Raw genomic sequence first — 53,953 nt, 5'->3', positions numbered from 1 at the left:
CGAGCAGACGTGGCTTGATATGCCCGGGCTGCAGTGGTTCGCGTAACAGCGGGTTGGCCATCAGGTAGATTTGCCCGACGGACAGATAATTGGCGGCGCGCCAGTAGCGATCGATCAGCGCCAGTTCATCGGCGGCACTCGGATTGGTCATGCCCTCTTCTCCTTTGGTTAGCCATCAGTTAACCCTAATAGAGGATAGGCGATGCTGCGAGCCAGACGGTATTTCTGCACTGCAGCTATTAGCCGCTGCGCTTATTCAATCTTTCACGAAAATATAAGCGCAGCGGTAAAAGCTGTACACGTTAATATTTTTTTCATTTTGTGCACTATTTAATGGGTCGTGACCCGCAAAACTGGCGCTTTTTCACTTTTGGTCTATTGTGCCTTTTACAGGTAATACCAGTAGAAAATAGAAAAATAAAAGGATCCTAAAATGGACTATAAAATGTTCGCTAACCGACTGCAGCAGTGGCCGCAGTTACATTTTACGGCGATTGAACTGCAGCAACGCGAGATGGCCTGCGAGATCTACGCCACGGCGGCTGAGCACCAGACCATGAGCCAGCTGTTTATTTGTCGCGTCAGTGATGAAAAAAATGCGCAGGAATTAATCAGGCAGTACCGCAGCTGGCTGCATAAATTTAACCTCGGTCGCAGCAGGCGCGATAATTCCCGCCCGCCGCGCAGCGTGTCGGTGAATGTTCCGGGCGCAATAAGCGCAGCGCTAAAATAGAGTTATCGGCATGCTTAACCATTTTTTAGTTGCATGAATCTGCTACAGCAGCGTATTACTATTCGCGCAGCGTGATAACGCCTGGCAATCTGTCTGACGAATAACCTGTGCCATTTTCACTGACAGCAGAAAAAGGTATTGGGTTGTTATCACCTGTGTAACACTGTACGGATATACAAGTCCCGGAGGTGACGTGAAACAAGTTAACCGTCCTGCACCGGATCTGTATGCGCTGATAGGCATCGCGGTGACGGAATTTATCAGGGAAGGTAGCGTATTCAGGATACATGACGTGACGCAGGTGCTGCATACGATGAAAGCAGACGCGCGTGATGAGGATTTCCGGCATCGCTGCGATGCCGCAATAAGACTACTGGCAGATCTTATGCACTGAACCGATCCCCGCCTGCGCGGGGACCTCTGCGTCAGGCGTCGTCTGGCGTATAACCCACCACAATTTCCAGCGTTCTGCGCAGCACACTTGCCTGCGCTTCGTCCTGTGTCGCTTCCAGCGCCATAATCAGACATAGAATGATGGATTTGTTACTGACGCGGCCTTCGCTGGCCAGCACGCTACGAATGACATCATTCAGTACCGCGGCCTCTTCACTCAATGCCACTCCGGCATCGCGAAAATGCGCCGCCAGTTCCGTGTCCGGCAGCGCAGAATAGAGAGAGTGATTCTCCGACATCGTTCTTTTCCCGTACTGTGAGCAATACAGTCAGATTATAATTTAACTGTCAGTCAGTGCTTGCGGCTGCCGCCACCCTGACCGTTGTGGCCAAACAGCGGATGCACATTATCGCGATCCGGTTGTCCGCCACGCCGCTTTTGTCCAGCCGTCATGCTCGACCGGACTTCATCGATTGCCGTGCGAATCGCAGCCGCCTGCGCATCATCGCTGGCCTGCTGCTGCATAATGTGGAGCTCATCAAGCAACGCCTGGGTGGTGACCGGCCCGGAACGCTGCAGCAGCGTTAACGCCGCTTCGCCGATGATCTCATCAATAAGAGTCTGGTGTTCGCTTCTGTTCATATCATAAGAAATCTCTGCATGCTGCCTGCCCCGACCGGGAACGCGACAGAAAAACAGCGCCGCTATCCTGCGGCGCGATACAGCCCGTCACAAGTCATACATGCAGTGATACGTTATCAGAATGGCGTTTTCGTGTGTACAACCTGGACGCTTTCGCTTCGCTCTCAGCTCTCGCGTTCAAATAGCAGGCCAATCAGCTGGTGATAATGGTGCTCTTCTTCCGTGGTAGAAGCGAGCTCCAGACGACGCAGCAGCTTAGTACACAGCGATTTACGGTTCAGATTACGGCCTTCACGCAGGATTTCGACCACGACCTGGCCCAGCGTCTCCTGCTGCGAAGGCAGCGTGGCTTTGCTAAAATAGTTGGCAATCGCCTCGACTGAGTTCGGAGTGTATCCGTTCTGGCGCATAAGTGACTCCCGTTAACATTAAATTGTCAGAAAAATGTTCTGGCTAAGTTGTACAAGTTTTTCAAAATCTGTACAAGAGGATAAACAAGAGAATGGGGTTTTTTTGTTGCAAAAAGTGCTACCGAAAAGTTATTAACCCATGCATAAATTGAAATTTTTTAACATCGCCAACGCCCGATCAGGTCCACATTAATAATGAGTCGATAACGTATCGCTTCGTTATCAGTGCCACCTAATCTGCCTGTTACTTATTTCCTCTCGCGCTAACAATCGTTATTGGTGGTTGCAGCCGCTGCGCTTATCAGATATTACCGCGCGTCATTTTTTCGTTCCCTGCAGCACGGCAGCTGGTGATATAAAATGCGTGCGGCGCAATGGACCACTCCCTGAATTGCGCCGCTGCGTTACCGATTAAGCCGCCTCAGGGTAGCTTAACTGATTACGCTGACTGCATTTATATTAAAGAAGGCGGTTTAAGCTTCCGCCGCTGCGGTTTTGCCGCGACGACTTACTTTTCCACCGCGTCTGCCCGCTTCTACTGCCCTTTCAGGACAGTTTTTAAAATTCCCGCTGCTGACGCTGCCGCCTTTTTTACCCGCTTCGCGAGCACGCTCGGTATTTTCTGCAAAATTACCTGCACCACCACGTCGTTGTGTCATATGTCACCCCATTGATAAAAATAATTAAGTAGTTAAACGACAGAATATCTCCACACAGGAACAATATGGATGGGATTGGAGATAAAACAACATTTAATATGCATATTTGCGCTGACAAAAAGCCATGCGCAAATGGTTATTTTTACCGCTGCGCTTATAGCGGGTTGCTTGAAAAGATTTTTTTTTCAAACTTGTACAAAATAATTTTAGTGGTATAAAATCAATTAATTAACAAAAGTGTGATCTGCATCACAAACAAGTATTGAGAGATTGTTGCTATTTTTCAGTTTTATCTGAATTTTCCGGGATGATGGAAATATGACCGCTCACTTCCAGCACCGCGTATTTAATTTGATCGATGCGTTCCAGCCCCTGACCTGAACGCGCGGCCTCGAGGATATCTTCCCGACTGATGCCCGACATTTTTAGCCGCTGCGTTAATATCCGGCCATGCTCCACCAAAACCAGCGGTCCTCCCTCCGCCATTTGTTCGAATAGCGGAAAGCGCGCTTTGAGTTTGCCCAGCACAATATCAATAGTGATTAAGGTAATGATGGTGAGGCTGGCACCGGTAACGGAAAAGTCATCACCCAGCAATGCCTGCTGTGTGGCTTCGCTAATAATCAGCAGCAGAATCAAATCGAATGAGGTCATTTGCAGCAGTGTGCGTCGACCGGCAATTTTAAATACCACCATTAACAACAGATAAATGGCGGCTGCGCGTAATACCGTTTCCATAACGCTCTCCTTTTATGGGTAAATCCACTGCGATACCTTTACCGGTACCTGATGATTGACGTGCACGCTCAGCGCAACCCGTCCCGCCGCCTGCGGCTGAATCCCCAGCCAGATCACATGACCTTCTGCCGCCTCGCTGGCGTAAGTCAGCTGCAGCGTGTTATCCCGCGTGATGGCCTGCTGTGGCTGTGGCTGTAGCGTCTGGATCTGCAAATCGTCTAACGCGCCGCTGCCTAGCGTGACGGTGAAACGCTCGCCGCTCTGCGGTGCCACGCGAATCCGCAGGTTCATATTGCTGTCGATGCGACCAAAACGTTCATAGCGCAGGCTGACGGAACCATCAGCCGACTGCGCCTGCCCGTCACTTAATATGCCTTTGGAAAACAGCCCGCAGGCACCCAGGATCACAATCACCATCAGCACGTATTCACCGATACGCTGTATAACACTCTCCCTGCGTTGCCAGCGCATATCCTCCTGTACCGGATAATCACGGCTGGCTAACTCATCTTTCTTCATGGCGTTATTCCTCTTACAGTTAATTAGCTGACATCTTATCGCTAAGGTTATTTCCTCTTTGTCCTGAATTTTAAGCTTAGCGGTAAACGCCGGGATCCTCGGTAACAGTTTAATTCGGCTAAGCAGCGGTGCAGAAATTACGCCTATAATTCGGATGCCCGCCGCTGGCAATGCCTGTGAGCAGCGCCAGAGACGGGGTTTATTAATTTTACTCTGACAAGGAATACAGAATATGGATGAAGAACTGGTTAATTTAGCGACCGAAGTGGGTAATAAATTACTGGCCGCCGGCCTGAGCGTCACCACCGCCGAATCCTGCACCTCTGGCTGGGTCGGTTCCGCGCTGGCGGCCGCCAGCGACAGCAGCAGCTTTTACAGCAGCGGCTTTATTACTTACACCAATCAGGCGAAGCAGCGCGTGCTGGGCGTCAGCGCAGAGACGCTGGCGCGTGATACCGCCGTCAGTGAAGCCGCGGTACGGGAGATGGCCTGCGGCGCGAAAAAGCTCTCCGGGGATACGCTGGCTATTGCCGTCAGTGGCTATGCCGGCCCGGACGGCGGTGAGGACGGCACGCCAGCCGGCACCGTGTGGTTTGCATGGTGTCTGGCAGATGGCAGCGTGCACACCAGCCGGCAATGGTTTTCAGGTGAAGGTGAAGAAGTGGTGCGCAAAGCAACCCTTTTTAGTCTGGCGGAATTGAACCGTCTGCTCGACGCTATTTAGCACCGATTCGCTGTTCAATGATTAAACGTCAATAAAATAAGCCAGGCGGATGAAATTTCCACCTAAGGAAAATGTGTAGAGCATAAATAATCATCAGGCAGGTTAAAAGCGAGACCGTAATATGGACCGGCTCGCTAAAAATTGCGTGGTTATTTTACACCACAATCTCCAGCCTTCTCATTAATATAGCGTTAGCGAGGCGTGAAAAATATAACCGTCGCGCTTGTCAGTGAGGCAGCCTGCATTAGTATTAAGTGTGCAAAACATGCATGGCGGCAGATGCGTCATGTTATTTATTACTCATCACGAGGTAATAGTATGACAGAGCATAGAGGCGGTTCAGGTAATTTCGCAGAAGACAAAGAGAAAGCATCTGAAGCGGGTAAAAAAGGCGGACAAAACAGCGGCGGTAATTTCAAAAACGACCGTGAGAAAGCGTCCGAAGCCGGCAAAAAAGGCGGACAGAATAGCCATCGCGATTCCTGATGCGCTGTAACGCAGAGTAAGGAATGTCTCGGAGCAGGGAATGCTCCGTCATCAACAGGATGACAGGGATTTATTGCTTCGTTTCATTCCCTCTCTTAATCGCGTTATCACTTAATGGCTTCAGCCTCCCGTTAATCACCGATTCGGAGAATATTCCATGAAAGTTAAATCGCTACTCGATCTTTTTATTCACGATCTTTCGGACGTTTACAGCGCGGAGAAACAGATCACCCGTGCGTTACCCAAACTGGTCCGGGCAGCCTCCGATGAAAGTTTAAAAAACGCTTTTCAGCAACATCTGGAAGAGACCCAGGGACAAATTGAGCGCCTCGATCAGGTCGTAGAGAGCCACGATGAGCTGCGCATCATGCGTATGAAGTGCCATGCACTGGAAGGTCTGGTAGAAGAAGCGCAGGAGCTGATTGAATCCACCGAAGCCGGCCCGGTGCGCGATGCTGGCCTGATCGGCGCGGCGCAGAAGGTTGAGCACTATGAAATCGCCACTTACGGCACGCTGGTGGCCATGGCGAAAAAGCTGGAGCTCAACCAGGCCGCAGAGCTGCTGGCCGCCACATTAGCCGAAGAAAAATCCACCGATGAAAAACTCACGGATATCGCGGAAAAGCAGTAACGCGACTGCCGTACAACGGAGGTAGATATGACGACCACATCCGCACTTTCGCATTATCACGACTGGCTGCGCGACGCTCATGCCATGGAAAAACAGGCCGAAACCATGCTCGAGCAGATGGCAAAACGCCTGGAAAACTACCCGCAGCTGCGTGCACGCATTGAGCAGCACATCGAAGAAACCCGTCAGCAGCAGTCTTTGCTGGAATCCATTCTCGACCGTCACGGCATTTCCCACTCCAGCGTGAAAGACGTTATGGGGAAAATGGCCGCCATGGGCCAGGCCTTTGGCGGTACCTTCGCGGAAGACGAAGTGGTGAAAGGCGCTATCAGCGGCTACGTGTTCGAGAATGCCGAGATTGGCAGTTACACCAGCCTGATCAGCGCCGCCACGCGTGCCGGGGATCAGGAGAGCGTGGCCATTCTCAAACAGATCTGTGAGCAGGAGATCGCGATGGCGGACTGGATGTTAACGCACATGCCTGAACTGACCGATCAGTTCCTGCTGCGCAGCGAAGACCCGGACGCGAAAGCGAAACGCTGATTTTCTCTTTTCGTAAGAGACTTTTTGAGGTGAGCTATGTTTCGACACGTTAAGAAACTGCAGTACACGGTGCGCGTCAGTGCGCCGAACCCGGGCCTGGCCAATCTGCTGCTAGAGCAGTTTGGCGGTCCGCAGGGCGAACTGGCAGCGGCCATGCGCTATTTTACCCAGGGCCTCGGCGATGAGGATTTAGGACGCCGCGACCTGCTGATGGATATCGCTACCGAGGAGCTCAGTCATCTTGAGATTATCGGCTCGCTGGTTGGCATGCTCAATAAAGGCGCCAAAGGCAAGCTGGCCGAAGGCACTGAAGAGGAAGGCGAACTATATCGCTCAATCACGGGTGCCGGTAACGATAGCCATCTGACTTCGATTCTTTATGGCGGTGGTCCGCCGCTGACCAACTCCGGCGGCGTGCCGTGGACCGCGGCTTACGTGGATACCATCGGCGAAGTGACGGCGGATCTGCGTTCTAATATCGCCGCCGAAGCGCGCGCCAAAATCATCTATGAACGCCTGATCAACGTCACTGACGATGTCGGCGTGAAGGATGCGTTAGGCTTCCTGATGACGCGTGAAGCCGCGCACCAGCTTTCATTTGAGAAAGCGCTGTACTCCATTCGCGACAACTTCCCACCGGGCAAGCTGCCGCCAATTGAGCAGTATGCGCACAACTACTACAACATGTCGGAAGGTGATGACGTGCGCGGTAGCTGGAACTCCGATGACAACTTCGATTATGTGGCCGATCCGCAGCCAGCCGTTGACGGCGGAGATGGTCTGCCCTCCGTGACGCTGTCGCCGGATGAGCAGCGCGACATTGACGCGCTGGCCGCACGCACCGCGTCCGATCCGCTGATCGATCCGATTACCGGCGCGGAAGCAGGCAGCAAGAAGTCGCCCTGACGTTCAGTCAGACCAGGCAGTGACACGTTTTTTTCTCGCGCAGTAACTGGCCCCTGGCCCACGGCGTTTCCCTGACGGGAACGCCGTTTTTTTCGTCCTGCTATCTGTAACCACCCTGTTCTTTTCCCCACCAGCAACCTGGCCGGACAGATCGATTTCTGCTTCTCATTTTTACTGCATCTGACCTATACTGTTTTTATATACAGTATTTTCGGGGTGCCGATGATGTATGCATTGGTCGACGTAAACTCTTTCTACGCCAGCTGCGAAACCGTGTTTCGCCCGGATCTGCGCGGCAGGCCGATCGTGGTGCTGTCAAACAATGATGGCTGCATTATCTCGCTGAGCCGCGAAGCGAAGGCGCTCGGCATCAAAATGGGTGCGCCCTGGTTTAAACATCGCGACGAGCTGATGCGTCATCAGGTGGTGGTGTTTTCATCTAACTATGCGCTGTACGGCAACATGTCGGCGCGCGTGATGGAGACGCTCGACCGGCTGGCGCCGCGCGTGGATGTCTACTCGATTGACGAGGCCTTTCTTGATGTCAGCGGAATTGAAGGCTACACCTCGCTGACGCGCTTTGGAGAGCAGGTACGTGACTGCCTGTGGAAAGAGACGCACCTGAAAGTGGGCGTCGGCATCGCGCCAACGAAAACCCTCGCCAAGCTGGCTAACTGGGCGGCCAAACGCTGGACCAAAGCCGAAAACGTCATGGACCTCTCTGATCCGGCGCGCCAGCGCGGCCTGATGCAGCGGGTGGGCGTAGAGGAAGTGTGGGGCGTCGGCCGCCGTTTATCCAGCAAGCTGAACCTGATGGGCATTCAAACCGCCCTGCAGCTGGCGGAGACGCCCACTGCGCTGATCCGCAAGCATTTCGGCGTGGTGCTGGAGCGCACCGTGCGCGAGCTGCGCGGCGAACCGTGCCTGGCGTTTGAAGAGGTGATTCCGCACCGGCAGAATATCCTCTGCTCGCGCTCGTTTGGCGATCGCATTACCGATTATCAGGATATGCGCGAAGCCATCGCCAGCTATGCGGCACGCGCAGCGGAGAAACTGCGCAGCGAGCGTCAGTACTGCCGCTACATCGGCACCTTTATCCGCACCAGCCCGCACGATCCGCATCAGCCCTACTATGCCAATGCCGCCAGCCAGACGCTGATTACCCCTACCGCCGACAGCCGCGACATCATTCAGGCCACGCTCAACTGCCTGGATCGCATCTGGATCCCCGGCAAGCGCTACCTGAAAGGCGGCGTGATGCTGGGAGACTTCTTCAGCGACGGGGTGGCGCAGCTTGATCTGTTTGCTGACTATCAGCCGCGCCGTAACAGCGATCAGCTGATGGCGCTGATGGATAAGATCAACGCTCACCAGCGCGGTGCCTTGTGGTTTGCCGGTCAGGGCATCCAGAAACCCTGGGCGATGAAACGCGACATGCTGTCTCCGGCTTACACCACGCGTATTAGTGACGTGCCGCGCGTGAAGGCAAAGTGACTTAACCTCTCCCCTGCGACAACCCTGAACCTGTCACGCTGCGCGGAATAATCGCAAGGCGGCGGGAGAGAAAATTGATAATTCACACCAATCGATACGCGATTAATGATGAAATTAATTTACAGATAATTGATCAATATCGGGCGCTGACGAATACAGCACTTAATGCTTAAACTTCACTGCCCTAAATGGCCGACGCTATTTTAAAATCAATGAAAATTTATTGCCGGCGCATCACAACAAAAACAAATCCATATCAAAAGGTTAACCATAATTAAAATTGCCGCATCAGCAAAATGAGATAAAGCGCACCATTATAATATTGCGCAACCATTAATGCCGTGATATTTAAATCTGGACTTTACAATAAACTTACAAAGAGGGAAAAATGAAAATTAACCTTATGGGTTTGATGGTGATGCTCGTTATCCTGTTAAGTGGATGTTCGTCGACGGGGGGTGAGGATAAATACAGCGCGACCTACGTTCAGTCACACATTAAAGAAGGGAAAACCACCAAGGCGGAAGTGCAGCAGCTTTATGGTGTCCCGGATGATAATCAAAAATCCTCTCAGGGCACTACCTGGATTTACGAGAAAAATGCGGATTACAGCAGCGCCTCTTCGCTGCTGGGCTACATCCCGGGAGCGGGAGCCGTATCCGGCGCGTTAGGTATGGCAAACTCAGCAAGTGAAGTATCCTCTACGGCAGGCAAAATGGCAGATAAACGTAGTGGAAATACCGAAATACATGGTAATAGACTCTATATCACTTTTAATAATAGCGATATTGTAGACTACTGGAGTATCCGTTAATCCGCATCGACAGAAAGTCATTTACCTGATGCGGCTCAGCTGAGCCGCGTTATTCTATTTAAACAAGAATATTATCTGCTTCGTATCATCCGGGCTATTACGCGCAAATAAACCACGACATCTCACCGCTGAATAACGTTTTATCGCGCAGGTAAAAGCGCCGCTGGCAGATCAACTGGCGTGTGCATCAATGCTGCACCCGTGCGGCGCAAATCGTCTGCGCGCAATGGCAAGGCGCTACGGGCTAAGCCGCGCCAGGTTGCGCCAGAAATGTTAACAGAAAGCGGCTTGAATTCAGCGTGCTGAACCCCCACTCTAACGCTTTCGCCCTGACAGGAGTAAAACAATGGCAACCGAATATGCGATTATCGCGGGTGGCTGTTTCTGGTGCACCGAAGCAGTATTCAAAGATGTGATTGGCGTCGAGTCAGTCGAAAGTGGTTACACCGGCGGTGAACGTCCTAATCCTACCTACGAGCAGGTGTGCAGCGGTGCGACCGGCCACGCCGAAGCGATTCGCGTAGGCTTCGATCCGGAGAAAGTGAGCTACGGCGATCTGCTGGACATCAGCTTTGCCACCCACGATCCTACCCAGCTGAACCGTCAGGGTAATGATGTCGGCACCCAGTACCGTTCGGCGATTTTCCCGGCTAACGCGGAACAGGAAGCCGAAGCGATTGCGGCAATTGCCCGCGCGCAGGAAGATCACAGCGTGCCGGTGGTGACCACCATCGAGCCGCTGAAAGCCTGGTACCCGGCAGAAGATTATCATCAGGATTACTGGGACGGTGCCGGCCAGCGCAACGGTTACTGCCTGGCGGTGATCCCGCCGAAGCTGCAGAAACTGCGTAAAAGCTTCGCTAACCGGGTGAAACAGGGTTAACCCGCCCGCTCTCCCCCACGGAAGGTCGTCATCGCTGACGGCCTTCCTGCATTTAGCGCGACCCGCTGCGGATTATCCGTCATAATAGCCCCCCGTTTTCCGCAGAGCACGATCATGACCTCTCCACAGCAAGCCACGCCGGCGCGCAGGCGACCGATGAAGCTCAACACCCTGGTGACGCTGATGCTCAGCGCGGTGATTGTGCTGGTGCTGCTGAGCGTACACATGTTTTATTTCTTCCAGATTGGGGCCGCGACGCGCAGCCAGCTGGAGGATAAAGCCATGGCGGTGGCGCGCACGCTGGCGAAATCACCTGAAATTCAGCAGGCGCTTCGCCTGCCGCCCGACCGGGCCGCTATCCAGCCCATCGCCAAAGCGGTGGAAGAGAGCAATAATTTGCTGTTTATCAGCATCACCAACATGGATGGCATCCGCTACTCACACCGTAATCCGGAGCTGGTGGGCAAACACTTTATCGGCCCGGACATCGAACCGGCGCTGCGCGGCAACGAGAATGTCTCCGTGAATCAGGGCTCGCTGGCCAAATCACTGCGCGTGTTTACCCCGGTGTACGACGCCCAGCAGCGGCAGATTGGCGTGGTGGCTATCGGCATCTCGCTGGAGGCGGTCACCGACCAGATCAACCAGAGTCGCTGGAGCATTCTGTGGACCATTCTGATCGGCACTTTTGCCGGCGCGGTTGGCACCTTCATTCTGGTGCGCGTGCTGAAGCGTATCCTGTTCGGCCTCGAGCCATACGAAATTTCCACCCTGTTTGAGCAGCGCCAGGCGATCCTTAACTCCGTCAAGGAAGGCGTGGTGGCGATGGACGATCGGGGTGAGGTGACGCTGGTCAATCAGGCGGCGCGCCAGCTGCTGAGCGATAAAATGGGCAGCAGCGTAGTGAGTACCGCGCGCATTTATGATGCTTCGGTGATCGACCAGCATCTGCAGGAAGTGCTCAACGGCGGTCGCGCACGGCGCGATGAGGAGCTCAACGTCAATGGCCGACTGCTGCTGAGCAACACCGTGCCGGTGCGCAGTCAGGGACGCATTATCGGCGCGGTCTGCACCTTCAGGGACAAGACCGAAATCAGCCAGCTGATGCAGCGTCTGACCGGCATGGTAAACTATGTTGATGCCCTGCGTGAGCGCTCGCACGAGTTCATGAATAAGCTGCACGTGATCCTCGGCCTGCTGCACATGAAAAATTATGCGCAGGTAGAAGCCTATATTCTGAAGACCGCTAATAACTATCAGACGGAAATCGGCTTCCTGCTGGAGAAGATCAAATCACCGGTGATTGCCGGTTTTCTGCTCAGCAAAATTAACCGCGCCTCTGATTGCGGCCATCGCCTGACCATCAGCGATGCCAGTTACCTGCCGGACAGCGGCAACGAGCAGCAAATGGCGGCGCTGATCACCGTGGTCGGCAATCTGGTGGAGAATGCGCTGGATGCAATGAGTGAGCAGACCGAGGGCGAAATCCACGTCATGCTGCACTATCAGAACGGCTGGCTGACCTGTGAAGTGAGCGATGACGGACCGGGCATTGCGCCGCAGCATCTGGCAACCGTGTTCGACAAGGGCTTCTCCACCAAAGGCGAGGATCGCGGGGTCGGCCTGTTCCTGCTGAAACAGCAGACGGAGCACCTCGGCGGCAGCGTCAGCGTGGAGTCCGAGCCTGGCGTGTTCACCCAATTTTTAGTCCAACTTCCGTGGGATGGAGGAACCAAACCGCATGATTAACGTGTTAGTGGTCGACGATGACGCCATGGTGGCCGAGCTGAACCGCAGCTTTATCGGCCAGGTGCCGGGCTTTCACTGCGTGGGTACCGCCGCGACGCTGCAGCAGGCGCGCGAGTTCCTGTTTAATAGCGAAACGCCGATCGACCTGGTGCTGCTCGATATCTATATGCAGCAGGAGAACGGGCTCGATCTGCTGCCGGAGCTGCGCCAGGCGCAGAGTTCAGTAGAAGTGATCATCATTTCGTCAGCGGCCGACGCGGAGAACATTAAAACCTCGCTGCACTACGGCGTAGTCGACTACCTGATCAAACCGTTCCAGTTCCCGCGTTTTGAAGAGGCGCTGACCGGCTGGCGGCAGAAAAAATCGCTGATGGACAATCAGCACTACTATCAGCAGTCGGACCTCGATCTGCTGATGCACGGCAGCCCGGCCACCCAGCACGACAACAAACGGCTGCCGAAAGGCTTAACGCCGCAGACGCTGCGCACGCTGTGTCAGTGGATTGACGCCCATCCCGGCCATGAGTTTTCCACCGACGAGCTGGCGGCAGAGGTGAACATTTCACGCGTTTCGTGTCGCAAATACCTGATCTGGCTGGCACAGATTAATATTCTGTTCACCAGCATTCACTACGGCGCCACCGGCCGCCCGGTGTATCGCTATCGCCTGCAGCCGGAGTACCATTCGCTGCTGCAGCAGTACTGTCAGTGACGCAGCTGCCAGCTGAAATCCAGCTGGCTGAAGCGGAAATGGCGCGCCGGCGAGCAGATAATCTGCCGATCGCGGGTGACAAACACCGCGTCGATGTCAGGCTGGCCGGCGAGATACGCCAGCCCCTGCTCTACGCCCATGCCGTACAGCAGCGTGGTATAGATATCGCCATCCAGCGAGCGATCGGCAATCACCGTCACGCTCAATAACGCATTGTCCAGCGGATAACCGGTGCGCGGATCAAAGATGTGATGCCAGCAGCGGCCGTCGCGTTCAAAGTAGCGCTCATAAATCCCGGACGTCACCACCGATTTGCCCTGCACCTGCAGCGTACCCAGCAGCTCATCGTCCCGGCCAAACGGTTTTTTGAGCCCGATGCCCCAGCCCTGCGGCTGATGCGGCGGGCTGCCGAGCGTCTGCACATTGCCACCGAGATTAATCAGCGCCTGCGCAACACCCTGCTGACGCAGAAATGCCTGCACCACATCGGCGATGTAGCCTTTCGCAATGGCGCCCAGATCGATCTCCATGCCCGGCAGCGGCAGAAACACCGAGCGCTGTTCAGCATCGAGCACCACCTGATGCGGATCGGTCAGGCGCAGCAGCGCCTCAATCTCCGCTGCGGGCGGCACTTCACGCCCCTGAAAACCAATCTTCCAGCGTTTCACCACCGGACCGATGGTGAAGTTAAACGCGCTGTCCGGCAGGATGCTCACCGCGTGCGCCACGCTAATCAGCGCAAAAACCGGCGCGCTCACCACCACCGGATGGCGTCCGGCGGCCTGATTAATGGCCATCACTTCGGATTCGGCGCGGTTGACGGTAAACAGGTTTTCCTGCTGTTTGATCAGGCGAAAGACCTGGCTGGCCAGCGTAGGATTGTCTTCGAACAGTTTGAGCAGAATGGGCGAACCCATGAGGACGGCAGAATAGGAATGGACGCCAGCGTCGCTTGTCATTGTGGCCCCGCAAGAGAACGATGCCCGCAGGGCGCGGGCATCGTGATAGCTTAGTTACCTAACGCCAGTTTAGCGGCATTACGGCCCGCTTTGATACCAAAGATAATGATATCGGCGACGGCGTTACCGCCGATGCGGTTCGCACCGTGGATACCGCCGACCACTTCACCCGCCGCCCAGGCACCAGGAATCACCTGTTTCTGCGCGTCAAGCACCGCGGTCTCGGTGTTGATGGTCACGCCGCCCATGGTGTGGTGCACGCCCGGTGCGATACGAATCGCGAAGAACGGCCCCTGATTGAGCGGATGACGCAGCGCGGTGGCACGGCCAAAGTCTTCGTCTTTCTGGTTAATCACAAACTCATTGTAACGGCCCAGCGTGCTTTGCAGCGTTTCCTGATCCATGTTGAGTTTCACCGCCAGCTCGTGTGGCGTCGGCGCGCTAATCACAAAGCCTTTGGCGATGTATTCGTCCGCCGCTTTGTTGTTGGCACGCACCTGCTCATCGAACACGATCCACGCGCTTTTTTCCGGCAGCGCGATAATCTCGGCAGAAACTTTGTCACGGGTTTCCATTTCATTGTAGAAACGCTTACCGGCCTGGCTGACCAGAATCGCCCCGCCGCCGCGCATCGCTTCGGAAATCAGGTACGAGGTGGTCTGCTCAACGGTTGGGTGGATTTGGATTTCGCCCATGTCGACAGTCTCGGCGCCAATTTTCTGCAGCATGGCGATACCGCTGCCGGTGGCGCCTTTGTGGTTGGTGGTAACGAAACCATCCAGCTCCGGACGGTATTTCACCACCATCTCGCGGTTGGCGCTAAAACCACCGGTGGCCACAATCACGCTTTTCGCATTCAGGATGCGGCTGTCGTTGTACTCATCAACCACTTTCACGCCGGTCACCGCACCGTTTTCAAACAGGATCTCGGCCACCGAGGTTTCCAGCAGCACTTCGATGTTGCGCTGGTTAACATTTTTCACCAGGCCGCTAATCAGGAAGCCGCCCACCGCCGAGCGATCTTCCGGACGGTGCGTACGGTCAATGCTCATGCCGCCGGTGATGGTGATATCGCTCAGCTCAATGTCTTTCGCCGCCAGCCACTCAATGGCTTCTGGCGCACGCTCAACGAACTCACGCAGCAGCACCGGGTTGTTTTTGAACTTGCCGCCTTTCAGCGTTTCCTCGTAGAACAGCTCTTTGCTGTCTTCGATGCCTTTCAGTTTCTGATAACGGGTTTCCGCCGCGTTCATCCCCACCGACGCTTTGATGGTGTTACCGCCAATGGTGGGCATCTTCTCAATGATCACCACGCGCGCGCCGTCATCGTGCGCCTGAATCGCCGCCGCCAGACCGGCCCCGCCGGTACCCACCACCACCACATCGTAATTGACCGGCGCATTCGGATTGCCGCCCTCTTCAATCACATACTCTTTGCTGGAGGTGGTGAGCGCGCGCGATACCGCTTTCTTCAGCGCCTCACTCTGCGTGGTAGCGCCGGTAATGGCATCGACGTGCGGGCTGTTCGCCACCAGAATACGTTCACGCAGGCTTTCAAAGGTGCTGGTGAAATCGACGTCGAGGTTAGGATCCGGCACCAGCGAAATGTCGGTGATACGGTCGGTGTCGAGCGTCACGTTGATTTTCAGCTTCAGCGCTTCGGCTTCCACTTTCGCCTGGTAAACGCCGGCTTTGTACTTACGATGGCCATCGCTGACGTCACGGATCATCGCATCCACCAGCGAGAAGCGCCACAGCGGTTCCGGAATGGTCAGCGCTTCGCGTTTGGTGCTGTCGATGTACAGATCCATGTGCTCATTTTTGATGATGCGATCGGCCCAGTCTGGATAGGCAATACAGGCTTTACCAATCGCCACCAGATCGAAGCCCGAGGCCAGCGCCAGTTCGGCATCCTCTTTGTTCACCACGCCGCCAACGCCAATCACCGGCACTTTCGCCAGCGTCGCCGAGCGCTGTTCAATGTATTTGCTGATTAACGGCGTCGGATCCTGGGTGTCGACAATCGACGGACGCAGCAGCTGGCCGACGGAGAAGTGCACGTAATCCAGCCCGCGCGCCGCCAGTTTTTCCAGCAGGTACAGCGTGTCGTCCCAGCGGATACCGGGCACTTCCAGCTCTTCCGGCGAGAAGCGATAGCCGATGATGAAATCCGCTGCGGCGAAGCGCTCCGCCATTTTGTGGGTGATTTCCAGCACTTCCAGCGGGAAGCGCGCGCGGTTGTCGCGGCTGCCGCCCCATTTGTCGTCGCGCTGGTTAGAGTTCGGCGAGTAGAACTGCTGAATCAGGTAGGTGTTAGCGCCGTGGATCTCCACGCCGTCGAAGCCGGCTTTGATGGCGCGGTTCACCGCATCACCAAACTTGGTGATCATCACCTCCACTTCTTCCGCCGTCAGCGCCTGCGGGGTGCTGGCACCTTCACGCGGCGCGGCGATAGCGCTGGGCGCGACCGGGGTTTTCCCGCCGATCAGCGCGGGCTCAACCATGCGGCCGCCGTGGTAAATCTGCAGAATGGCTTTGGAACCCTGAGACTTGATGGCGTGCGCGATTCTGGCCAGGCCAGGGATTTTGTTGTCGCTGTCGATGCCGATAGCGCCCGGGAACGCCGGACCGCGGTTATCGATAAAGGCGCACTCGACGATCACGGTGCCGATGCTGCCGGCACGCACGCGATAATACTCAACGAGATCGCTGGTCACGCCGCCGTCGTAATAGCCGGTACAGGTGGTCATCGGGGCCATCACCAGGCGGTTTTTCAGCACCGCCCCTTTCGGTAATGTCAGCGGATTAAGAATCGGGGTGAGCGTATTCATGATGAGCAACTCCAGAATTAAGAAATCGTGTATTCAATTCTTTGGCAGTTCGGAGGTCTTTATAATTAATTTAAGTGGTCCGACTTCATGGTATAAATATACCATTTTATTTAGTTACATAACCCAGAATGTTAGTTATATAAGTTTTACGCGTGAAAATACTTTTTATTGCTCATTGCTGAAATCCGCGCTCCGCTAAGTTTTAACCAAGACTTGACAAAAATCAACTTTTTCCTTACATTTAAAACAAATAAAGTAATATCAAAGAGATAAAAAACACCCTTCGCCCGATTCTGGCGGTATTTTTGCCGTTCCGTTCACTTTTAACACATATTTTACACCTGTTGGTTCATTTATTACGGCGCAAAACGTTAAAACAAAAAACCCGCTAATAATTTTATTGATCCAGATCAAAATAGATATTTTAATTAATCGCATCATAGCGTCATTCAATTGATAATTCGCGAAGCAAAATTGCAATAACGAAGATTCATGTAAAAGACACTTTAAAACGTCCCGGTTGATCTGCTACAAGCGTTTCGTAACTAAAAAAATCAACCCGACCGGGCCGTCAATCGCATTCCCATAACTTGCAGACCAAAACTATGAATACACAAACAACCCAGAGTGAACCCCTAAAGGCGCCACCTGCCGCACCGGGGAAAAAGAACCGGCTCGTCATGTTGTGCCTGCCGATCGTGGTTGCCGTGCTGTTGCTGCTGGTGCCTACCCCTGCCGGGCTGGAGCCATATGCATGGCACTTCTTCGCCATCTTCGTCGGGGTGATTGTCGGCCTGATCTTCGAACCGCTGCCGGGCGCGGTCATCGGCCTGACCGGCGTGGTGATCATCGCGCTGTTCAGCCAGTACGTGCTGTTCAGCCCGGCAGAACTGGCCGATCCGAAGTTCAAAACGGCCGGACAGGCGTTTAAATGGGCGGTGAGCGGCTTCGGCAACTCCACCGTGTGGCTGATTTTCGGCGCCTTCATGTTTGCCGCCGGCTACGACAAAACCCAGTTCGGTCGCCGCCTGGCGCTGATTCTGGTGAAATATCTCGGCCGTCGCAGCCTGACGCTCGGCTATGCCATCACCTTTGCCGACCTGCTGCTGGCACCGTTTACGCCATCCAACACCGCGCGCAGCGGCGGGACGATCTATCCCATCATTGCCAACCTGCCGCCGCTGTACGGTTCTAAACCTAACGACCCAAGCGCACGCAAAATTGGTTCTTACCTGATGTGGGTTGCTATCACCGCCGCCTGTATCACCAGTTCAATGTTCCTCTCCGCGCTGGCTCCTAACCTGCTGGCGCTGGCGCTGGTAAAAAGCGTGGTTGGCTTTGATATCTCGTGGGGCATGTGGTTCCTCGCCTTCCTGCCGCTGGGGATCCTGCTGATTCTTACCATGCCGCTGCTGGCTTACTGGCTCTATCCACCAGAAGTAAAAGTGAATGACGAAGTGCCACGCTGGGCTAAAGCCGAGCTGGAGAAACTGGGTCCGCTGTCGCGCAATGAAATTCTGCTGCTGGTGTTCGTGGTCGCCGCGCTGATGATGTGGATCTTCGCCACTGCGTGGATTGAACCGGCGATGGCCGCTCTGCTGGTTATCGTGCTGATGCTGTGGACCGGCGTGCTGAACTGGAACGACATCACCAGCAACAAAGCCGCCTGGAACACCTTTGCCTGGTTTGCCACGCTGGTCGCGCTGGCTGATGGACTGGCGCGCGTAGGCTTCATCGCCTGGCTGGGTAAAGAGGGTGCGCTGCTGCTGCACGGCTACGACCCGCAGGTTTCCGCGGTGGTACTGCTGGTGGCCTTCTACCTGCTGCACTATCTGTTCGCCAGCACCACGGCGCACACCACCGCCCTGCTGCCTGCCATGCTGACCATTGCCGCCTCGATTCCGGGCATCAACATGCCGGTGTTCTGCCTGATGATGTGTACCTCACTGGGTGTGATGGGCATTATCACCCCGTACGGCACGGGCCCAAGCCCGATTTACTACGGTAGCGGCTACCTGCCAACCAAAGACTACTGGCGTCTCGGTACCATCTTTGGTGCCCTGTTCCTGGTGGCGCTGATGGTCATTGCCTACCCGTGGATGGTGATGATGTTCTGATGATGTTGCTTTGATGTTAAAAACGCAGCCGCGTGACAACGTTAAAGTGGTATGATACTCGCCAGTCAGCTCTTGCCGCGGACTGGCGAGAGAAAATCGAATAACAGATCGCCTAATTTGTCGCCCGTCATGCTGGCGGGCAACACGAAGCTAAGTGAGCCAACATGTCGAACAAACCCTTCTACTACCAGAATCCCTTTCCTCTCGCCAAAGATGATACCGAGTACTATCTGCTGAGCCGCGACCATGTTTCGGTGGCCAACTTTGACGGCGAAGAAGTCCTGAAAGTCGACCCGAAAGCGCTGACGCTGCTGGCACAGCAGGCGTTCCACGATGCCTCTTTTATGCTGCGCGCCTCACATCAGCAGCAGGTGGCGTCGATTCTGGCGGACGATGAAGCCAGTCAGAACGACAAATACGTGGCGCTGCAGTTCCTGCGCAACTCGGAAATCGCCGCCAAAGGCGTGCTGCCGACCTGCCAGGACACCGGTACCGCCATCATCATGGGTAAAAAAGGCCAGCGCGTCTGGACCGGCGGTGGCGATGAAGCTGCGCTGTCTCAGGGCGTTTACAACACCTTTATCGAAGATAACCTGCGCTACTCGCAGAATGCGCCGCTCGATATGTACAAAGAGGTCAACACCGGCACCAACCTGCCGGCGCAGATCGATCTCTACAGCGTTGACGGCGACGAATACAAATTCCTGTGCATCGCCAAAGGTGGCGGTTCTGCTAACAAAACCTATCTGTATCAGGAAACCAAAGCGCTGATCACACCAGCGAAGCTGAAAAACTACCTGATCGATAAAATGATGTCGCTCGGCACGGCGGCCTGTCCGCCGTACCACATTGCATTTGTCATCGGCGGCACTTCCGCTGAAAGCACGCTGAAAACCGTGAAGCTGGCGTCAACCCACTATTACGATTCGCTGCCGACCGAAGGTAACGAACATGGTCAGGCGTTTCGTGACGTGCAGCTGGAACAGGAACTGCTGGAAGCCTCGCAGAAACTCGGCCTCGGCGCGCAGTTTGGCGGTAAATATTTTGCTCACGATATCCGCGTGGTGCGTCTGCCGCGTCACGGCGCATCCTGCCCGGTAGGCATGGGCGTTTCCTGCTCGGCTGACCGCAACATCAAAGCCAAAATTAACCGCGAAGGCATCTGGATCGAGAAGCTGGAAGACAACCCAGGTCGCTATATCCCGGAAGCGCTGCGTCAGCAGGGCGAAGGCGAAGTGGTCAGCGTCGATCTCAATCGCCCAATGAGCGAGATCCTCGCCCAGCTCTCCGCTTACCCGGTGGCAACGCGTCTGTCGCTGAACGGCACCATCATCGTGGCGCGTGATATTGCGCACGCCAAACTGAAAGAGCGCATCGACAACGGCGAAGGTCTGCCGCAGTACATCAAAGATCACCCGGTGTACTATGCAGGCCCGGCGAAAACGCCGGAAGGTTACGCGTCCGGTTCACTCGGTCCGACCACCGCCGGCCGCATGGACTCCTACGTCGATCTGCTGCAGGCTAACGGCGGCAGCATGGTGATGCTGGCCAAAGGTAACCGCAGCCAGCAGGTCACCGATGCCTGCCATAAACACGGCGGCTTCTATCTGGGCAGTATTGGCGGCCCGGCGGCGGTGCTGGCGCAGCAAAGCATTAAGAGTCTGGAGTGCGTGGAGTATGCCGAACTGGGCATGGAAGCGATCTGGAAAATTGAAGTGGAGAACTTCCCGGCGTTCATCCTGGTGGATGACAAAGGCAATGACTTCTTCCAGCAGATCCACAACCAGTGTGCTGCCTGCGTGAAATAAGCCGGCCAGCAATAAAAAAATCCGCGGCGTAAAAGCTGCGGATTTTTTTTGTCTGCCAGCCCCTGCGGCGCTCACACACCGCGCAGTTGCACGTCCAGCAACAGGTCGGCATCGTCGTCATTCTGGCCAATCACGTAGATCGCCTGGCGGCCCGGCAGATTTACGGTAATGATATTCTCTTCGACCGCATCCAGCACTTCGTCGTGCTGCTCCTGAAAGTGGTACAGGGTGTTCATCTTCTCTCCTTAAAAACGGTGCGTTACTGTATAAACTCACGCCTCTTAATATCGACAAGACGCGTCTTAATAACAGGGGGAATAATCTGTTTTTTCTGTCAGCACTGTGACAGGGCTGTGTGACGTTGCCATGAAGGCGGCAGCGGCGCGCACCGCTGCCGGTTAAATCAGAAAAAGCCGAGAGGTTGCGTGCTGTAGCTGACCAGCAAATTTTTGGTCTGCTGATAGTGATCGAGCATCATTTTGTGGGTTTCACGGCCAATACCGGATTTTTTATAGCCGCCAAACGCGGCGTGCGCCGGATAGAGGTGATAGCAGTTGGTCCAGACGCGACCGGCTTTGATCGCGCGACCTACGCGGTAAGCACGGTTGATATCGCGCGTCCACACGCCCGCACCGAGGCCGTAAATCGAATCGTTGGCGATGGCAATCGCTTCCGCTTCATCTTTAAAGGTCAGCACGCCGACCACCGGTCCGAAAATCTCCTCCTGGAAGACGCGCATGCTGTTATCACCTTTCAGCAGCGTCGGCTGAATGTAGTAACCGCTGGCAAACGCTTCACCGATTTTCTCCACCCCACCGCCGTGCAGCACCTGCGCGCCCTCCTGCTGCGCAATCTCCAGGTAAGAGAGAATTTTGTCGAACTGCTGCTGCGACGCCTGCGCGCCGATCATGGTCTCAGTGTCGAGCGGATCGCCACGTTTAATGGTCTGGATGCGCTTCATCACCGCCGCCATAAACGGCTCAAAAATCGACTCCTGCACCAGCGCGCGTGACGGACAGGTACAGACTTCGCCCTGATTGAGGAAGCCCAGCACCACGCCTTCGGCCGCTTTTTCGATGAAGCTCTCCTCCGCCCGCATGATGTCTTCGAAGAAAATGTTGGGCGACTTGCCGCCCAGCTCGACGGTGGACGGGATCAGGCTTTTTGCCGCCAGCTCAAGAATGTGGCCGCCGGTGGCGGTCGATCCGGTAAAAGCGATTTTGGCGATACCCGGATGCGAAGCCAGCGCCTCGCCGGCCTCTTTGCCGTAGCCGTGCACCACGTTAATCACGCCCGGCGGCACCAGGTCTTTAATCAGCTCCATCAACAGGGTAATGGAGAGCGGCGTCTGTTCGGCGGGCTTCAGCACCACGCAGTTACCGGCACCCAGCGCCGGCGCCAGTTTCCACGCCGCCATCAGCAGCGGGAAGTTCCACGGGATAATTTGTCCGACGACCCCAAGCGGCTCATGAAAGTGGTAGGCGGCGGTGAACTCGTCAATCTCTGCCGCGGTGCCTTCCTGGGCGCGCACGCAGCCGGCAAAGTAGCGGAAGTGGTCAACCGCCAGCGGCAAATCAGCCGCCAGGGTTTCACGCACCGGCTTACCGTTATCCCAGGTTTCATTGACCGCGATGGCTTCCAGATTGGCTTCCAGCCGGTCGGCAATTTTCAGCAGCAGCAGCGAACGCGCCTGCGGCGAGGTTTTGCCCCATGCGTCCGCAGCGGCCTGCGCGGCGGCCACGGCGTTGTCGATATCCTGTTTATCCGAGCGCGGGAATTCGCCGATGGTCGAACCGTTGATCGGCGTGGTGTTAACAAAATAGTTACCGTTCACCGGCGGAACAAATTCGCCGTTGATGAAGTTGCCATAACGCGATTGCAGGTGGATGAGAGAACCGGTTTCTCCCGGAGCAGCGTAACGCATGGTGTTTCTCCTTGCGGGACAGAGTGGTGATTAACAACATTTAAACTTGTTATTAACATTGAGCGAACAATGCCAGCCTGTCAGATCGCTCAGCGGGAAACTGTGACCGCATCGAAGGAAAAGAGGGCATTAAGAAACTGCGCTGCCGTCACGCCATAACCTGCGCCTGTCGCAGACAGATAATTCCGAGTTTGGCCATAAGCGTGATGAAAAGCGGAACATGTGCGATTTGTGCGGTCAATATGAAGCAGACCCGTGAACAGGAGAACAAGATGCTGGCTTCAGCCCTGATGGTAATGCGCGCCAAAGCGAACTTCGTTCAGCAATTTATCCGCAATCCGCGCAAAATGGGCAGCATCACGCCCTCCTCAGCCGCCCTGTGTCGCGCCATGTGTGAAACGGTCAACTGGGAGCACAGCCTGCGCATTGCCGAGCTGGGCGCCGGCGACGGCGTGCTGACCCGTCATCTGCTGGCACATATGGCACCGCAGGCGCAGCTGGATGTATTTGAAATCAGTCCCGAACTGGTAAAAGGGTTACGCCGCTGGAACGATGCGCGCATGCAGGTGCGCGCCTGCTCCGCAGAATATCTGTCCGGGGAGTACGACGTGATTTTTTCCGGCCTGCCGCTGCTGTCGCTGCCGCCCGCAACGCGCGACGCCATTCTCAGCGCGGTGCATGAAGGACTGGGGCCGCGCGGCGTGTTTGTCCAGTTTCAATACACCTCGCTGACGCAGCCCAGCCTGTCACGCTACTTCACCTGGCAGCGCCAGCGGGTGCTGAAAAATATGCCACCCGCCTGGGTTTATCGCTGTACGCGGCATTACGCGCCCTGAGCCTGCGCCTGCGGGCGCGTCTGCTGCCAGAAACGCTGCAGCAGCTCGCGCGCCCAGTCTTCGCCAGACAGCTGCGCGCCATCATCGCTGACGCCGGAAGGCAGACAGGCGGTCATGATGTTATGGTCGAACTCCGGATGGAACTGCACTGACAGCGCCTGCGGCGAATAGCGCAGGATCTGGCAATCATCCAGCGCTGAACGCGCCAGCACCTGTGCCTGCGGCGGCGGTACCAGCACCGACTGGCGGTGCGACAACCACGCCGGGAAGGCCTCTGGCAACTGTGCCAGCCACGGATCGCGGTGCGGGGTGCGCGTCAGGGTTTTAAGCCCGCGCTCCCAGCCGTTCGGGTTATCGCCCACTTTACCGCCCAGCGCATAGGCCATCAGCTGATGACCATAGCAAACGCCGAGCAGCGGCAGTTGCGCGTCGATGGCCGCACGAATCCAGGCGGCGGTGCGCTCGCTCCAGTCGGCGTGATCGGTTACCATCGCCCACGAACCGCTGAAAATCGCGCCGCTGATGCCAGAGAAAGCCGGCAGCTCTTCCCCGAGATGCGGCCGCACAATGACATAATCATCCGGCTGTAGCGCCAGGGCTTCAATAAACCACTGTGGTTGTTCACCAATTTTTGCCACCACCTGCGGCGGCGGCGTTTCGAGTTGAATCAGAGCAAGGGGTAAGGTGCGGATCTGTGTCATGCCGAATACGGTCCTCAAATGATCGTGTTTCGGACATCCACTCTGACAGTAAATTTGCCCCCTGTCCTGGATTTTTCAGCATAAGCTAATGCCATTACGAAAAAAAGCGTCGCCCGCGTGCGCCAACCGATCGCCTTCGTGCCATCATTAGACGGTGACAACATCGATAAAACAAAGGACAGCAGCGTGGCGGTGCGGCATTTTTTTCTGGTTCTGATGGTGGTGTGCATCTGGGCGTTTAATAACGTGGCGATAAAGTGGGGATTGCTGGAGCTTCCGCCACTGTTTCTGACCTGGATGCGCTTTGTGGTGGTGGCTATCGTGCTGGTGCCGTTTTGTCGCATCACGCGCGCCCAGCTGCCGTGGCTGCTGACGCTGGCGTTTAGCTTTGGCTTCATGCACTTTTCGCTGCTGTTTGTCGGCATGCGCTATACCGATGCCGGCACCGGGGCCATTGTGGTCCAGCTGGGCACGCCGATTGCCATGCTGCTGGCGATGGTGGTGCTGAAGGAGAAACTGCGGCTGGTGCAGCTGTGCGGTATCGCCATCTCGCTGGCCGGGGTGGTGGTGCTCTCCGGCAGCCCGACAATTCCGGCGTGGTGGGTGCTGTGTATTCTGCTGTGCAGCGCCACCGGCTGGGCGGTGAGCAACATGATTGTGAAAAAGTCACCGCCGATTAAACCGCTGACGCTTACCGGCTGGATCTCCTTCCTTGCGGTGCCGATTGTCGGTACGGCCTCGTGGCTGACTGAATCGCAGCAGTTTACCGCGCTGAGCCACGCTGGCTGGCGCGGCTGGTTTGGCATCCTGTACAGCGCCCTCGCCTCATCGATTGTCGCCTACACGCTGTGGTACGCGCTGCTGAAAAAATATAACGTCAACCTGATCATGCCCTACTCGCTGCTGACGCCGGTGCTGGCGGTACTGATGGGCGTGCTGGTGCTGGGTGACAGCATGAACAGCTTCAAAATCCTTGGAGCCTCGCTGGTGGTGCTGGGGACGGCGATTGCGGTGATTAACCTGCGTAACCTGCGCATGCATGCCCGCTTTCCGCGCCTGCGCCGCCGCTAATCCACTCTGCTATGCTTGAAGCTCGCGTGTTTTCCGGAGGTTTAGCATGGATTCTCAACGCGCTGCCGCATTGTGGCAGCAACTGTGGCAGGGATTGCGGGGTGCGGAACACGCGCCGACGATCCACTTTCTTCAGACCGACAGCTTCCCCTCGGCTTTTGCCGTTAGCGAACTCGCCGCCACCAGCATCGGCCTCTCCAGCCAGGCGCTGAGCGATCTGCTGGGGCGTCCGGCCCCGGTCAGCATTAACGTCCGGCTGGCCTCGCGCTGGTTTCAGCACAGCCTGACGCCGCTGAACCGTCCGCCAGCCGCCCAGTGGGATGCGCTGGCCGGTGACTATCCGTGCGAGGATGGCTGGATCCGCCTGCACACCAACGCACCACACCATCGCGCCGCCATGGCGCGCGTGCTGGGCGAGCACGCCGATCGGTCATCGCTGGCGGCGGTGGTGGCACGCTGGCAGGGACACGCGCTGGAGCAGGCCGTGGTCGACGCCGGCGGCTGTGCCGCCTGGATGCGCAGCGCACAGCAGTGGCAGCAGCACGCGCAGGGGCTGGCGGTAAGCGATGAAGCGCTGATTGCCCAACGGGCAACCGGCGAAGCGCCCACGCCGGGCTGGGCGCTGCTGCCGGCGCGACCGCTGCTGGGCGTGCGGGTGCTGGATCTGACGCGCATCATTGCCGGACCGGTAGCGACCCGCTTTCTGGCCAGCCTCGGCGCGCAGGTACTGCGCATCGATCCGCCCGGCTGGCGTGAACCGACGCTGGAAGAGGAGATCAACTGCGGCAAACGCTGCGCGCAGCTGGATATCAAAACCCGCGCCGGGCGCGATCGGCTGATTACGCTGCTACAGCATGCGGATGTGCTGGTGCACGGCTACCGCGCGGACGCACTGGAAAAGCTGGGGCTGGATGCGGAGAGCCGTCAGCGGCTGGCGCCGGGGCTGGTGGATGTCAGCCTCAACGCCTGGGGCTGGCACGGGCCGTGGCGCAACCGGCGCGGTTTTGACAGCCTGGTGCAGATGGCCTGCGGCATCGCCGAACAGGGTATGCGCTGGCAGGCAGGCGTTAAACCAACGCCGCTGCCGGTGCAGGCGCTGGATCACGCCACCGGCTATATGATGGCGGCCGCGGTGCTGGAAGGATTACGCCAGCGCCGCGTTAACGGCACCGGCTGGCAGGCGCGTTTGTCGCTGGCGCGTACCGCGCTGCTGCTTCAGCAGCACGGCGCAGCGCCACAAGGCGAACAGCGTGGCATTACGCCGCAGCCGCACGATGCGCTGAGCGCGCTGGAGATCAATCGCTGGGGGATTGGCGAGCGCCTGCGCGCCGCGGCTTATCTGCCCGGTACGCCGATGCTGTGCGCGGCACCGGCGCAGCTGCCCGGCAGCAGCCATCCCTGCTGGTGACGACTCAGGCGTCGTCGCCCTCTTCACGCAGTTCGTCATACATCGCCTGAATCGCCTCACGGCTCAGCGCCGCCAGCGTGCGATAAAACGCGGTGGTAGCGTGGGCTTCCACTTTACCGAGGAAGGCGCCGCACCACGGCAGCAGGTAGTCATCGAACAGCGCCAGCTGGGCCGCCGCCTCATCTTCCGCAGACTGATCTTCCAGCCAGGAGGCCGCCAGCAGCAGCACGCCAAAGTGATCGGCCGGCGACTCGCTCAGTGGCATACCGCGTGAGGTTAAAAACGCCCGCACCCCGGCTTCCTGCGGTCCGTTCGGCCACTGTGAGGCGTACGGCGGCACGCTGCAGTCGCTGCCGACGAACAGCGCGTTGTAATCCGCCGCCAGCGCCTGCGGATCGCTATTCTGCTGCAGCCGGGTCAGCAGTTCATCCTGCTCCAGCGGCCACTGATCTTTCAGTTTGCCTTCGCGCAGCAGGGTGAACAGCGGCACCAGCAGCGGGTCCTGCGGCTGGCGATTAAACAGCGAGCCGATGACGCGGCAGAGAATGGAAAACTCATTCATGCAACAGAATTCCTTGAGGCAAAAAAGTTAAAAGTCGGCAAATTCCGCAATGTGTTTGCCGGTGCGCTGTTCGAGAAAGTCGAGCAGGCGACGCGGCGTGACATTTAACACGCGATCCTGCGGAAAATCCACTTCGCGCGTAATACGCAGGCAGTGTTCGAAATCACCGAGCGTAAAGGCGGTGTGCGAATCGGAGCCAAACGCCAGCCGGCCACCGGCGTCACGCACCGCTTCCGCAATCGCGCGGCAGTTAGGTTCACTGCCCGGACGCGAATGGGTAAACGACGAGTTGTTGATCTCCAGCGCCACATCGTAGTGCGCGGCGGCTTCCGCGATGGCGCGAATATCCACCGGGAATTTCGGGTTGCCCGGATGGCTGATGATGTGCACCAGTCCGCTGGCCATGGTGGCGATCATCGCTTCGGTGTGGTGAGCCTTGTCGCGCGGCGCATAGACCGGCTCATGGAAGCCGGCGACGATCAGATCCAGCGCATCCAGCATCGGCCCGCTGCAATCAATCTCACCCTGCTGATTTTTGATGTTGGCTTCAATGCCGCGCAGCACGCCGACGCCGTCAATCACGCGCGGCCAGATGCGCATATTCACAAAATGCCAGTAGTGCGGCGCATCGGCCATGTCCGGCCCGTGATCGGTAATGGCGAACAGCTTCAGGCCGTTCTGTTTCGCCTGAGCGACGTAATCGTGCAGCGTGCTGTAAGCATGGGTGCTGGCAACGGTGTGCATATGTAAATCGACGGGATACATCCTCTTCTCCTCTGCTGAATTAATAGCCACGCTGGCGATCGACCAGACCGCGCGGCTGTTGGCCCTGCTCCAGTGCCGTGATGGCACCGGCGATATAGTCCATCGCCTCATGCGGCAAGGTGGTGGCGGCATTATGCGGGGTAATCATGACACGCGGATGAGACCACAGCGGACTCGCGGCTGGCAGCGGTTCCACCTGGAATACGTCCAGCGCGGCGGCGGCCAGCTGACCGCTCTCCAGCGCCGCCAGCAGATCGGCCTCCACCACGTGCGCACCGCGCGCGAGATTGAGGAAACAGGCGCCGCGCGGTAGCGCGCGGAGAAAGGCGCCATCGATCAGGTTGCTGGTTTCCGGCGTGGCGGGCAGCAAATCAATTAATACCTGACTGTCAGCGAGAAAATCCGCCAGCTGGTCGCGGCCGTGAAAGGTGGTGACCCCCGCTATCTGCTTCGGCGAGCGGCTCCAGCAGCGCAGCGGGAAGCCCCACTGGCGCAGGCTCTCCAGCACGCTACGGCCAAGCACGCCTGCCCCCAGCACGCCAATGGTAAAATCAGCACGTTCGCGGTCCGGCAGCGGCTGCCACAGCGCCTGTCGCTGCTGCTGGTGATAGTCGGCGAAGCGGCGGAACCAGCCCAGCACGCACCAGTTCGCATACTCCTGCATCTGGCGTGCCATGCCGGTGTCTTCCAGCCGGTAGAGCGGCACCGCGTCAGCCAGCATCTCAGGGTGCGTGCGCAGCTGCCGCAAAATTTCGTCCACGCCGGCCCCCATGGCGAATACGCCACGCAGCGCCCGTCCCGCCAGCATCTCCACCGGCGGCGATCGCACAATGGCGTAGTCGGCGGGGGCACTGTCGCCCGGCTGCCAGTGGCGGATGCGCACAGCTGGCAGTCGCTGGCGCATGCCGTCCAGCCACGGCTGCGGATTCAGCGACGGGTGATACCAGATGATCTCCATACTGCTCTCCTTTTTTCTTTCAGCCTCAGTCAAATAGCGGCGCAGGGCAAGTAAAAACCCGCGCGGCACCGCAATTTTCCGGCGATTAATCGCGAAGGCTTCACATTTCCGCCGCTGCAAAAGGCTAAGCGGCGCGTTAACGTCTAAAGTTGTTCGGGTGGTCAATGCGTTAGCGCACCACCTTTTCGGACAAGGAGAAAAACCGATGATAAAAAATGTAGTGTTTACGCCTGCGCGTCTTACCCTGTTGCTCAGCGCGGCGCTGCTGAGCGCGTCTGCTGTGCATGCTGAGGATAACAGCCGCATGCTCAGCGCCCAGCCGCAGCCGCCGGATGTGCGACTCGGCCCACTATTCAGTGCCGTGCAGCAGGCCAGATTTTATCCGGACCAGAAAACCTTTGCCGATGCGGTCCCCAAATATGACCCGGCGTCGATTCTCGCCGACTGGCAGATGCAGAAAAATCAGCGTAATTTCGATCTCAGGCGCTTCGTGGACACCAACTTTATCCTGCCCAAAGCGCAGGATAAATACGTGCCGCCCGCCGGCCAGAGCCTGCGCGCGCACATCAATGGCCTGTGGCCGGTGCTGACGCGCAGCACGCCAACGGCCAGCCAGTACGATTCGCTGCTGCCACTGCCGAAACCGTACGTGGTGCCGGGCGGGCGTTTCCGCGAAGTCTATTACTGGGACAGCTACTTCACCATGCTCGGGCTGGCAGAGAGCGGCCACTGGGATCGGGTGCAGGATATGGTGGACAACTTCGCCAGCGAGCTGGACAAGTACGGCCACATCCCTAACGGTAACCGCAGCTATTATCTCAGCCGCTCGCAGCCACCGTTCTTCAGCCTGATGGTGGATTTGCTGGCCAGCCACAAGGGAGACGACGTCTACCGCCAGTATCTGCCGCAGCTGCAAAAAGAGTATGACTACTGGATGGCGGACAGCGACAAGGTGGCTGCTGGCCAGGCGAGCAAGCGCGTGGTGAAGCTGAGCGACGGCACCCTGCTCAATCGCTACTGGGATGACCGTGACGTGCCGCGCACCGAATCCTGGCTGGACGATGTCAACACCGCGAAAAAAGCGCCTGAGCGCAATAAACAGCAGGTGTATCGCGATCTGCGCGCGGGCGCCGCCTCGGGCTGGGACTTCAGTTCACGCTGGTTCACCGATGCGCACAATCTGGCCTCGATTCGCACCACCCAGCTGGCCCCGGTTGACCTCAACAGCCTGCTGTTCCACCTGGAGCAGACGCTGGCGAAAGCCGCGAAGCTGGCAAAGCAGAATGACAAAGCGCAGCAGTTTGCGGCGGATGCAGAGAAGCGCCAGGCGGCGATCAATCGTTACCTGTGGGATGACAAACAGGGCTGGTATGCCGACTACGATTTCCAGAAAAAGCAGGTGCACAATCAGCTCACCGCCGCCACGCTGTTCCCGCTGTATATGCAGCTGGCGGGCGACAAACAGGCGGAACGCACCGCTGCCGCAGTGGAAAAACAGCTGCTGAAACCAGGCGGGCTGGTCACCACGACGGTAGACAACGGCCAGCAGTGGGATGCGCCTAACGGCTGGGCCCCGCTGCAGTGGGTAGCGGTCGAAGGTCTGGAGCACTACAAGCAGAACCAGCTGGCGCAGCAGATCGGTCAGCGCTTCCTGCAAAATGTGCAGCAGACTTACGATCGCGAGCACAAGCTGGTCGAGAAGTATGTAGTCGACGGTGCCCAGCTGGGCGGTGGTGGCGGCGGCGAGTATCCGCTGCAGGACGGCTTTGGCTGGACCAACGGCGTAACGCTGAAGCTGCTGGATAAGTATTGTCCGAAAGATAAAACCTGTAATAGCACGCGCGACATCCCCTCAATGCCGACGCTAAACGCGGCGAAATAACCCTGACGTCAGGTGCGCCGCCGTGCGCACCTGCTTCTCAAGCCTGATGCCTCAGCCGGGCGATGACCACGCCCGGCGCTGCGGCATCCCCCTGCGCATCACACTTTTCCATTACTTATCTTTTACACCTTGAAACACCCCTTACTAAAAGATAATAATTCTCAATCTTAAAATGACTCTTTTTCTCATCATTAACCGCCGCGCTGGTGTGGTGCGGCTTTTGTTCTCAGCCAAAGGAATCATTATGACCGCGCTGTTCCCCCTTAACCGTGGCCGGCTGCTGTGCGCGCTGGCGCTGGCGTTTCCGGCACTCGGCGTTGCCGAACCCTCTCTTGTAGTCACCGCACAGCCGCAGGAGAGCGCCACCTCGCCCACGACGGGCTATCTCGCCACCCGCAGCGGCGCCACGAAAAGCGATCGTCCACTCGTCACCACGCCGCAGTCCATTTCCGTGGTGACGCGTCAGCAGATTGACGATCAGGGCGCGCAGGATCTGAACCAGGCGCTGGGCTATACCCCGGGGGTTTTCACCAACTTTGGTGGCGCGGCCACGCGTTACGACACCATTTCGCTGCGCGGTTTCCACGGCGGTGACGTCGACAACACCTTCCTTGACGGTCTGCGCGTGATGAGCGACGGCGGCAGCTTCAACATCCTGCAGGTGGATAACTGGTTCCTTGACCGCATCGACGTAATTAAAGGCCCCTCTTCTGCCCTTTATGGCCAGACGGTGCCGGGCGGGCTGGTGAACATGGTCACGAAGCGGCCGCAGTTTGCTTCACAGGGCCATTTACGCTTCGCCACCGGCAGCAATGCCAGTAACAGCGCCGCCTTTGATTACACCGACGCGATTAACGATCAATGGGCGTACCGCCTGGCCGGCATCACGCGCAACAGCGATACCCAGTACGACCACACGCGCGAAGAGAAATACGCGCTGTCACCCCAGCTGCTATGGCAGCCGGATGAAGACACCAGCCTGCTGCTGCGTGCTTATCTGCAAAAAGATCCCTCAGGCGGCTATCACGGCTCGGTGCCGGCGGAAGGCACGCTTTACAGCCACAATGGCCGCTGGCTGAGCGACGGTTTTTATGAGGGCGACAGCGCGCTGGATCAGTTCAAACGTCATGAGCAGATTTACGGCTACGACTTTTCGCACCGTTTCGATGAGGTATGGTCGGTGCACAGCACCGGCAGCTACAGCCATTCCAGCGTGGCGCTCGACCAGGTGTACCAGATTGGCTGGAACAGCGACAATCCGGACCTGCTCAATCGCTACTACTCCAGTGAGCGCTCTTCGCTCAGCGCGTGGGCGACCGATAACCAGCTGCAGGCGGAGTTTGCCAGCGGTGCGCTGCAGCATCGCGTCACGCTCGGCGCGGAGTATCACCGCTACAAAAATGATCTGAGCGACGCCAGCGGCGCTGCCTCACCGCTGAATGCCTGGAGCGGCGAGGCCATCGGCAGCCAGCCGGATTACCTCTGGACAGCACAGACGCGCCGCTACTATCAGAGCGGCCTCTATCTGCAGGATGAGATGGCGTGGCAGCGCTGGCATCTGGATTTGTCTGGTCGCTATGACCGCATCGTGTCAGAGAATGGCAATAGTCGTCGTCAGGACGATCACGTCAGCGGCCGCGCCGCGCTGCTGTACGCCTTTGATAATGGCGTGTCGCCGTACGTCAGCTGGAGCCAGGCGATTACCCCGGCTTCGCTGACCGATCCCGACGGGAATCAGCTGAAACCGACCACCTCAGAGCAGTATGAAGCCGGGGTGAAATACCAGCCGAACGGCACGCGCGATCTCTACAGCGTGGCCCTGTACGACCTGACGCAGAACGATGTGGCCAACCGTAACGTGCAGGACGGCACCTACACCCCGTCCGGCAAAGTGCATGCGCAGGGCATTGAACTGGAGGCGCGCAGCCAGCTGACCGAACGGTTCAGCACCATTGCCGGTTATACGCTCAACCATCTGCGCTTTAAGGATTCCGTGGACGGCAACGATGGCCATACGCCGTACGTCACGCCAAATAGCATGGCGTCGCTGTGGGGGCATTATCAGTTTGATTACGGCCTGAGCGCGGGTGCCGGGGTGCGCTACATTGGTCGCCAGTGGGCCGATAACGAAAACACCACCCGTTTGCCGTCGGTGACCCTGTTTGACGCCTCGCTGCGCGCCGATCTGGGCGCGTGGCAGTCGAGCCTGAAAGGTGCCTGGCTGCAGCTGAATGCCCGCAATCTGACGGATAAAAAGTATCTGGCAGCCTGCTACGGCACCGGTTACTGCTATCGCGGCGCGGAGCGGACGCTGACCGCCACAATCGGCTACGATTTCTGACGACATAAAAAAATCCGCAGCCCCGGACGGGACTGCGGATCTTGTTGAATCGTGATTTGGCGTCAGCTGCGGACTTTACGGTAGATCCACAGCACCACAATGGCACCGATCACCGCGACCACAAAGCTGCCAAAATTGAAGCCGTCGACCCGGCCAAAGCCGAACAGGGTACTGATCCAGCCGCCCACCACCGCACCGACAATCCCGAGTACCACGGTCAAAATAAATCCGCCGCCATCTTTACCTGGCATGATCCATTTAGCGATAATCCCGGCAATCAGACCAAAAATAATCCATGAAAGAATACCCATTTGCTGCTCCTTACGTTATGAATCAAGGTGTTCATCGCGCTAAGTATAGCCGGGAATTTTTTCTCTGCTACATCAACATCATGATGAATTCGTTCACGCCGGCTAAAGCTTTTACCGCCCCGGTCGATAACCGACGAAGAGCAGTGGCACTCGTAAAATAGCAATCGGACAGGTGGAGCAGGACGTGAAAGACGCCGATAAAGAACAATATCTCAAGCGCGGTACGCTAGCGGTGTTGAACGTGATGAAGGATTTGTTGCGTTATCAAACCCTGCTGATGGTCAATTTCTCCCGTGGTCAGTTCATCAGCCGGCTGCTGGCCGCGGATGAAGATCGGGTGATTTTTGATCTCGGCAGCAACGCGCTGGACAATGATTTGGCACTGCAGGGTGGCGAAGTGAATATTGCGGCCGAAACCCACGGTGCCAAAGTGGAGTTTGGGCTGCAGGGATTAACCCGCATCGATTATGACGGCCTGCCCGCCTTTGCCGCCGCGCTGCCCGACCTGGTGTGGCAGATTCAGCGCCGGGAGTTCTTTCGCGTCAACGCGCCGCTCGAACCGGTATTTTACTGCCACAGCCAGTGGCCAGACGGCAGCACCGCGCGCTTTCGCCTGCAGGATCTGTCGCTCGGCGGCGTCGGCGTGTTGCTGGATGAGGCGCTGCCGGAAGGTCTTAACCGTGGCGATACCTTCAAAAAGCTGCGCGTTGAGCTGGGCGAATATGGCCAGTTCGAAGTGACCGCACAGCTGCTGCACATCGGCGAGCGCAGCACCGTGACCAGCAAGAACGAAACCCGCATCACGCCGCGGCTTAGCTTCCGTTTTACCGCCATCGAACCGGTGCAGGAGCGTCAGCTGCAGCAGGTGATTTTTGCGCTGGAGCGGCTGGCGCGCGACAAGGCCAATCGCTTCCAGTAAACCGCCGGCGTCCCGCGCGACGCCAGCGTAGTCTATGCTTTCTCCTTGCACATTCTTTTCACCGGCTCCCAGCAAGGAGATGCTCCCCAATGGAAAACTGGCTTTCTGCCCACCATTTGCAACTTATCTTTCTCAATCAAAACTTCTGGATTAATAGCGCCATCATTGTGTTCGGCACGCTGATTGTTTACTGGCTGCTGCGCACCGTCATTCGCTTTGTCTCTAACCGTATCGCCCACTACAGCGAACAGCGCCACGTGCGTTCCACCGGCATTCTGGTGGAGATTCTGCGCAGCACCAGTCAGCTGCTGCTGCTGATCTTCTCGCTGCTGATCGCGCTGAAATTTGTCGACCTGCCGGACAGCTGGAGCGTCGCCATCGCCCACGGCTGGTTCCTGGCGCTGATTCTGCAGCTCACGCTGTGGATTGACGGCGGCATTCGCCTGTGGCTGCACTCGTTGCTGCGCGATCCGCTGCACGTGCGCAATCCGGTCACCACGGTGATCCTCGGTATTCTGCTGCGTGTCGTGGTGTGGGTGATGATGCTGCTGGCGATCCTCTCCAATATGGGGATCAATATCACCGCGCTGGTGGCCAGCCTCGGCGTCGGCGGTATCGCCATCGCGCTGGCGATTCAGACGGTGCTGAGCGATGTGTTCGCTTCGCTGGCGATTGGCTTCGATAAGCCCTTTGAGCACGGCGACTTTATTGTGTTCGGCGACATCGCCGGCTCTATTGAGCACATTGGCCTGAAAACCACCCGGCTGCGCAGTCTCGGCGGCGAACAGATTGTCTGCTCCAACACCATTCTGCTGCAGCAAACCATCCACAACTACAAACGCATGCAGCAGCGGCGCATCGTGTTTAAGTTCGGGATTAATTACGGCACGCCGGCGGAGAAAGTGCGGCAGATTGGCGGCATGGTGCAACGCATCATTGAAGGCGTGCCGGACACGCGTTTTGATCGCGCCCATTTCCTGTCGTTTGACGAATCGCAGCTGACGTTTGAGGTGGTCTATTTCGTGCTGAGCGCCGATTACAACAAATACATGGACATTCAGCAGGAGATTAACCTGCAACTGATGGCGCAGCTGGAGCAGAAACAGATTCGTTTCGCCTTCCCGATGCGCCGCGTGGAGTTCACTGGCGGCGTGCTGCCGCGCATTAGCCTCAGCGATGCCTCAAATGAGGCTGCGGCTGAGCGCGCACAGCACTGAGCCCCGCCAGCGGCATTAGCCGATGGTGCGATAGGCGGTGGTGACTTTCCACAGGTAGCGCGGCGCCTGGGCGGCCGGATGCTTGTTCTGCACGTGCTGGTAGAACTCATCCGGCGTCATGGCGTTGATCATAGCAATGGCGCGATCGCGGTCGCGCGAGAAGGTGCGCAGCAGCGCGCCGGCGCCGTTGGCATAGGAAACAATGGTGGCATAGCGCAGCGTCAGCGGATCGCGAATGCCCGCCAGCGCGGAATCCTGCAAGATCCGGATATAGGCCGCGCCGATATCAATATTTTTCGCCGGGTCGCGCAGTTCGGAATTACTCGGCTGGCCGTGGCGTCCCTGTGCGCGATACACCTCGCGTCCGGCGGTGGCGGCTTTGATCTGCATCAGCCCGACCGCGTTAGAACGGCTTACCACGGTTGGGTTGCCCCCGGATTCGACACTAATAATGGCGCTGATCAGCTTCTCATCAACGCCATAATGACTGGCGGCATCTTCGGTAAACAGTGACCATGCATCATTCACTTTCGACGGCGGCGCCTGGGTTAATGGCGTATTTTTCTCCGGCGTCACCGGTTTTTCCGGCTCGCTGGCACAGCCAGCCAGCAGCAAAGCAGACAGCATAAGTAATCGAATTTTCACTGATTTTTGGTTCCGCTATAAGATTGGCGCAAGCTATCATAACCATGACGGTAAAAGGTAAAATTACCGTTTATCCTAAATACGTAAAAAACCTTGTGCTACCGTGACTTCGGTAACGCATTTCGTCATCATCGGCAGGCCAACAGACAGCAGGATGGAAGTTATGCTCGCCCCTCGTTCAATACGCCTCATCGCCCCTTCCGGTTATTGCCACAATCAGGACGCCGCCCGCCGCGCGGTACAGCGCCTGCAGGCGGAAGGCCATCAGTTGCAAAACCCGGAAGCCATTACGCGTCGCTGGCAGCGTTTCGCTGGCGATGACGCGCAGCGCCTGCAGGATGTGAATGCACTGGCGTCGCTGGCGTCGCTGCCGGATATCGTACTGGCGGTGCGCGGCGGCTATGGTGCCTCACGTCTGCTCGATCACCTCGACTATGTGGCGCTGCAGCGTCGCCTGCTTAATCAGCCTGTCGCGCTGTGCGGCCACAGTGATTTCACCGCTATTCAGCTGGCGCTGCTGGCGCAAATCGGGCTGATCACCTTCAGCGGACCGATGCTGGCCGGCAATTTTGGCGCGGAGGCTTTATCTGAATTTACCGTCAGCCACTTTTGGCAGGCGCTAACATCTCCTACAGTCAATCTGGCGTGGCACAGCGCCAGTCCGGATCGCGGCCGCTGGCAGGGCACGCTGTGGGGCGGCAATCTGGCGATGATCTGCTCCCTGATTGGCACGCCGTGGCTGCCGCAGATTGAAGACGGCATTCTGGTGATCGAGGATGTGAATGAGCATCCGTTCCGCATTGAGCGTATGCTGATTCAGCTGCAGCAGAGCGGTATTCTGGCGCGCCAGCGCGCCATTGTCACCGGCAGCTTCACCAGCACCGCCCTGTCCGATTATGACAACGGCTTTGATTTCGCCACGGTGTGGCAGCGGTTGCGTGATGAGTACCAGATTGCGGTGATCAGCGATCTGCCGTTTGGCCATGATGCCGATACCGTGACGCTGCCGCTCGGCGCCAGCGCCACGCTTGAGATTGACCAGGGCGCCGCGCGGTTAGCCTTTACCGGCCATCCGACGTTGCGCTGACGTGTTGCCGCAGGAGACCGCTATTGAAGCCGCTGTACGAAGACTTGTGGATCTCCACGCCGGAATTCCCCGCCGAAGAGACGGCTAATGATTTAATGATGCACGGGTTTATGCTGCGCCATCCGCGCGGCAACCTGTTGATTGGCCGCGTTGAGCAGCTGCTGGATCATGAAGTGCTCGCGGACGCGGGCGGCGTGATTCGCCACTATTTTACCCACTGGCACGAAGCCGCGCCGGGCGCGCGGGCCATTCAGCAGCGCTTCAATAGTGCGCTGTATTGCCACAGTCGCTCGCTCGGCCCGGTGAGCCTGGTGATTGAGCCGGACGAAACCTTCACGCATCAGGACGTGCACTTTGGCGACTTTCACCTGCTGCCCACGCCGGGCCACACGCCGGGCAGCTGCAGCTACCTGTATCACTCACCGCTCGGCCAGACCTACCTGTTTGTCGGCGACACCCTGACGCGCGATTACCATCGCTGGATCAGCGTGCTGGTGCCGGACAGTAATCCTGCGGAGCTGCAGCAGTCGCTGGAGCTGTACCGCTCGCTGCGTCCGGATGTAGTGCTGATGAGCACCACGCGCGGGCATCTCTCCTGGGCGAAGGTCGATTTACAGAGCTGGCTGGCCGCGATTGATGAAGCGGAACAGTCGCCGCTGGATCTGCGCCAGCAGCCACTGCTGTGATTACAGCGTCTTGCTCATATAGTGACGCTGATGTTCGCGCGGATAGTGATCAAGGCTAAAACGTAGCGTATAGCCAAGCTTTTCATAAAACGGCCGCGCCTGAAAGCTGGCGGTATCCACCTGCGCGTAACGGCAGCCGCGTGCGCGGGCTTCCTGTTCGGCTGCCTGAATCAGCTGGCTGCCGGCGCCCTGCCCGCGTAACCCATCGCTGACCCACAGCATATCAATGCGTAACCAGTTGCCATAGGTTGAGCCCGTCAGTCCCGCCAGCTTTTTCCCGGCGCCGTCTTTAATGAACACACCGATGGCTTTCATCTCATTGATGTCAATAAAGCGGCTGTTGAAGGCGTTCAGGCCGAGGCGCATTTCATCCAGATCCTGATGCGTGACGCTATCCGTAACGCTTAATTGCATGGTCGGTTCCTTGTGGCGGCATTATGAAGAGGGGTGCTGGCGGTCGTCGTAGCGCTCCAGCGACAGAATATCAGCATCGCGTTTTTCCGTGCGGTTGCAGGGCAACAGCTTATCGCTGTCGGCGTAGACGAAAAAGGTTTCGCCGCTGTTTTTATTCACGATCAGCTGATCGCCATTGCGGAAACGGGTAATGGCGACCTTATCGCCGTCCTGCAGATGCGTGCGCTGCTGCCCGGCGGCAATCTGGAAATGCCGGGTTGGCCACATCAGCGTGCTGAGACCGTAAGCGGCACGCGATACCGTCATGGTAGGGCGGCCCGGGCAGGTGATCTGGAATTCGCTTTCGCTCCACGCGGGGGCAATCTGGCAGGCCATCAGGAGCGCGGCAAGGGTTATCGCCTTCATGGGTGTTCTCCACTGAGGTTAGATCATGATTTTACAGGAATTTAATTGACCAGAGAGTAACATACAACCGTCGCCGGTGCGGTAATCTGCGACCGCAGGTCAGCCAGTGCGGGCAGTAAGAACGCCTCCACGACACTGATTTTGTGAGGTTTTATGTGATCGGGATATCTTTGTAACGAGTTAAGTAAAATGCGTTAAGATCGCGTCAGGAGGATGTTATGCGAGATGAACAGGCATTATTCGCGCGGCTGGCGCAATCGCCGTTTCGCCGCCGCTTCCATTTAGGCGCGAAAGAGCGACAGTACTGTATTGAGAAAGGCCCGGCGGTGATCGACCAACACGCGGCCGATTTTATCCAGCAAAGACTGGCCGTAGCCGAACCAAAGAATGATGGCAAACAGACGCCAATGCGCGGCCATCCGGTGTTTATCGCCCAGCACGCCACGGCAACCTGCTGCCGCGGCTGTCTGGCAAAATGGCATGGCATTGCTGCGCATCAGCCGTTAACGGCAGAGCAGCAGCAATATATGGTGCGGGTGATTCACCGCTGGCTGGTGGGTGAAATAAATGGTTAAGACCGGGATGGGATGGAGCTACTCTGCCGCGACCTGCGCGGCCACCAGCATCAGCGCCAGCCCGGCATCGTCTGGATCGAAACGCTGCATAACTTCATGGATCGCCGTCACGCAGTTCATCACCTGCTGTTTTTTGTCGGCGTCTAACTTATCAATCGCGTGCTGAAGAATCATTAAACTGGCTTCTTCTTCTCTCATGGATTTACCCTTGTTTTGCTTACCTGGTGCGCAACGCTGGCAAGAATAACGTTTATCTGCTAGCAAAGTCACCCCTTTACATGCTTACCGCTTAACGATTAAACAAATGGCAAATGGGCAGTGGCGTCAGACATGCTATGATCGGATCAGTGGCGCGCATCGTCAGGCCAGCATAAATCAGGGAATGCACCAGGAACAGGACCATGTTAAGACTCAGTTTTCTACTCACACTTATCCTGCTGGCTGGCTGCAGCTCCACGCCGAAAGGCGTCGATTGCCCCGGCGAGGTCGCAACGCTCTATGGTCAGTCGCTGGGCCACACCGAAGGGCGCATTTTCGATTTGGTGAATTCGTTTTCGGTGGCGCGCGATGGCGTAACGCTGAGCAGCGGCGCACTGCACTCCACCGACCGTTTCCGCTATGTCCCTTCTGCCGTGACGCCGGAAGGCTTTTATGCACAGCGGCTCAGCGACAAGCAGTTCCGCCTGATCAACCCGGCGCGTAACACCATGATTACCTGGACGTGTCCATAAGCCGTGCGTGGCGCGCGCAGATAGTTTATTGTCAGCGTTTGTCATGCTGCGGGCCTGCATTATGGAAAAGAGTCTGGACAATAACGGTTATATTGATTTCCCCTTTCCGGCCACCCGAGACGCGGATGGCTCGGTCAACCCGTGCGGTTTTGACCTGACGCTGGAAACCGATCGCATTGATGAGATCGCCGCCGGTAAACATTCTGAAAATTTGCGTCGTCTGCTGGAAGAGGTCAATCTGCAGGATGGCCTGTTTATGACGCTGGCCTGTGACTGGCAGCAGCGCGCAGACGGCGTGTGCGGCTTTCTCGATGTGGCGTTCCGCCCCACGCTGGACTGTAGCAGCGAAGAGACACAGAGCCTCGATCAGTTCTTTGAGATGTATCTGCGCCGCCAGGAGCAGCAGCACAGCATGCCGCGCGACGCGCTGGTCAACTATGCGCGCGCGGTGCTGGACTGGAGCTGGTCGCCGCTGCAGCAGCGCCATCGCCGCTATGAGAAGGTCACCATTCGCTATTACTGCCAGCAGGCAGACGATGCCGAATGGTGTTTTGATCATCTGCGCCACTTCCTGGTGAGCTGGTACCCGGCGTATCGCGGCCAGCAGTGAGGGCTTCCGCGTGACGCCCTGCGCTTACGGCCGTACCAGACGAATCGCGTGCTCGAGCATACGCTGTTCATCGCGTTCGTCGTGGGCGCGATCGTGGCGCGTACGCTGCAGCAAACGGGCAATCTCCTCCCGTCTGGTTTCATGACCGCACTCGGAAAGGACAATTACCGCATCGCCAATCACCCGGCAAACTTCATCGTAATCGTCTTCATTCAGGATATCGCGTTTCATTTCTCCTCCGTTCAGTGAGCGCTGCGTGAGGTTGGTGCAGCTTAACGTGGTCCTTACCAGGTATGGACAGCAATGCCGATTCCTGCAAACCACTGTTACATCCTGAAAAGCCACCAGGTTGCTGGTCTGCACTTCTCTGTCTACGCTGAAAGAGACATTCACCACTCTCAGGGAGTTAATATGACCGATAAAGCGGAAGCAAAATTGAATGAAGCGGCGGGTGCCGTACAGGAAAAATTTGGCGAGTTCACCGGTTCACGCCGCCATCAGGCACGCGGTGCCGCGCGACGCTATCCGGCGCAGGCCAGTTATGCGGTGCAGGATGCAGCAGACTGCGTGGTGAGATCGGTACGCGACAACCCGGCGACCGGGCTGGCCGTTGCCGCCAGCATCGGCGTGATTGTTGGCTTCCTGCTGGGCCGTAAATAATCCCCGGCGATCGGGGCCCGTGCGGCCCCGATACTCAATGCCGCTGCGGCACGCCGTCCCGTCGTTCCTGAATATGTTCATCCGGCGTCTCGGCGACATCTGCCGTACTGCTGTGCCCGGACAGGTGGCGCCCATGCTGTCCCGCTATCACCACAGGCCCTACCGGTAATTGCGCACTGGCCGCCAGTGATAGCAGCAATAAAAACCATCCCGTCAGTAACGTTCTTCCCATCCTGCCCGCCTTACACGCTGATTAGTGAGCGCTCAGCTTGCCGGATGTCATGCAAATTAGCGTCAGCGCGACGCAAAGCTATGTCGGCAGTTGTGAATAATCAGGCCTGTGCGCGCCGCGCTTTGTAACGCGCCACCATGGTCATTAATGCCTGATAAATCAAACCGGCATACAGGCTCATGACAATCATCATGCCCGGCGTTTTGCCCTGTGCCTGCCAGGATACAAACCACATAAAAATGCCCCACAGCAGGGAAAAAATCAGCCAGCCTTTTACAAACTTGATCACACCTTGCATAGCACCTCCGGATTGATGAAGGCAGAAGATAGCGGTTCAGCCAGCAAATGGCACGCGCGCCGGTACCGGGATGTTAACTGTTTCAAAGTTTTACGCAAACCGCTATCGCAGCGGGAAAAAGCCGTGGAAAACAGCACGCAGAACGCAGCATCAACGGGTGCCTGTCTCGGCCGTCCCGGTTAGTTTGGCCATGCCACGCCGATATGATGACATAGATCGCCTTGCATCAGTGTGTATTGTGTGTATAATTTCACCTACAGGAAGTCCGATGAAGAGCGCGACGCTGATTAAAGTGCTGCAAAAGAATGGCTGGAAGCTGGAGCGCATACGCGGCAGTCATCATCAGTTCTCACATCCGGATTTTGCTCATCTGATCACCGTGCCGCATCCGCAGAAGGATATGAAGACAGGCACGCTGATGCAGATTCTGAAAGACGCCAGGCTGGATTGATCCATGCTGGTTTTATTCCGCTTGCTCAGAGGTGACATGATGCTGTTTCCCGCTTTGGTAGAGATTGACGCTGACGGCTCGGCCAGTGGTTATTTCCCGGATGTCACCGGCTGTTATTTTGCCGGTGATACGCCCGAGCAAACGCTGCAGGATGCGCAATCTGCGCTGCATGCCCACTTTGAACTGATGGCGGAGAAAGGCTTGTTGATTCCGGAGCCGGCGCAGCACTGGCAGCAGGAATTTAGCCAGCCCGGCGTGTGGATCTACGTTGATATTGATGTCACCCGCTATCTGGGCAAATCCGAGCGCATCAATATCACTATGCCGCATCTGCTGATTGAGAAGATCGATAAGATGGTCAGTAATAACGCGCGCTACAGCAGCCGCAGCCATTTTCTTGCCGAGGCGGCACGCAAAGCGCTGGTCTCGTAGCAACACTATTGCGCACGCGTCGCTTATCGTCCGTGGCCGCTTTATGTTTGAATTCCCGCCTCAACCGGCCGGCATATGGTTAAAATGAATTACTTACGCGACATACAAACGTTTATTGAAGGCAATACGGTGCTCTCCGCCACCTTCAGCCTGCTGCTGTTACTGGTTGCCGGCATGGTCACCCATCTGATCTGCAAGTTCTTTGTGGTAAAAGTGGTGCGCCGCGTGTTCTTTAGCACGCATAAAAACCAGGTGCCGCTGGATAAAGACGTCCGGCTCTCAGAAAAGCTGTCGAATTTTATTCCGGTGATCACCGTCTATTACCTGCTGCAGTTTATGCCGGACCTGCCCGAGCATCTGCTGATCGCGGTGAAAACCATCTGCGGCATTCTGTTTTTTGTATATCTGTCGCTGTTCTTTAACGAAGTGCTGGAGATCGTTAATAACTCCTATTCGCGTAAGTCGAAGCGCAAGAACCACTCGATAAAAGGTTATATCCAGATCGGTAAGATTCTGGTGCACATCATTTCCGCCATCATGATTCTGGCTATCATGTCGAACAAATCGCCGGTGATTATCATCTCCAGTCTGGGTGCGGTCGCGGCGGTATTGATGTTAGTGTTTCAGCACACCCTGCTGTCGCTGGTGGCCAATATTCAGGTGTCATCGAACGATGTGCTGCAGCTTGGCGACTGGATTGAAATGCCGGATAACGGCATCAGCGGTGAAGTGATTGATATCGCTCTGCATACCATTACCATCCGCAACTGGGACAATACGCTGTCGCGGATCCCGACCAAAAATTTCCTGACCGAAACCTACACCAACTGGCAGGCGATGTTCTCCTCCGGCGCACGGCGTATCATGCGCAGCTTTCATCTCGACCAGACCTCGATTCGCTTTCTCGATCAGCAAATGGTGCAGCAGATGAGCCAGATTCGCGGCGTCAGTGAGCAGCTTTCAATCCTGATGGATGGCCGCGATAGCAGCGTGGTCGGTGACCGTTGGTTTGCGGAAAACGGCATTACCAATCTCACGGTGTTCCGTCACTATCTCACCGCCTGGCTGGCGCAGCGCGACGATATTAAAAAAGATATGTATATCGTGGTGCGCGCGATGAAACCCTCTCCCGAGGGATTGCCGGTAGAGGTTTATTGCTTTACCTCCTCGGTACTGTGGGTTGATTACGAGAATTCCCAGTCGGCGATATTTGAATTCATCTACGCCATTGTCGGTCAGTTTTCGCTGCGGATTTACCAGCATCCGGCCGGCAATGATTTCTGGCGTTTGTCGCAGGCGCGCGATAGCCAGATCGGTCAGTTACAGCCTCCGGCGGAATAAAGCCACGCATCGCACGGTCGTCATGCATGGCAAACCGGCGGTGACAGAAGTCCTTCCCGCTGCCAGCATAAAAAAAGGGAGCCCTGCGGCTCCCTTTCATGTTGCATTTGCTCAGGGCAAATTACATGTTCGCGATGATCGCGTCACCAAACTCAGAACATTTCAGCAGCTTAGCGCCGTCCATCAGACGCTCAAAGTCGTAGGTCACGGTTTTGGCAGCGATTGCGCCTTCCATGCCTTTAACAATCAGGTCAGCCGCTTCGAACCACTCCAGGTGACGCAGCATCATCTCTGCAGACAGGATCACGGAACCTGGGTTCACTTTATCCTGGCCCGCATACTTCGGTGCCGTACCGTGGGTAGCTTCGAACAGTGCGCACTCGTCACCGATGTTGGCGCCCGGTGCGATACCAATACCGCCTACCTGTGCCGCCAGGGCATCAGAAATGTAGTCACCGTTCAGGTTCATACAGGCGATAACGTCATACTCGGCTGGACGCAGCAGGATCTGCTGCAGGAAGGCGTCAGCGATCACATCTTTAACGATGATCTCTTTACCGGTGTTCGGGTTTTTGAACTTCATCCACGGACCGCCATCGATCAGCTCGCCGCCGAACTCTTCTTTCACCAGCTGGTAGCCCCAGTCTTTGAAAGAGCCTTCGGTGAACTTCATAATGTTGCCTTTGTGCACCAGCGTCAGGGAATCACGGTCATTGGTGATGGTGTATTCAACCGCGGCACGCACCAGACGTTTCGTGCCCTCTTCTGAACACGGCTTCACGCCAATACCACACTGCTGCGGGAAGCGAATTTTCTTCACGCCCATCTCTTCACGCAGGAATTTGATCACTTTGTCCGCTTCCGGCGTACCGGCTTTCCACTCGATACCAGCATAGATATCTTCGGAGTTTTCGCGGAAGATCACCATGTCGGTATCTTCAGGACGTTTAACCGGGCTTGGCGTACCTTTGTAGTAACGTACCGGACGCAGACACACGTACAGGTCCAGTTCCTGGCGCAGTGCCACGTTCAGGGAACGAATACCGCCACCTACCGGGGTAGTCAGTGGGCCTTTAATGGCCACGCGGTACTCTTTGATTAAATCGAGGGTTTCCTGCGGCAGCCAGACATCCTGGCCATAGAGTTCGACGGATTTTTCGCCGGTGTAAATTTCCATCCAGGAAATTTTTCGCTCGCCGTTGTAGGCTTTCTTCACAGCGGCATCAACCACTTTCAGCATCACCGGGGAAACGTCAACCCCAATACCGTCACCTTCAATGTAGGGGATGATCGGGTTATTCGGGACATTCAGTTTGCCCTGATCCAGGGTGATTTTTTGACCTTCCGCCGGAACAACTACTTTGCTTTCCATTAACCTCTCCTTCGAGCGATTTTTTGTTAATGATTTGTAAGATGCGCGTCAATACTACTTGAATATTTCCGCCACGCCAATCACCGCAGTTTCGCGCTATAATGCGCCGATTGTTACCAACTGCAAAGCCCATGCGAAAAACTTCTCAACGAATTCACCAGCATAAGCGCCCTGCTGCCCCGGCGCGCCAGCCTGCGCGGCGTGACACGCGGCCAAAAGGTCCGCGTCGCGTCATACTCTTTAACAAACCTTTCGATGTTCTGCCGCAGTTCAGCGATGAGGCTGGCCGCCGCACGCTGAAAGATTTTGTGCCGGTGAGCGAGGTGTATGCCGCAGGCCGTCTCGACCGCGACAGCGAAGGGTTAATGATTCTGACCAACGATGGCGCACTGCAGGCGCAGCTGACGCAGCCGGGCAAGCGCACCGGCAAAATCTATTACGTTCAGGTGGAAGGCGTGCCGCAGGAATCAGATTTATCCCGCCTGCGCAGTGGCATCACCCTTAACGATGGTCCAACGTTGCCGGCGGGCGCAGAAGTGGTGCCTGAACCCGCGTGGCTGTGGCCGCGCACCCCGCCGATTCGCGAGCGCAAAGCTATCCCCACCTGCTGGCTGAAAATCACGCTGTATGAAGGGCGCAATCGCCAGGTCCGAAGGATGACGGCGCACATTGGCTTTCCAACGTTACGCCTGATCCGTTTTGCCATGGGTGATTACCAGCTGCAGGATTTGGCACCGGGCGAATGGCGCGACATCAGCGACCGGACGTAGTTTATACATTTCGATAACGTCAGGTTAACTATTTGGGAGGAACGATGTTTAAACCTCATGTAACCGTCGCCTGTATGGTGCACGCGCAGGGCAAATTACTGGTGGTAGAAGAGCGCGTCGACGGCCGCGTTACCTGGAATCAGCCGGCCGGTCATCTTGAGGCCGATGAAACGCTGCTGGAAGCCGCGCAACGTGAGCTGTACGAAGAGACCGGCATCAGCGCGCAGCCCGACTATTTTCTCGGCGTGCAGCAGTGGATCGCCCCGGACCATACACCTTTTGTGCGTTTTCTGTTTGGCCTCGATCTGCCTGCCACCGTGACCACCACGCCACACGACAGCGATATTGACTGCTGCTGGTGGCTGTCGCCCGCGCAGATTCTCAGCGCAGAGACGCTGCGTTCGCCGCTGGTGGCCGAAAGCGTGCGGCTGTGGCAGCAGGGGGCCCGCTATCCGCTGCAGCTGATAGCCCCGTATCAGTGGCCGTTTCATGAGGGTGCGCACAACGCTTCCGCGTGATAGAATGCGCCGCCTGTTTTTATCGTAATCAAGAGTGCGTCATGTCTGACAACAGCCAGAAAAAAGTGATCGTCGGGATGTCCGGCGGCGTCGATTCTTCCGTTTCCGCCTGGTTACTGCAGCAGCAGGGCTATCAGGTTGAAGGCCTGTTCATGAAGAACTGGGAGGAAGACGATGGCGAGGAGTATTGCACCGCCGCTGACGATCTGGCTGACGCACAGGCCGTGTGTGACAAGCTCGGCATCAAACTGCACAAAATCAATTTCGCCGCTGAGTACTGGGACAACGTGTTCGAGCACTTTCTGGAAGAGTACAAGGCCGGACGCACGCCGAACCCGGATATTCTGTGTAACAAAGAGATCAAGTTCAAAGCGTTTCTCGAATTCGCTGCAGACGATCTCGGCGCAGACTACATTGCCACCGGCCACTATGTGCGCCGTGCCGATGTCAATGGCACCAGCCAGCTGCTGCGCGGTCTCGACGGCAACAAAGATCAGAGCTATTTCCTCTACACGCTCAGCCACCAGCAGATTGCACAGAGCCTGTTCCCGGTCGGCGAACTGGAGAAGCCTGAGGTGCGCCGCATCGCCGAACAGCTCGATCTGATTACGGCGAAGAAAAAAGACTCCACCGGTATTTGCTTTATCGGCGAGCGTAAATTCCGCGACTTCCTGGGTCGTTACCTGCCGGCACAGCCGGGCGTCATCGAAACCGTTGACGGTGAAGTGGTCGGTGAACACCAGGGGCTGATGTATCACACCCTGGGTCAGCGTAAAGGGCTGGGCATCGGCGGACGCAAAGAGAGCAATGACGATCCGTGGTATGTGGTCGACAAAGATGTCGCGCGCAATACGCTGATTGTGGCACAGGGCGGCGATCATCCGCGCCTGATGTCGGTGGGCCTGATAGCACAGCAGTTGCACTGGGTCGATCGCCAGCCAGTGACCGCTGCGCTACGCTGCACGGTGAAAACCCGCTATCGTCAGAGCGACATTCCCTGCGAGATCATTCCGCACGGCGACGATCGCATTGAAGTGCGTTTCGATGAGCCGGTCGCGGCCGTCACCCCGGGCCAGTCCGCGGTATTTTACCTCGGTGACGTGTGCCTTGGTGGCGGTATTATTGAACAGCGCCTGCCGCTGACAGAGGCCTGAGTCGGCACTGCCGACGCGTCTACAGGAGTGAAGCGTGGCTAAAAACTATTATGAGATAACGCTGGCGCTGGCCGGCGTTTGCCAGGCAGCCCATCTGGTGCAGCAGCTGGCACACCAGGGGCACTGCAACAACGCGGCGCTGCAGGTGTCGCTGCGCAGCCTGCTGGATTTGAACCCAGGTTCAACGCTGGCGGTGTTTGGCAATGATGAAGCCAACCTGCGCCCCGGGCTGGAAGCGCTGATGGCGGTGCTGAACAGCGGCAGCCGGCAGGGTGCCAGCGCCGACCTGACGCGTTATACCCTGAGCCTGATGGTGCTGGAGCGTAAACTGCACGGTAACAAAACCGCGCTAAACACCCTGGCGCAGCGCATCGGCCAGCTTGATCGTCAGCTGGCGCATTACGAACTGGAATCAGACACCATCACCAGCGCTATGGCCGGCATTTACGTCGATGTGATTAGCCCGCTCGGCCCGCGCATTCAGGTGACCGGCTCACCGCAGGTGCTGCAGAATTCGCAGGTGCAGAGCAAAGTTCGCGCTGCGCTGCTGGCCGGTATCCGCGCGGCGGTGCTGTGGCAGCAGGTCGGCGGCGGTCGTCTGCAGCTGATGTTTGCGCGCCAGCGTCTGCTGCGCGAAGCGAAAACCCTTTTATCCCGGCTGGGTCCGGCGTATTAAGCGCCGCCCTGCCCTATATTGTTAACGATTCAGGAGTTGCACTGATGGAATTATCCTCTCTGACCGCCGTCTCACCTGTCGATGGTCGTTACGGCGATAAAGTCAGCCCGCTGCGTGCGATTTTCAGCGAGTTCGGTTTGCTGAAATTCCGCGTTGAGGTTGAAGTTCGCTGGTTACAGAAACTGGCCGCGACCGCAGAGATCAAGGAAGTTCCTGCATTTGATGACGACGCAAACGCTTTCCTTGATGCAATTGTCGCCGGTTTCAGCGAAGAAGATGCGGCGCGCATCAAAACCATTGAGCGCACCACCAACCATGACGTGAAAGCCGTCGAGTACTTTCTGAAAGAGAAAGTAGCGAACGTGCCGGCGCTGCACGCGGTGTCTGAGTTTATCCATTTCGCCTGCACCTCCGAAGATATCAATAACCTGTCACACGCGCTGATGCTGGAAACCGCACGCCGCGACGTGATCGTGCCGTTCTGGAACCAGATCATCACCGCCGTGAAGGGCCTGGCGCAGGAGTACCGCGACATTCCGCTGCTGTCGCGCACCCACGGTCAGCCGGCAACGCCCTCCACCATGGGCAAAGAGATGGCCAACGTGGCCTACCGCATGGAACGCCAGCTGCGTCAGCTGAGCAAGGTGGAAGTGCTGGGCAAAATCAACGGCGCGGTGGGCAACTACAATGCGCACATCGCCGCGTATCCGGAAGTGGACTGGCATCAGCTGAGCGAGCAGTTTGTGACCTCGCTGGGCATCAGCTGGAACCCGTACACCACGCAGATCGAGCCGCATGACTACATCGCCGAGCTGTTTGACTGCATCGCGCGCTTCAATACCATCCTGATTGATTTTGACCGCGACATCTGGGGCTACATCGCCCTGAACCATTTCAAACAGAAAACCATTGCTGGCGAAATTGGCTCTTCAACCATGCCGCACAAGGTTAACCCTATCGACTTCGAAAACTCCGAAGGAAATCTGGGGCTGGCCAATGCGGTGATGCAGCACCTGGCCAGCAAACTGCCGGTATCACGCTGGCAGCGCGATCTGACCGATTCTACCGTGCTGCGTAACCTCGGCGTCGGCGTCGGCTATGCCTTGATCGCCTATCAGGCCACGCTGAAAGGTATCTCCAAGCTGGAAGTGAACCGCGATCGCCTGCTGGATGAGCTGGATCACAACTGGGAAGTCCTGGCTGAGCCGATCCAGACCGTGATGCGCCGCTACGGCATTGAAAAGCCGTACGAGAAGCTGAAAGAGCTGACGCGCGGCAAGCGCGTGGACGCAGCCGGTATGCAGGCGTTTATCGACAGCCTGGAGCTGCCGGAAGCAGAGAAAGTGCGCCTGAAGCAGATGACGCCAGCCAACTATCTCGGCCGCGCGATTCAGATGGTTGACGACCTGAAGTAATTCCTTGCTCTGAAAACTCAGGCTATGGCAAGTTGGTGTTACCTCAGTCATGCACGTCACGTGGTGGCTGAGGTTCCCCTGCTAGTGCATCACAGCGGAGTGTTAATCTGCGGTTTAGCTGGCGTAGCGTATACTTTTCGCCATCATCACTGAGTTGAAGGTAAGGAAATTCTATGCGTGTTCTGGTTGTGGAAGATAATGCCCTGCTGCGCCATCACCTCGCAGTCCAGTTACGTGACATGGGTCATCAGGTGGATGCCGCCGAAGACGCCAAAGAAGCCGACTATTTCCTGCAGGAACACATTCCCGATATCGCGCTGGTCGATCTCGGCCTGCCCGACGAAGACGGCATGTCGCTGATTCGCCGCTGGCGTGGCGATGCCATTCGTCAGCCGATTCTGGTGCTGACCGCGCGCGAAGGCTGGCAGGCGAAAGTTGAAGCGCTGGAAGCCGGTGCCGATGACTACGTGACCAAGCCGTTCCACATTGAAGAGGTCGCCGCCCGCTTACAGGCGCTGATGCGCCGCAACAGCGGACACGCCTCGCAAATTATCTCCATGCCGCCGTTCCAGGTTGACCTGTCGCGCCGCGAACTTACGGTGAACGACGCGCCGGTCAAGCTGACCGCTTTTGAGTACACCATTGTTGAAACGCTGATCCGCAATGCCGGTAAAGTGGTCAGCAAAGACTCGCTGATGCTGCAGCTGTATCCCGATGCGGAACTGCGCGAAAGCCACACCATTGATGTACTGATGGGCCGGCTGCGTAAAAAAATTCTCGCGCTGCACCCGACCGAAGTGATCAACACCGTGCGTGGCCAGGGATACCGCTTTGATCTCTGATTTATGAAGCTGCTCCGCCGTCAGCGCCCTTTCTCTTTACGCGCGCGTTTTCTGCTGGCGACGGCGGCGATCGTGCTGTTTTTGTCGCTGTCGTATGGCATGGTGGCGGTCATTGGCTACGTCGTCAGCTTTGATAAAAATACCTATCGCGTGATGCGCGGCGAGAGCAATCTGTTCTTTACCCTCGCGCAGTGGAAAGACAACAAGCTCACCATCGCCCAGCCGGAACGCATGACGCTCAATTTCCCGACGCTGGTGTTCATCTATGACGAGCGCGGTAAGCTGCTGTGGCAGCAGCGCGACGTGCCGGAAATCCGCAAAAACATTCGCCGCGACTGGCTGATGAAGCCAGACTTTTACGAGATCGATACCAGCAATCGCACCAGTATGGCGGCGATGGGTAACAATCCGCAGGCACAGCAGCGGCTGCACGCGCTGGACAGTGACAGCAACGACACCTTCACCCACTCGGTGGCAGTGAACCGCTACGACGCGACCACCAATTTGCCGGCGCTGACCATTGTAGTGGTGGACTCGATCCCGCAGGAGCTGCAGCACTCAGACGTGGTGTGGTCGTGGTTTAGCTATGTGCTGGCGGCCAATCTGCTGCTGGTGATTCCGCTGCTGTGGCTGGCGGCACACTGGAGCCTGCGTCCGATTGGCCACCTGACTTCGCAGGTGCGCGAGCTGGAAACCGGTCACCGGGAAAATCTCGACGACAACCCGCCGCAGGAACTGCGCAGCCTGGTGCGCAACCTCAATCTGTTGCTCACCAACGAACGGCAGCGCTACACGCGCTATCGCACCACGCTGTCGGATTTGACGCACAGCCTGAAAACGCCGCTGGCGGTGCTGCAAAGCACGCTGCGCTCGCTGCGCGGTGGCAAAGAGCTGACCATCGAACAGGCTGAGCCGGTCATGCTCGAACAGATCAGCCGCATCTCGCAGCAGATTGGCTACTACCTGCATCGCGCCAGTATGCAGGCGGATCACAACCCGCTGCAGCGCGATCTGCATTCGGTCTCGGCCCTGCTGGATAGCCTGTGTTCCGCGCTCAATAAGGTGTATCAGCGCAAGGGCGTTGAGATCACGCTGGATATTTCGCCGGAGCTGACCTTTATCGGCGATCAAAATGACTTTATGGAAGTGCTGGGCAACGTGCTGGATAACGCCTGCAAATACTGCCTCGAATTTATTGAGGTCAGCGCGCGCCAGACGGAAAACGCGCTGCATCTGTTCATTGATGACGACGGCCCCGGCATTCCCGAAAGCAAGCGCGATCTGATCTTTGTGCGCGGCCAGCGTGCCGATACGCTGCGTCCCGGTCAGGGACTGGGACTGGCGGTAGTGCGCGATATTCTCGAGCAGTATGCCGGTCAGGTAATCGCCACGACCAGCCCGCTCGGCGGCGCCCGCATGGAGGTGATTTTTCAGCGGCAGGAAGTTGAACATCACCGCGAGTAGAACCGGACGCGGGCTGTTATACTTGGCAGCAATTATGGCCCTAACCGGAATCCTCGCATGGACTATCAGCTCGACATCAACTGGCCCGACTTTATTCAGCGCTACTGGCAAAAACGCCCGGTGGTGCTGAAACGGGGTTTCAAAAACTTCATTGATCCGATTTCTCCGGATGAGCTGGCCGGTCTGGCAATGGAAAACGAGGTGGACAGCCGCCTCGTCAGCCACAACAACGGCAAGTGGCAGGTCAGCCATGGTCCGTTTGAAAGCTACGATCACCTGGGTGAAAGCAACTGGTCGCTGCTGGTACAGGCGGTGAACCACTGGCATGAACCTTCTGCTGCGCTGATGCGCCCGTTCCGCTTTCTGCCCGACTGGCGTATCGACGACCTGATGATCTCCTTCGCTGTGCCCGGCGGCGGCGTAGGCCCGCACTTTGATCAATACGACGTGTTTATTATTCAGGGCACTGGCCGCCGTCGCTGGCGCGTGGGCGAAAAAGTGCCGATGAAACAGCACTGCCCGCATCCGGATCTGCTGCAGGTTGAACCGTTCGACGCCATCATCGATGAAGAGCTGGAACCGGGCGACATCCTCTATATTCCCCCGGGTTTCCCACACGAAGGCTATTCGCTGGAGAACGCGCTCAACTATTCAGTCGGCTTCCGCGCACCTAACGGACGCGAGCTGATCAGCGGCTTTGCTGACTACATGCTGGCGCATGAGCTGGGCAGCTACCGCTTCAGCGATCCGGATGTGCCAGCGCGTGACTGCCCATCGCAGATTCTGCCGTCGGAAGTAGAAGGGATCCGCAAGGTAATGCTGGATGTGATTAATCAGCCGGAGCAGTTTAACCAGTGGTTTGGCGAATTTATTTCCCAGTCGCGTCACGAGCTGGATGTGGCACCGCCGGAACCGCCGTATCAGCCGGATGAGATTTATGACGCGCTGCAGCAGGGTGATGCGCTGACGCGCCTCGGCGGCCTGCGCGTGCTGACGCTGGGCGACGCGGTGTACGTCAACGGTGAGCGCGTTGAGTGCGCGCATCCGTCGGTACTGGCTGCGCTGGCACACAAACACGTATTGACGCTGGAAGATTTCGGCGATGCGCTGGATGACCCTTCGCTGCTGGCTCAGCTGGCGGCACTGGTGAACAGCGGGTACTGGTTTTTTGCTGATTGAGTCTGGCAGGCTCTCTGCGCCCGTTTCCCTCACCCCGGCCCTCTCCCGCCCGCGGGAGAGGGAGAAAACCGTGCTCGCCTTGCGACAAGATGGGTAAAGCAGTGATTAAGGCAATAAACAAAGCCTGATACCCGCTTGATCGGTTCCCTCTCCCGCGAGCGGGTGTACAGTCCGGGGACATCGTGAACACTTGTTCGGGGACATGGTAGACACTTACAACTTAGGCATAAGAACCCGTTTATGGAGTCGCTTATGCCCTGGGATGCGAGAGATACCATGTCATTACGTACTGAGTTTGTTCTGTTCGCCTCGCAAGACGGGGCGAACATCCGCGAGCTGTGCCGCCGCT

The 53,953-nt window shown here is 57.1% G+C and carries 63 protein-coding genes; 39 read left to right on the top strand and 24 right to left on the bottom strand.

Annotated elements, in window-relative coordinates; all coding sequences use genetic code 11:
* Positions 1-151: hypothetical protein (locus FT726_RS13215; protein ID WP_346302914.1), on the bottom strand; the 151-nt coding region annotated here is incomplete at its 3' end.
* 282 nt (positions 152-433) lie between these two features.
* Between FT726_RS13215 and FT726_RS13210 the strand changes: the two genes are divergently transcribed.
* Both FT726_RS13210 and FT726_RS13205 read left to right on the top strand, forming a co-directional pair.
* Complete coding sequence (locus tag FT726_RS13210; protein ID WP_021506321.1) at positions 434-733, top strand: hypothetical protein; 300 nt, start codon at positions 434-436, stop codon at positions 731-733.
* A gap of 193 nt (positions 734-926) precedes the next feature.
* Positions 927-1,127: a hypothetical protein gene (locus tag FT726_RS13205; protein ID WP_021506322.1), complete on the top strand. Its 201-nt coding sequence runs from the start codon at positions 927-929 to the stop codon at positions 1,125-1,127.
* A gap of 31 nt (positions 1,128-1,158) precedes the next feature.
* Here the strand turns inward: FT726_RS13205 and FT726_RS13200 are convergent, their stop codons facing one another.
* The 6 genes from FT726_RS13200 to FT726_RS13175 all read right to left on the bottom strand — a co-directional run bounded on the left by FT726_RS13200 (position 1,159) and on the right by FT726_RS13175 (position 4,095).
* Positions 1,159-1,425 (bottom strand): biofilm development regulator YmgB/AriR family protein, encoded by a 267-nt coding sequence (locus FT726_RS13200; RefSeq protein WP_021506323.1) that lies wholly within the window; start codon positions 1,423-1,425, stop codon positions 1,159-1,161.
* 53 nt (positions 1,426-1,478) lie between these two features.
* Positions 1,479-1,769, bottom strand: coding sequence for a hypothetical protein (locus FT726_RS13195; protein ID WP_288422537.1), 291 nt, complete (start codon positions 1,767-1,769; stop codon positions 1,479-1,481).
* A 164-nt stretch (positions 1,770-1,933) separates the two neighbouring features.
* On the bottom strand, positions 1,934-2,179 hold the full coding sequence (gene ycgZ / locus FT726_RS13190; protein ID WP_021506325.1) for a regulatory protein YcgZ: 246 nt from the start codon (positions 2,177-2,179) through the stop codon (positions 1,934-1,936).
* Positions 2,180-2,652: 473 nt separating this feature from the next.
* Positions 2,653-2,838 (bottom strand): general stress protein, encoded by a 186-nt coding sequence (locus FT726_RS13185; protein WP_071813571.1) that lies wholly within the window; start codon positions 2,836-2,838, stop codon positions 2,653-2,655.
* Positions 2,839-3,114: 276 nt separating this feature from the next.
* Positions 3,115-3,576, bottom strand: a complete 462-nt coding sequence (locus tag FT726_RS13180; RefSeq protein WP_058776508.1) for a DUF421 domain-containing protein — start codon at positions 3,574-3,576, stop codon at positions 3,115-3,117.
* Between the two features lie 12 nt (positions 3,577-3,588).
* The gene (locus tag FT726_RS13175) at positions 3,589-4,095 is read right to left on the bottom strand and encodes a hypothetical protein (RefSeq protein WP_104092840.1); all 507 of its coding nucleotides are present in this window, start codon (positions 4,093-4,095) and stop codon (positions 3,589-3,591) included.
* A gap of 232 nt (positions 4,096-4,327) precedes the next feature.
* On the opposite strand from FT726_RS13175, the gene FT726_RS13170 reads away from it, so the two are divergent.
* The 10 genes from FT726_RS13170 to dcuR all read left to right on the top strand — a co-directional run bounded on the left by FT726_RS13170 (position 4,328) and on the right by dcuR (position 13,037).
* The gene (locus tag FT726_RS13170; RefSeq protein WP_346302912.1) at positions 4,328-4,819 is read left to right on the top strand and encodes a nicotinamide-nucleotide amidohydrolase family protein; all 492 of its coding nucleotides are present in this window, start codon (positions 4,328-4,330) and stop codon (positions 4,817-4,819) included.
* 318 nt (positions 4,820-5,137) lie between these two features.
* On the top strand, positions 5,138-5,305 hold the full coding sequence (locus tag FT726_RS13165) for a general stress protein (RefSeq protein WP_021506330.1): 168 nt from the start codon (positions 5,138-5,140) through the stop codon (positions 5,303-5,305).
* A gap of 157 nt (positions 5,306-5,462) precedes the next feature.
* Positions 5,463-5,936, top strand: coding sequence for a ferritin-like domain-containing protein (locus tag FT726_RS13160; protein WP_021506331.1), 474 nt, complete (start codon positions 5,463-5,465; stop codon positions 5,934-5,936).
* Between the two features lie 27 nt (positions 5,937-5,963).
* The gene (locus FT726_RS13155; protein ID WP_021506332.1) at positions 5,964-6,479 is read left to right on the top strand and encodes a ferritin-like domain-containing protein; all 516 of its coding nucleotides are present in this window, start codon (positions 5,964-5,966) and stop codon (positions 6,477-6,479) included.
* A gap of 36 nt (positions 6,480-6,515) precedes the next feature.
* Positions 6,516-7,385 (top strand): manganese catalase family protein, encoded by an 870-nt coding sequence (locus FT726_RS13150; RefSeq protein WP_021506333.1) that lies wholly within the window; start codon positions 6,516-6,518, stop codon positions 7,383-7,385.
* Between the two features lie 225 nt (positions 7,386-7,610).
* Positions 7,611-8,879 (top strand): translesion error-prone DNA polymerase V subunit UmuC, encoded by a 1,269-nt coding sequence (umuC, locus tag FT726_RS13145; protein WP_288422645.1) that lies wholly within the window; start codon positions 7,611-7,613, stop codon positions 8,877-8,879.
* A gap of 388 nt (positions 8,880-9,267) precedes the next feature.
* Positions 9,268-9,693 carry a hypothetical protein gene (locus FT726_RS13140; protein ID WP_223815622.1) on the top strand — a complete coding sequence of 142 codons (426 nt, stop codon included), beginning with the start codon at positions 9,268-9,270 and terminating at the stop codon, positions 9,691-9,693.
* A gap of 346 nt (positions 9,694-10,039) precedes the next feature.
* Positions 10,040-10,576, top strand: coding sequence for a peptide-methionine (S)-S-oxide reductase MsrA (msrA, locus tag FT726_RS13135; RefSeq protein WP_021506337.1), 537 nt, complete (start codon positions 10,040-10,042; stop codon positions 10,574-10,576).
* Positions 10,577-10,690: 114 nt separating this feature from the next.
* Complete coding sequence (locus FT726_RS13130) at positions 10,691-12,325, top strand: sensor histidine kinase (RefSeq protein WP_346302911.1); 1,635 nt, start codon at positions 10,691-10,693, stop codon at positions 12,323-12,325.
* Positions 12,318-13,037: a two-component system response regulator DcuR gene (gene dcuR, locus FT726_RS13125; protein WP_021506339.1), complete on the top strand. Its 720-nt coding sequence runs from the start codon at positions 12,318-12,320 to the stop codon at positions 13,035-13,037. The genes FT726_RS13130 and dcuR overlap by 8 nt, the downstream gene beginning before the upstream one ends.
* On the opposite strand, the gene FT726_RS13120 is transcribed toward dcuR, so the two are convergent.
* A complete protein-coding gene (locus FT726_RS13120) occupies positions 13,031-13,996 on the bottom strand; it encodes an FAD:protein FMN transferase (protein ID WP_215480223.1) in 966 nt (321 codons plus the stop codon). The two genes, dcuR and FT726_RS13120, sit on opposite strands and share 7 nt — an antisense overlap.
* Before the next feature lie 50 nt (positions 13,997-14,046).
* Complete coding sequence (locus FT726_RS13115) at positions 14,047-16,827, bottom strand: flavocytochrome c (RefSeq protein ID WP_021506341.1); 2,781 nt, start codon at positions 16,825-16,827, stop codon at positions 14,047-14,049.
* A gap of 605 nt (positions 16,828-17,432) precedes the next feature.
* Between FT726_RS13115 and FT726_RS13110 the strand changes: the two genes are divergently transcribed.
* Positions 17,433-18,944 (top strand): anion permease, encoded by a 1,512-nt coding sequence (locus FT726_RS13110; RefSeq protein ID WP_058769656.1) that lies wholly within the window; start codon positions 17,433-17,435, stop codon positions 18,942-18,944.
* A gap of 164 nt (positions 18,945-19,108) precedes the next feature.
* Positions 19,109-20,752: a class I fumarate hydratase FumA gene (fumA, locus tag FT726_RS13105; protein WP_058769655.1), complete on the top strand. Its 1,644-nt coding sequence runs from the start codon at positions 19,109-19,111 to the stop codon at positions 20,750-20,752.
* 71 nt (positions 20,753-20,823) lie between these two features.
* Here the strand turns inward: fumA and FT726_RS13100 are convergent, their stop codons facing one another.
* Entirely contained in the window at positions 20,824-20,988 is a 165-nt protein-coding gene (locus FT726_RS13100) for a hypothetical protein (RefSeq protein ID WP_021506344.1), read from the bottom strand.
* Positions 20,989-21,155: 167 nt separating this feature from the next.
* The gene (locus FT726_RS13095) at positions 21,156-22,676 is read right to left on the bottom strand and encodes an aldehyde dehydrogenase family protein (protein ID WP_104092836.1); all 1,521 of its coding nucleotides are present in this window, start codon (positions 22,674-22,676) and stop codon (positions 21,156-21,158) included.
* Between the two features lie 272 nt (positions 22,677-22,948).
* On the opposite strand from FT726_RS13095, the gene FT726_RS13090 reads away from it, so the two are divergent.
* The gene (locus tag FT726_RS13090) at positions 22,949-23,512 is read left to right on the top strand and encodes a class I SAM-dependent methyltransferase (RefSeq protein WP_021506346.1); all 564 of its coding nucleotides are present in this window, start codon (positions 22,949-22,951) and stop codon (positions 23,510-23,512) included.
* On the opposite strand, the gene FT726_RS13085 is transcribed toward FT726_RS13090, so the two are convergent.
* On the bottom strand, positions 23,500-24,213 hold the full coding sequence (locus tag FT726_RS13085) for a glutamine amidotransferase (protein ID WP_346302910.1): 714 nt from the start codon (positions 24,211-24,213) through the stop codon (positions 23,500-23,502). The genes FT726_RS13090 and FT726_RS13085 overlap by 13 nt on opposite strands.
* Positions 24,214-24,399: 186 nt before the next feature.
* On the opposite strand from FT726_RS13085, the gene FT726_RS13080 reads away from it, so the two are divergent.
* Both FT726_RS13080 and FT726_RS13075 read left to right on the top strand, forming a co-directional pair.
* Entirely contained in the window at positions 24,400-25,284 is an 885-nt protein-coding gene (locus FT726_RS13080) for a DMT family transporter (protein WP_288422644.1), read from the top strand.
* Between the two features lie 46 nt (positions 25,285-25,330).
* The gene (locus tag FT726_RS13075; RefSeq protein WP_346302909.1) at positions 25,331-26,692 is read left to right on the top strand and encodes a CoA transferase; all 1,362 of its coding nucleotides are present in this window, start codon (positions 25,331-25,333) and stop codon (positions 26,690-26,692) included.
* 4 nt (positions 26,693-26,696) lie between these two features.
* Here the strand turns inward: FT726_RS13075 and FT726_RS13070 are convergent, their stop codons facing one another.
* From FT726_RS13070 to ghrA, 3 genes are read right to left on the bottom strand one after another with little or no spacing between them, the layout of a single operon-like run.
* On the bottom strand, positions 26,697-27,254 hold the full coding sequence (locus FT726_RS13070; RefSeq protein ID WP_211725091.1) for a molecular chaperone: 558 nt from the start codon (positions 27,252-27,254) through the stop codon (positions 26,697-26,699).
* Positions 27,255-27,281: 27 nt separating this feature from the next.
* Positions 27,282-28,019, bottom strand: coding sequence for a phosphatase (locus FT726_RS13065; protein ID WP_021506351.1), 738 nt, complete (start codon positions 28,017-28,019; stop codon positions 27,282-27,284).
* Between the two features lie 19 nt (positions 28,020-28,038).
* Positions 28,039-28,977, bottom strand: coding sequence for a glyoxylate/hydroxypyruvate reductase GhrA (gene ghrA / locus FT726_RS13060; protein WP_282995694.1), 939 nt, complete (start codon positions 28,975-28,977; stop codon positions 28,039-28,041).
* 205 nt (positions 28,978-29,182) lie between these two features.
* On the opposite strand from ghrA, the gene treA reads away from it, so the two are divergent.
* The gene (treA, locus tag FT726_RS13055) at positions 29,183-30,859 is read left to right on the top strand and encodes an alpha,alpha-trehalase TreA (protein WP_346302908.1); all 1,677 of its coding nucleotides are present in this window, start codon (positions 29,183-29,185) and stop codon (positions 30,857-30,859) included.
* Between the two features lie 244 nt (positions 30,860-31,103).
* Entirely contained in the window at positions 31,104-33,200 is a 2,097-nt protein-coding gene (locus tag FT726_RS13050) for a TonB-dependent siderophore receptor (RefSeq protein WP_346302907.1), read from the top strand.
* 62 nt (positions 33,201-33,262) lie between these two features.
* Here FT726_RS13050 and FT726_RS13045 read toward each other — a convergent pair whose 3' ends face one another.
* A complete protein-coding gene (locus FT726_RS13045) occupies positions 33,263-33,511 on the bottom strand; it encodes a GlsB/YeaQ/YmgE family stress response membrane protein (RefSeq protein WP_021506355.1) in 249 nt (82 codons plus the stop codon).
* A 184-nt stretch (positions 33,512-33,695) separates the two neighbouring features.
* Between FT726_RS13045 and FT726_RS13040 the strand changes: the two genes are divergently transcribed.
* Positions 33,696-34,430 (top strand): flagellar brake protein, encoded by a 735-nt coding sequence (locus tag FT726_RS13040; RefSeq protein WP_058757616.1) that lies wholly within the window; start codon positions 33,696-33,698, stop codon positions 34,428-34,430.
* A gap of 89 nt (positions 34,431-34,519) precedes the next feature.
* Positions 34,520-35,647 (top strand): mechanosensitive ion channel family protein, encoded by a 1,128-nt coding sequence (locus FT726_RS13035; RefSeq protein WP_346302906.1) that lies wholly within the window; start codon positions 34,520-34,522, stop codon positions 35,645-35,647.
* 15 nt (positions 35,648-35,662) lie between these two features.
* Here the strand turns inward: FT726_RS13035 and emtA are convergent, their stop codons facing one another.
* Positions 35,663-36,292 (bottom strand): membrane-bound lytic murein transglycosylase EmtA, encoded by a 630-nt coding sequence (gene emtA / locus FT726_RS13030; protein WP_072208977.1) that lies wholly within the window; start codon positions 36,290-36,292, stop codon positions 35,663-35,665.
* A 163-nt stretch (positions 36,293-36,455) separates the two neighbouring features.
* On the opposite strand from emtA, the gene ldcA reads away from it, so the two are divergent.
* Both ldcA and FT726_RS13020 read left to right on the top strand, forming a co-directional pair.
* Positions 36,456-37,379: a muramoyltetrapeptide carboxypeptidase gene (gene ldcA, locus FT726_RS13025; RefSeq protein WP_346302905.1), complete on the top strand. Its 924-nt coding sequence runs from the start codon at positions 36,456-36,458 to the stop codon at positions 37,377-37,379.
* Positions 37,380-37,402: 23 nt separating this feature from the next.
* On the top strand, positions 37,403-38,065 hold the full coding sequence (locus tag FT726_RS13020) for an MBL fold metallo-hydrolase (protein ID WP_021506360.1): 663 nt from the start codon (positions 37,403-37,405) through the stop codon (positions 38,063-38,065).
* On the opposite strand, the gene FT726_RS13015 is transcribed toward FT726_RS13020, so the two are convergent.
* Positions 38,066-38,479: a GNAT family N-acetyltransferase gene (locus FT726_RS13015; protein WP_346302904.1), complete on the bottom strand. Its 414-nt coding sequence runs from the start codon at positions 38,477-38,479 to the stop codon at positions 38,066-38,068.
* Positions 38,480-38,500: 21 nt separating this feature from the next.
* Complete coding sequence (locus FT726_RS13010) at positions 38,501-38,884, bottom strand: hypothetical protein (protein WP_058780734.1); 384 nt, start codon at positions 38,882-38,884, stop codon at positions 38,501-38,503.
* Positions 38,885-39,102: 218 nt separating this feature from the next.
* On the opposite strand from FT726_RS13010, the gene FT726_RS13005 reads away from it, so the two are divergent.
* Positions 39,103-39,459, top strand: a complete 357-nt coding sequence (locus tag FT726_RS13005) for a DUF4186 domain-containing protein (protein ID WP_346302903.1) — start codon at positions 39,103-39,105, stop codon at positions 39,457-39,459.
* An 18-nt stretch (positions 39,460-39,477) separates the two neighbouring features.
* On the opposite strand, the gene FT726_RS13000 is transcribed toward FT726_RS13005, so the two are convergent.
* Positions 39,478-39,657: a hypothetical protein gene (locus FT726_RS13000; RefSeq protein WP_031279245.1), complete on the bottom strand. Its 180-nt coding sequence runs from the start codon at positions 39,655-39,657 to the stop codon at positions 39,478-39,480.
* A 203-nt stretch (positions 39,658-39,860) separates the two neighbouring features.
* Here FT726_RS13000 and FT726_RS12995 point away from each other — a divergent pair, with 203 nt between their 5' ends.
* Together FT726_RS12995 and FT726_RS12990 are read left to right on the top strand one after the other, a co-directional pair.
* A complete protein-coding gene (locus FT726_RS12995; RefSeq protein ID WP_021506365.1) occupies positions 39,861-40,190 on the top strand; it encodes a hypothetical protein in 330 nt (109 codons plus the stop codon).
* A gap of 61 nt (positions 40,191-40,251) precedes the next feature.
* A complete protein-coding gene (locus FT726_RS12990) occupies positions 40,252-40,800 on the top strand; it encodes a hypothetical protein (protein WP_058769856.1) in 549 nt (182 codons plus the stop codon).
* Between the two features lie 24 nt (positions 40,801-40,824).
* On the opposite strand, the gene FT726_RS12985 is transcribed toward FT726_RS12990, so the two are convergent.
* Entirely contained in the window at positions 40,825-41,031 is a 207-nt protein-coding gene (locus FT726_RS12985; protein ID WP_021506367.1) for a DUF2767 family protein, read from the bottom strand.
* A 180-nt stretch (positions 41,032-41,211) separates the two neighbouring features.
* Here FT726_RS12985 and FT726_RS12980 point away from each other — a divergent pair, with 180 nt between their 5' ends.
* Positions 41,212-41,460 carry a DUF883 family protein gene (locus FT726_RS12980; protein ID WP_021506368.1) on the top strand — a complete coding sequence of 83 codons (249 nt, stop codon included), beginning with the start codon at positions 41,212-41,214 and terminating at the stop codon, positions 41,458-41,460.
* A 34-nt stretch (positions 41,461-41,494) separates the two neighbouring features.
* Here the strand turns inward: FT726_RS12980 and FT726_RS12975 are convergent, their stop codons facing one another.
* On the bottom strand, positions 41,495-41,692 hold the full coding sequence (locus FT726_RS12975) for a hypothetical protein (RefSeq protein ID WP_282995697.1): 198 nt from the start codon (positions 41,690-41,692) through the stop codon (positions 41,495-41,497).
* 100 nt (positions 41,693-41,792) lie between these two features.
* Entirely contained in the window at positions 41,793-41,990 is a 198-nt protein-coding gene (locus FT726_RS12970) for a DUF6404 family protein (RefSeq protein ID WP_021506369.1), read from the bottom strand.
* Positions 41,991-42,258: 268 nt separating this feature from the next.
* Between FT726_RS12970 and FT726_RS12965 the strand changes: the two genes are divergently transcribed.
* From FT726_RS12965 to FT726_RS12955, 3 genes are all read left to right on the top strand, one after another.
* Positions 42,259-42,441 carry a type II toxin-antitoxin system HicA family toxin gene (locus FT726_RS12965; protein ID WP_132462912.1) on the top strand — a complete coding sequence of 61 codons (183 nt, stop codon included), beginning with the start codon at positions 42,259-42,261 and terminating at the stop codon, positions 42,439-42,441.
* A 39-nt stretch (positions 42,442-42,480) separates the two neighbouring features.
* On the top strand, positions 42,481-42,873 hold the full coding sequence (locus FT726_RS12960; protein WP_022548759.1) for a type II toxin-antitoxin system HicB family antitoxin: 393 nt from the start codon (positions 42,481-42,483) through the stop codon (positions 42,871-42,873).
* 84 nt (positions 42,874-42,957) lie between these two features.
* Positions 42,958-44,214: a mechanosensitive ion channel family protein gene (locus FT726_RS12955; RefSeq protein WP_021506372.1), complete on the top strand. Its 1,257-nt coding sequence runs from the start codon at positions 42,958-42,960 to the stop codon at positions 44,212-44,214.
* Between the two features lie 121 nt (positions 44,215-44,335).
* Here the strand turns inward: FT726_RS12955 and icd are convergent, their stop codons facing one another.
* Positions 44,336-45,586, bottom strand: coding sequence for an NADP-dependent isocitrate dehydrogenase (icd, locus tag FT726_RS12950; RefSeq protein ID WP_010617214.1), 1,251 nt, complete (start codon positions 45,584-45,586; stop codon positions 44,336-44,338).
* A 101-nt stretch (positions 45,587-45,687) separates the two neighbouring features.
* On the opposite strand from icd, the gene rluE reads away from it, so the two are divergent.
* The 9 genes from rluE to FT726_RS12905 all read left to right on the top strand — a co-directional run.
* Positions 45,688-46,356 carry a 23S rRNA pseudouridine(2457) synthase RluE gene (gene rluE, locus FT726_RS12945; RefSeq protein WP_072208614.1) on the top strand — a complete coding sequence of 223 codons (669 nt, stop codon included), beginning with the start codon at positions 45,688-45,690 and terminating at the stop codon, positions 46,354-46,356.
* 44 nt (positions 46,357-46,400) lie between these two features.
* The gene (locus tag FT726_RS12940) at positions 46,401-46,874 is read left to right on the top strand and encodes an NUDIX domain-containing protein (RefSeq protein ID WP_031279253.1); all 474 of its coding nucleotides are present in this window, start codon (positions 46,401-46,403) and stop codon (positions 46,872-46,874) included.
* 41 nt (positions 46,875-46,915) lie between these two features.
* On the top strand, positions 46,916-48,028 hold the full coding sequence (gene mnmA, locus FT726_RS12935) for a tRNA 2-thiouridine(34) synthase MnmA (RefSeq protein ID WP_021506375.1): 1,113 nt from the start codon (positions 46,916-46,918) through the stop codon (positions 48,026-48,028).
* Positions 48,029-48,062: 34 nt separating this feature from the next.
* Positions 48,063-48,704 (top strand): high frequency lysogenization protein HflD, encoded by a 642-nt coding sequence (gene hflD / locus FT726_RS12930; protein WP_021506376.1) that lies wholly within the window; start codon positions 48,063-48,065, stop codon positions 48,702-48,704.
* 44 nt (positions 48,705-48,748) lie between these two features.
* Positions 48,749-50,119, top strand: a complete 1,371-nt coding sequence (purB, locus tag FT726_RS12925; protein ID WP_058757605.1) for an adenylosuccinate lyase — start codon at positions 48,749-48,751, stop codon at positions 50,117-50,119.
* Positions 50,120-50,292: 173 nt separating this feature from the next.
* The gene (gene phoP / locus FT726_RS12920) at positions 50,293-50,961 is read left to right on the top strand and encodes a two-component system response regulator PhoP (protein ID WP_010617222.1); all 669 of its coding nucleotides are present in this window, start codon (positions 50,293-50,295) and stop codon (positions 50,959-50,961) included.
* A 3-nt stretch (positions 50,962-50,964) separates the two neighbouring features.
* Positions 50,965-52,425 (top strand): two-component system sensor histidine kinase PhoQ, encoded by a 1,461-nt coding sequence (gene phoQ, locus FT726_RS12915; RefSeq protein WP_021506378.1) that lies wholly within the window; start codon positions 50,965-50,967, stop codon positions 52,423-52,425.
* 57 nt (positions 52,426-52,482) lie between these two features.
* On the top strand, positions 52,483-53,604 hold the full coding sequence (locus FT726_RS12910) for a cupin domain-containing protein (RefSeq protein ID WP_058776487.1): 1,122 nt from the start codon (positions 52,483-52,485) through the stop codon (positions 53,602-53,604).
* Between the two features lie 240 nt (positions 53,605-53,844).
* The coding region (locus FT726_RS12905; protein ID WP_346302913.1) for a hypothetical protein at positions 53,845-53,953 on the top strand (109 nt) is incomplete at its 3' end.

This window comes from Pantoea sp. Morm, assembly GCF_016643525.1.
GTDB lineage: Bacteria > Pseudomonadota > Gammaproteobacteria > Enterobacterales > Enterobacteriaceae > Pantoea > Pantoea dispersa.
The sequence above is the reverse complement of the archived record's forward strand: the minus strand, read 5'-3'. Positions and strand labels throughout refer to the sequence as shown.

Coding starts and splice junctions, on each gene's coding strand:
- dcuR (WP_021506339.1), top strand. CDS start 12,318: ATGATTAACGTGTTAGTGGTCGACGATGACGCCATGGTGGCCGAGCTG.
- FT726_RS13005 (WP_346302903.1), top strand. CDS start 39,103: ATGCGAGATGAACAGGCATTATTCGCGCGGCTGGCGCAATCGCCGTTT.
- icd (WP_010617214.1), bottom strand. CDS start 45,586: ATGGAAAGCAAAGTAGTTGTTCCGGCGGAAGGTCAAAAAATCACCCTG.
- FT726_RS12990 (WP_058769856.1), top strand. CDS start 40,252: ATGGAAAAGAGTCTGGACAATAACGGTTATATTGATTTCCCCTTTCCG.
- ycgZ (WP_021506325.1), bottom strand. CDS start 2,179: ATGCGCCAGAACGGATACACTCCGAACTCAGTCGAGGCGATTGCCAAC.
- FT726_RS13195 (WP_288422537.1), bottom strand. CDS start 1,769: ATGAACAGAAGCGAACACCAGACTCTTATTGATGAGATCATCGGCGAA.
- treA (WP_346302908.1), top strand. CDS start 29,183: ATGATAAAAAATGTAGTGTTTACGCCTGCGCGTCTTACCCTGTTGCTC.
- fumA (WP_058769655.1), top strand. CDS start 19,109: ATGTCGAACAAACCCTTCTACTACCAGAATCCCTTTCCTCTCGCCAAA.
- ldcA (WP_346302905.1), top strand. CDS start 36,456: ATGCTCGCCCCTCGTTCAATACGCCTCATCGCCCCTTCCGGTTATTGC.
- msrA (WP_021506337.1), top strand. CDS start 10,040: ATGGCAACCGAATATGCGATTATCGCGGGTGGCTGTTTCTGGTGCACC.
- FT726_RS12940 (WP_031279253.1), top strand. CDS start 46,401: ATGTTTAAACCTCATGTAACCGTCGCCTGTATGGTGCACGCGCAGGGC.
- FT726_RS13085 (WP_346302910.1), bottom strand. CDS start 24,213: ATGACACAGATCCGCACCTTACCCCTTGCTCTGATTCAACTCGAAACG.
- FT726_RS13170 (WP_346302912.1), top strand. CDS start 4,328: ATGGATGAAGAACTGGTTAATTTAGCGACCGAAGTGGGTAATAAATTA.
- rluE (WP_072208614.1), top strand. CDS start 45,688: ATGCGCCGATTGTTACCAACTGCAAAGCCCATGCGAAAAACTTCTCAA.
- FT726_RS13210 (WP_021506321.1), top strand. CDS start 434: ATGGACTATAAAATGTTCGCTAACCGACTGCAGCAGTGGCCGCAGTTA.
- FT726_RS13185 (WP_071813571.1), bottom strand. CDS start 2,838: ATGACACAACGACGTGGTGGTGCAGGTAATTTTGCAGAAAATACCGAG.
- FT726_RS12955 (WP_021506372.1), top strand. CDS start 42,958: ATGAATTACTTACGCGACATACAAACGTTTATTGAAGGCAATACGGTG.
- FT726_RS13035 (WP_346302906.1), top strand. CDS start 34,520: ATGGAAAACTGGCTTTCTGCCCACCATTTGCAACTTATCTTTCTCAAT.
- FT726_RS13090 (WP_021506346.1), top strand. CDS start 22,949: ATGCTGGCTTCAGCCCTGATGGTAATGCGCGCCAAAGCGAACTTCGTT.
- FT726_RS13070 (WP_211725091.1), bottom strand. CDS start 27,254: ATGAATGAGTTTTCCATTCTCTGCCGCGTCATCGGCTCGCTGTTTAAT.
- purB (WP_058757605.1), top strand. CDS start 48,749: ATGGAATTATCCTCTCTGACCGCCGTCTCACCTGTCGATGGTCGTTAC.
- FT726_RS13065 (WP_021506351.1), bottom strand. CDS start 28,019: ATGTATCCCGTCGATTTACATATGCACACCGTTGCCAGCACCCATGCT.
- FT726_RS12965 (WP_132462912.1), top strand. CDS start 42,259: ATGAAGAGCGCGACGCTGATTAAAGTGCTGCAAAAGAATGGCTGGAAG.
- phoP (WP_010617222.1), top strand. CDS start 50,293: ATGCGTGTTCTGGTTGTGGAAGATAATGCCCTGCTGCGCCATCACCTC.
- phoQ (WP_021506378.1), top strand. CDS start 50,965: ATGAAGCTGCTCCGCCGTCAGCGCCCTTTCTCTTTACGCGCGCGTTTT.
- FT726_RS13075 (WP_346302909.1), top strand. CDS start 25,331: ATGGATTCTCAACGCGCTGCCGCATTGTGGCAGCAACTGTGGCAGGGA.
- FT726_RS13165 (WP_021506330.1), top strand. CDS start 5,138: ATGACAGAGCATAGAGGCGGTTCAGGTAATTTCGCAGAAGACAAAGAG.
- FT726_RS13015 (WP_346302904.1), bottom strand. CDS start 38,479: ATGCAATTAAGCGTTACGGATAGCGTCACGCATCAGGATCTGGATGAA.
- FT726_RS13010 (WP_058780734.1), bottom strand. CDS start 38,884: ATGAAGGCGATAACCCTTGCCGCGCTCCTGATGGCCTGCCAGATTGCC.
- FT726_RS13160 (WP_021506331.1), top strand. CDS start 5,463: ATGAAAGTTAAATCGCTACTCGATCTTTTTATTCACGATCTTTCGGAC.
- mnmA (WP_021506375.1), top strand. CDS start 46,916: ATGTCTGACAACAGCCAGAAAAAAGTGATCGTCGGGATGTCCGGCGGC.
- FT726_RS13120 (WP_215480223.1), bottom strand. CDS start 13,996: ATGACAAGCGACGCTGGCGTCCATTCCTATTCTGCCGTCCTCATGGGT.
- FT726_RS13200 (WP_021506323.1), bottom strand. CDS start 1,425: ATGTCGGAGAATCACTCTCTCTATTCTGCGCTGCCGGACACGGAACTG.
- FT726_RS13155 (WP_021506332.1), top strand. CDS start 5,964: ATGACGACCACATCCGCACTTTCGCATTATCACGACTGGCTGCGCGAC.
- umuC (WP_288422645.1), top strand. CDS start 7,611: ATGTATGCATTGGTCGACGTAAACTCTTTCTACGCCAGCTGCGAAACC.
- FT726_RS13180 (WP_058776508.1), bottom strand. CDS start 3,576: ATGGAAACGGTATTACGCGCAGCCGCCATTTATCTGTTGTTAATGGTG.
- FT726_RS12980 (WP_021506368.1), top strand. CDS start 41,212: ATGACCGATAAAGCGGAAGCAAAATTGAATGAAGCGGCGGGTGCCGTA.
- FT726_RS12995 (WP_021506365.1), top strand. CDS start 39,861: ATGTTAAGACTCAGTTTTCTACTCACACTTATCCTGCTGGCTGGCTGC.
- FT726_RS13110 (WP_058769656.1), top strand. CDS start 17,433: ATGAATACACAAACAACCCAGAGTGAACCCCTAAAGGCGCCACCTGCC.
- FT726_RS12910 (WP_058776487.1), top strand. CDS start 52,483: ATGGACTATCAGCTCGACATCAACTGGCCCGACTTTATTCAGCGCTAC.
- FT726_RS13095 (WP_104092836.1), bottom strand. CDS start 22,676: ATGCGTTACGCTGCTCCGGGAGAAACCGGTTCTCTCATCCACCTGCAA.
- FT726_RS13140 (WP_223815622.1), top strand. CDS start 9,268: ATGAAAATTAACCTTATGGGTTTGATGGTGATGCTCGTTATCCTGTTA.
- FT726_RS13050 (WP_346302907.1), top strand. CDS start 31,104: ATGACCGCGCTGTTCCCCCTTAACCGTGGCCGGCTGCTGTGCGCGCTG.
- FT726_RS12960 (WP_022548759.1), top strand. CDS start 42,481: ATGCTGTTTCCCGCTTTGGTAGAGATTGACGCTGACGGCTCGGCCAGT.
- FT726_RS13000 (WP_031279245.1), bottom strand. CDS start 39,657: ATGAGAGAAGAAGAAGCCAGTTTAATGATTCTTCAGCACGCGATTGAT.
- FT726_RS13130 (WP_346302911.1), top strand. CDS start 10,691: ATGACCTCTCCACAGCAAGCCACGCCGGCGCGCAGGCGACCGATGAAG.
- FT726_RS13045 (WP_021506355.1), bottom strand. CDS start 33,511: ATGGGTATTCTTTCATGGATTATTTTTGGTCTGATTGCCGGGATTATC.
- FT726_RS13175 (WP_104092840.1), bottom strand. CDS start 4,095: ATGAAGAAAGATGAGTTAGCCAGCCGTGATTATCCGGTACAGGAGGAT.
- FT726_RS13150 (WP_021506333.1), top strand. CDS start 6,516: ATGTTTCGACACGTTAAGAAACTGCAGTACACGGTGCGCGTCAGTGCG.
- FT726_RS12970 (WP_021506369.1), bottom strand. CDS start 41,990: ATGCAAGGTGTGATCAAGTTTGTAAAAGGCTGGCTGATTTTTTCCCTG.
- FT726_RS12985 (WP_021506367.1), bottom strand. CDS start 41,031: ATGAAACGCGATATCCTGAATGAAGACGATTACGATGAAGTTTGCCGG.
- FT726_RS13100 (WP_021506344.1), bottom strand. CDS start 20,988: ATGAACACCCTGTACCACTTTCAGGAGCAGCACGACGAAGTGCTGGAT.
- FT726_RS12975 (WP_282995697.1), bottom strand. CDS start 41,692: ATGGGAAGAACGTTACTGACGGGATGGTTTTTATTGCTGCTATCACTG.
- ghrA (WP_282995694.1), bottom strand. CDS start 28,977: ATGGAGATCATCTGGTATCACCCGTCGCTGAATCCGCAGCCGTGGCTG.
- FT726_RS13115 (WP_021506341.1), bottom strand. CDS start 16,827: ATGAATACGCTCACCCCGATTCTTAATCCGCTGACATTACCGAAAGGG.